This is a genomic window from Ectopseudomonas oleovorans, from assembly GCF_003052605.1.
GTDB lineage: Bacteria > Pseudomonadota > Gammaproteobacteria > Pseudomonadales > Pseudomonadaceae > Aquipseudomonas > Aquipseudomonas oleovorans_A.
The window spans coordinates 55,661-113,331 of record NZ_QASO01000037.1; the positions used below are offsets into that span (position 1 = coordinate 55,661).

The window sequence follows — 57,671 nt, forward strand, 5'->3', positions numbered from 1 at the left end:
GCTCCAGGACCACGCCATGTTGCAGCCGACAGCAGACGGCAAGGCGATCTGGCGTGCTACCGTGACCAGTTCCACCGGCTGGAGCCACTCGTTTACGTTGCTACGGCTGGCACCCGCGCTGATCTGGGAATCTGGTGAGCGGCCGGCGTCGTTCGCTGGGTCGGTGGCGATCGACACGACACCGGTCGACAAAGATGCAGATGCCTCGGGGCAAACGCCGGCAATCGCGGCAATGCCTCCTGCCGAAGATCGGCAGTCCGCTCCGTGGAAGGACGTCGGCGGCGGCACTGCCACGCTTCAACAGCCCTCTGCCCAAGCCGTCCCCGATGTCATGGAAGACATGCTCGCGATGGTGGGAATGGGGGATTTGCCTGCCCTACGGAAGGATGCAGAAGCCGCCTCGGTCGAAGCGCCTGCTGCAGGTCGTGCAACGCCTGCACAGCACCAGGCGGAGCCTTTGCTTCTGTCACCAGCGCCCGCGTACACGGCCGCGCAGCCATCCGGTGAGCACTTCATGGCATGGCTGAGACAGGGCGTCGCCTCGCGGCGGCTCATCATCAACGACGCCAAGGCGCTCGTCCATACTGTGGGCGACACCGCCTACCTGGTCAGCCCCGGCGTCTTCCAGCGTTACGCGCAGGAGCACCCGCAAGTGGGCAAGATGGCGAAACAAGAAAGCCAGCAGGATTGGCAGTGGGTACAAAAGCGCTTTGAGCGGCTGCAACTGCATCGCAAACAAGCTAGCGGACTGAATATTTGGACCTGCGAAGTCACCGGGCCGCGAAAATCTCGAAAGCTACACGGCTATCTGCTTCTTCAGCCTCAATCGGTATTCGGTGACGTGCCACCAAACAATCCCTACTTGGCCGTGCTTCCGACGTGAATGACCAGACTCATTCAGCATCAGAAGATCTACCATCCTTGAGTTCGGCGAACTTCGCAGCCATTGTTGGGTTACCCCGAGTCAACTTCTTGATCGTCACGTCCTGCGCCTTGTCGTTCGCAAGCCGAAGATTTCTGTCGGTGCCAAGCAGGGCCTCCTTCGTCTTCTGTAGGTGGTCGATCGACTTGTCAATTTCATCGATTGCTGTCTGAAATCGCCTGGAGGCGAGGTCGTAGTTTTTCGGGGTATCCGGATTAACTGGTTGAGGGGGCACCTACGCCCCGCCCAGACCTTAATCTCTCCAGAAGGTTGATAGATCGACGCCGAAGTTCTTCTCTTGCTCGGGCAGGCCCATGCTGTAGGCTATGGTTGCCCTGCCCAAGAATGGGGACTCCTTGGTCTGCGGCGACTTCTTCTTGTGCTTGGTGGTGTAGAGCATCCGGGCTCGCATCACCTCGAAAGAATAGCCTCGGCCATCGCGGTTCTTGTCCTTGGCCAGCCGGTTGATCGACTCGGTGAAGGCGTTGGTGATCGGGATGTCAGTCTCGAAGTAGGTCAGCATCTCCTCACGCCAGCCACTGACGGCGCTGACGAGATCCTTCCAGACCTCCTTCTGCCCCTGTGGGATGTCGTCAATCCATGCAGCCAGCGCCTTCTCAGCATCTCGCCGGGTGGCACAGTCCCAGATGTGGTAGAACCGCTCCTTGTGCTCGTAGGCTGCCAGGAGCTGAGGGAAGGCCCCCGTCCAGGTTTCCATGATGAGACGTTCGCGGTCGGAGACGTCGTGAGCCCGCTTCAGCAGGATCTTCCGGTCACCCTTGAGGGTTCGGCGTTGGTTGGCCGTCAGCTCCTTTCTGAGCCCCTTGCGGACCTTCTCCAGGGCTTCGTTGGCCATACGCACAACATGGAACTTATCGACCACGATGCGAGCCTGTGGCAGCACCGCCTGGACGGCACGGCGGTAGGGCTTCCACATGTCCATGCTGACGATCTCGACCTGATTGCGCTCGGCCATGCTCATGAGCCGCTTCGTCACCGCTTCCTGCTGACGACCGGGTAGCAGGTCCAACAGGGTGCGCTCCTCCAGGTTGGTCAGGATGCAGCGGTATCGACGGTTTAGGTACAGCTCGTCGATACCCAAACAGCGGGGCGTCTCGAAGCGATGCCTGCGGCCCAGAAACTCGGCCTTCTTCTTGAAGATCTCGCGAACGGTCTTCTCGTCAAGGCCCGTGCTATCTGCCACGTAGGCGTAAGGGTGGTTGAAAGCCTCTTTCTCGACATAGCTGTAAAGCCTCCGCGTCATGCGGTGGGTATCCTCCATCTCTGGAAGTGTCGGACGGAATGTCTTCCCGCAGGCACGGCAGGTATAACGCCGGCGAACCACCCACAAGGTGACCCGCTTGCCATGGATGGGAAGGTCTCGGTAAGCAACATCGCGCTTACCGAATCGGACAAACGTATGCGTCCGGGCATCACGCCTTGCGTGATTAAAGTGGCTTCCCAGCGTGCCGACCTGATGGTCGAGCGTCTCGACACGCTGCATCAACTGCGCCGCCAACGCGCGCAGTTGTTCAGGAGGCAGATGGTCGAGGGCGTGAAAAGAAATCATGCTGCCGATTTTGCCAGAGCAGGCAATTCGCGGCGATGGATCGATAGGCCAATGGCAGGAGTTAAAGCAGTGTGATTGCTGCGCCGCAACCCGCGCGCTGCCACGGCAGGCCCACTATCAGGGCCTGGAGTTGCTCGGTATCCAGCTGCATTTCAGAGCCCTGGCGAATCCCTGGCCAGTGGAACTTGCCTTGGTTCAACCGACGAGCAGCCAGCCAGACCCCGAAGCCGTCATGCACCAGCACTTTCATCCGAGTACCGCGCCGGTTGGCGAACAGATAGGCACAGTGCGGCTTCGCCGCACCGAACACCGCGATCACTCTGGCCAATGCCGTCTCGGTGCCGGCGCGCATGTCCATCGGCTCGGTGGCGAGCCAGATGGAGTCGATGCGAATCATCGCAGCAGGTCTCGCAGAAAAGTCGCGCAGGCAGCAGCACCTTCAGTAGGCCAGGTCACTTTGACGGTGCCGCGCGAGTGCTGGATTTCAACGCAGATATTCGATGATGCAGCAGGCGAATTTGCTCCGGCCAGCTGCATGGGCAATGGGATGAATGCAGGTTGCAGCGCCGTGGTTTTCTGCGCTTGTATCCGAATCCATTTGTGAACGAGGTTTGCATTGAGGCTATGGCTGCGCGCGATGCTGGCAATCGAAGCGCCGGGCTGGGTGCATTCTTGAATGACCTGAGCCTTGAAGGACTTGGAATAGGAACGGCGTGTTGGCTGCATGAAATACCCGCTTAAAAGGCTAGAACTGGTGTCCACTTAAATTTAAGTGCACACCATGTCCTGGTCTTGCGGGGCTGGGTAGACGGTTTGGCCGGACGGATACGGACAAACTCCCCCTCTACGCCACATTCCTCGCAGGCTACAGGGTGGGGGGCTTCCAACCGGAAGTGGAGGTCGTGCTCTTTATCCTTAATATCCAGGATATGGTACTCAGGAAGATGAAGGATGTTATCGGGCAGGCTGGTCATGCAAACTTTCCTTGTCGACATTGACAATCGGTGATCGTGGTTCTCTAACTGAGACACACTGCACCGCTTGGAGTAGGCGTTCCCTCAAGGCGGTGCTGGACAGTGTCGAGTGCTGCCCCACTATGCGGTGGGGCTGATCGGAAGCCGCACCCAGGGAAATGCCCGGGTGCGGTTGCTTTCAACTGCCATCCTGCGCCAGTTCTTGGCGTTCACCTTGGTGGAGCAGGCGATAGACCTGGTTGCGGATAAGGTTGGCATCCTCGTCGGTCAGAGTCCGCTCCAAGTGTCGAAGGGTCAGTTGCAGCAGGATATTCTTCTGCCCTGGCTTCATTCCCATGCGTTGATGGGCCGACGCCGGTAGATCCTCGAAAGCCGTTTCCGCCTTGATCAGCAGAGCTTCAATGCTCTCCGCTTCGGGCAACCGTTCGCGGACCATGTCGCCGATAAGTTCTTCGTTAATCCAAGTATCGACGCAGAGAGATAGGTCCCGACGAATGGCAGGCATCGCAGATACCGGCCTGTAGGTATCCAGGTCATTCATCTGCGTGCGCACGCGCGGGTCTTCACTTCGCAGGAGCCGAATATCGGGGATCCGCTTGCGCAGCATCAGCAACCGATCGAGCCCCAGGCCCATGGCCAAACCAGTATGGCCAGTAAGGCCCGCTTGGTTCAGTATCCCGCGTGCCGCTAGGCCGCACTCACCAACCTCAATCCATTCATCCCGCCAGCGAACGTCGATTTGTATCCCTTGCTCGGTGTAAGGGTGAGGCGACGCTAGGGTGCGCCACTCCAGGCCGGGCACGGCGGCGGCCATGACCACCGAAACCATTTGCTGTAACTCGGATACCGACATCTCCGATCCTTGGGCAGCGTCCACTAGGCGCCAGAGGTCCAACTGGTGCGGTTCGCCACAGTGCAAGCGGTCGATGCTGTCGCGCCGATAGACTAGTCCCGGTAAGAGCAGCAACAAGTCATCGGGTGGGTCCAAGCTCAGTCCGTCCAGCAGATCGGGAATGGCCGCCGACGTCTGGGTGCGCAGGATATAACCATCGGCGACGTAGCGTGTGTAGCGAGCGTCCCGCGCTGCACCTTCCGGTGGATAGCCCAAACGGTCGTAGTTGTTAGTAATTGGCACAACAGAGCCGCTGCGAATCATGAGCTGCCTGCAGCGCCATTGCTTGGTGAGTGCTTGTCTGATTTCCTGCAGCAGCAACTGCATGGCATGCGTACCCTGGCGCGGATTGGTCAGGTCCGCAAGGTTGAGGGCGGAGCATAGTGCTTCGGAGGATAACAACGTAGACATTTTCTGATTTCTCCAGGATGTAGGTACCGGCGGAAAAATCAGGCGTTACTCATCAAACTCTCGATGAATGGGAGGCCGCCTGAAAGCAAAAACCCCCGGGATCTGGCCCGGGGGTTCCGCTTTCAGAGGTGTACAATTCACCGCCCGCCGATGCCGTAAGGATCCCGGGGGTGCATAAATCGCGGAGTGAGGCGAACTGCCAAATATGAAATCATGGTCGCGAGCCTAGCATGGGCGTTTCTGCCTTGTCAAAGCCTGCCCCAGGCAGAAGGGCACGTGCCACAGTGCTCACCAGCGGGTCTCCAGCAAGGCGAGCGGCATAGCCAAGCTGTCGCCCAGCGACGTGCGCTGCCACGGATCATCAGGACAGGCCACTGCCCCGCATCGCCCTCGAGCATGTGATTCTCCCAGAGATCCCTGTCTTACCGCGACTCTCAGATGATGCCGTCGAGAGGATGGCGGCTCGGCCCCTGCTCGTCGGATCGGATCCACCGCTTATTAACCCGGCAATTTAACAGGGCAAGTAGCGATCAATCTTTATATCCATAAGTCATTGAATTTAATGGTTTTTTGTGAGTGCTTGAGATGTGCTATTTGATTGCCGCGTTAATATCAGGATACCCTCAATTTCGATCAAGTGAACATACTGAGCAAGCTATCTACCAGTTAATCCGTTGTGAGTTTCACTTGTCGTTTATCTTCCAATCGCGCATAACAACCAGGAAATCCGGATACCCGTTTTTCGCAAAGGCGGTCTTGAACGTATCCAGCTGGGTCTCGAAGTTCGTGATATCGATGTTTTGCGCCTTCACGAGTGCTAGTTCCGATTTGTACTTGAGCGAATTCATCGCCGCATTTCGCAGTAGCGTGATGATGGGAATGAAAAATTGCGGCCGAACAATGTATTAACCCGGCAATTTAACAGGGCAAGTAGCGATCAATCTTTATATCCATAAGTCATTGAATTTAATGGTTTTTTGTGAGTGCTTGAGATGTGCTATTTGATTGCCGCGTTAATACATCTTCGGGTGGCGGTGGGACACATCAATGATCCCAGTGTTATATAACTCACTGTCCGGTTCGAGTAGAGAAACTAGCACCGCATACTCACAGCCCTTCTCGATTCGATCCTTGTCGAGCTCCTTCAGGAAGTCTTCGTTCTTCTTCTTAGTGGCAGTTTCGTCATTCTCGTTCTTCATCTCGAACATGATCGAGACGATCTCGGTTCCACCTTCATCCGAATCGCGAAAAATATAATCTCCCTTGCTGCCGCTGCGCACATCATTGTCCTTCTCGAAATACGCCCTCGGAAATGCGGTGGCACGAATTCGATTGAACTCGGTCTCGCAATGTTGCTCAAGAGTTTCGCCCACCATCTTGGTCGACAGTCGCGCCTTCATGTCCCGTAGCCGCTCGATTGCGTCATCGCGATCCTTGATCTGCGTCTCGTACTTTTCTTTCAAAGATTTCTCGGCGAGATGCTTTTCAAGTTCTATTCGCTGCAAGCCGCTCTTCAATTCGTCACGTTCTTTCTCGACCGTGCCGACTGCTTCGGAAATCGCGAGCTTCTTTTCTATGACAAAGGCGTCAAGCTTCGCCTTGAGTTCCTGTATCTCCGACTCCTTCGCTGCAGCAGTTTTTTGCACCTCGCTCATGAGCGTGACCTCTGCCAGCTTGGATATGGCATGCTTATCACGCTTCGCTTGTTCCAATTCATTTGCAAGCGTGTCACGCTCCTTTTCCACCGCACTCAAAGCCTCAGCCACGGCAAGTTGCCGCGCAACCTCGCCAGCATCAAGCCTAACCTTCAGCTCCTGAATCTCAGCGTCCTTGGCAGACGAGGTCTTCTGCAATTCGTTGGCAATCTTGGCTTCAGCTAGTTCGATCGCATTGCGCTTTTCCTGCTCGGCCAACTCTAGGGAATTTCTGAAAAAACTCTTCAGCCTTAAAAAACAAAAATATGCGCAGATAAAAATATCACCCCTGCCTGACGACTTGCTGGATAAATTGATAAAGGCAGGCTGTACCATTCCAAAACAGTGCTACGGCAATTGCTTATCCGCAGTAACCAACCATCTCCTAGCTGAAAAATATGTACTTTGCTTTGCCGAGATAAAAAGCGGAGAAAAATTGGGCCACGCCGTAATCAAGCTGAAAGACAAATACTACGATCCAACTTTAGAAATTCAGAATCAAAAGCCGATAAGGTACTGGCTTCATACCGAGTTCTCCAAGAGTGAATTGCGCGATTTTGTGAAAGAACAACACAAACATACAGTTCCCAAAGATGGAAAAATCGAAGTATATCCGCCAGCCTTACGGGAAGATGGCACGATTGTGTGCGAAGAAATAAATTCGTAAATGCCTAACAAATGGTTCAAATCGTTCGCTTCGCTCACTGGGGGCGGCTAAAGCCGGCCCTTAACCAAAGGTTATGCATCAGGCGGAATACGAATAAGTGACCTCATACAAGGCTAAGTTCATTTCGGCCATAAAAAACACCCAGGAGCTTGGTTTAGACCCAGGGAAAACACCTATTCCTTGGAGAGAGCGAATTTCAGATAAAAAGGTTACACAAATACTGCATTTGGCACATGATCTCTTATACGCAAGAGGCATGCGGCAATCATCCGACCTGGCGGAAAATTGCGTCGCGGTACACCTTGATCTTCAGGGAGCACTGAATCACTACCTAAGGAAACTCTGAATTTAACTTCCCGTTTCTGGTGAAATACGTCGATTCCGTTGCCCGAGTATCCCGATGAAGCAGATGACCTTCGCTGACGCCGAGTACGCCGGCAAGCGCAAGCAGACCCGCAAGGAGTTGTTCCTGATCGAGATGGATCAGGTGGTGCCGTGGAAGGGATTGATCGCTCTGATCGAGCCGCACTATCCCAAGGGTGAAGGTGGCCGTCCGACCTATCCGCTGATGGCGATGTTGCGCGTACATCTGATGCAGAACTGGTTTGGCTACAGCGATCCGGCCATGGAGGAAGCGCTCTACGAGACGACCATTCTGCGCCAGTTTGCCGGGTTGAGCCTGGAGCGTATTCCTGACGAGACCACCATCCTCAACTTCCGCCGCTTACTCGAGAAGCACGAGCTGGCTGCTGGCATCCTTGGCGTTATCAACGGTTACCTGGGCGATCGAGGGCTGTCGCTGCGCCAGGGCACCATCGTCGATGCCACATTGATCCATGCGCCGAGCTCGACCAAGAACAAGGAAGGCAAGCGCGATCCTGAAATGCACCAGGCCAAGAAAGGCAACCAATATTACTTCGGCGCCAAGGCGCACATCGGCGTCGACGTTGAGTCAGGTCTGGTGCATCACGTTCACGTCACGGCCGCCAACGTCGCTGACGTGACCCAGGTCGACAAGTTGCTGCATGGCGAGGAAAACATGGTGGCTGCCGATGCGGGCTATACCGGTGTCGAGAAGCGTAGCGAGCATGAAGGTCGCCAGGTGATCTGGCAGGTTGCCGCTCGGCGCAGCACGTATGAGAAATATGGCAAGCGCAGCGTCTTGTACAAGGTGCATCGCCGTATCGAGCGGGCCAAGGCACAGACTCGATCCAAGGTTGAGCATCCGTTCAGGGTACTCAAGCGTCAGTTTGGCTACAGCAAGGTGCGCTTCCGTGGCTTGGTGAAGAATGCGGCTCAGATGGTGACGTTGTTTGCCCTGTCGAATCTGTGGATGGCTCGCCGACATTTGTTGACCAGCGCAGGAGAGGTGCGTCTGTAATGCGGAAAATGACCGCCGCGAGGTACCTACGGCGGCCAAAAGCGGAAAAGTGAGTGGGCTATCTGGTCGATTTTGATCGACTGCCCGTTTTCAAAATCGGCGAAGGCTGAAGTTGGCGGAAAATCTCGGAATACTTCAGACCATCCCTAGGGAAAACCTGCACTCAAGTTCACGGCTCCGCGGTCGATCTTCAAGAGACCACGATCGATGCAAGGAACCGCGCGATGCGCATCGACTCCAACACCCCGCTGAACAATCTGGCCAGAAGTGTCCAGCGTCAAGGCACAGCAGCCGAGCGAACCCCTGAGGAGCTTCGCCAGGGCTTGCGCGTCAGTCTTTCCGAACTGGGCAGGAGCCTGTCCGCCAAGAGCGGGGAAAAGAACCAGGACATCGACGAGAGCGGACTGCCCGACAGCATCAAGCAACTGCTGAAGATGATCCGTGAACTGAAAGCGCAGATCGCCGCGAAGGAAGCCGAGCTCAAGACCCTGATGGCGGATCAGAGCCTCGATCCGGAGGCCAGGCGGGTCAAGGTGGAGGCGCTGCAGTCGGAACTGGCGACGCTCAACGGCGCATGGGCTTCGGCCAATGCCAGCCTGGTCCAGCAGATGCGCGAACAGGGCCTCAGCGATGAGCAGATGCTCACCGCCACGACCTTGGCCATGGGCTGACACGTTGCTTGACCACGGATCGAACAATCGATCCAAGTTCATGCCCTCTCGCCTCGCGCTACACCCCACCATGCTGAATACGAAGCCAAGGGCTGGACGCCTGCCTCAGTGCCGCGACGCCATAGTCAGTGTCCACCCCGAGTGGCACTTGCTTCACCAGGCGAAGTTTCACCTGCCGTGCACACACCTTGCACGACACAAACCATGGGGTGCCAGGAGGAATTGCTATACCATGCCGACAATGGCAGTCGAACCAGAGATAATCCGTATGCCCGGTGACAGTCGAAATAGCCCGCACCTTATCAAGAAGTACTCCAATCGTCGCCTGTATGACACTCACACCAGCACTCACGTGACGCTGGTGGACATCCGGCAGATGGTGATCGACGAAATCCCCTTCCAGGTCGTCGACGCTAAAAGCGGCGAGGACCTGACCCGCAGCATCCTGATGCAGATCATTCAGGAGGCGGAAAGCGACGGCGAGCCGATCTTTTCCAGCGACATGCTCAAGAGCATCATCCGCTTCTATGGCCCGTTCCAGGGCATGCTGGGCAGCTACCTGGAAAAGAGTATCCAGACCATCATCGACATCCAGACGCAGACTGGAGTGCAGTCCTCGCAGGCCTGGAGCGAATTCATGCACAAGCAGGTTCCCGTGATGCAGAACCTGATGCAGCAGTACATCGACCAGTCGAAGAATCTCTATCTGAATACCCAGAATCTGTTCGGCCTGTTCGGCAACATGCCCTCGGGGGGCAAAGCCAATAGGGATGATACGGACAGAAAGAACGACGACGAGAAATGACCCACCTGGCCAGACGATGCCACGAGGTATACAAGCCCCTCAGTACCTAGAATGAGCGACGGTAGTGCAGCGAATAGCTTTCCACGCCGTCATTGGGCTGCTTGATCCCGGCGTTGGAATAGTGGATGGCGCGAATACCCAACTCATGCCCGCCGGTGAAACGCAGCCCTGCGCCGATGCGATCCTCGAACTGGAATGAGGACCCCAGTTGGTTGTCTTCCAGGCGAGTACGCTCGAACACGGCGATACCGATCCCGGCTTCGACATAAGGCTTGAACGAAAGACCGGAGAACTCGTAGGCGAATACCGGCGTCAGCGACAAGCTGTGATTGCCCGATGTCTCATCCCCTTCCCAGTAGGTATAGCCGGCGTCCCAATACCCGCTCAGCCTGCCGGTAGCGCTCTCGAACCAGTTATGCTGGAAATTCCACTGCGCGCCGACACGGTAGGTCGTGGTCGACTCCCCGGTACGCCCGACCGCCACGCTGAAATCGGCGGCCCGGGCCATGGGCCCCGCCCCCAGCGACAACATCGTGATCACGGCAATTGAAATGCCCTTCCTCATCAAGTACTCCTCGAAACCATCGTCCCATGCGCATGCACGAAAGCGGGGGCAGCACGAGGACGTCATGCTACCCCCGGCAATGCTCAGGACGGCTTACGCGTACCAGCCGAAGCCTTGCCCGCCTCTCTAGTCGCCTGACCAGCGGCGGAAGCCGCCGCAGCGATGCCGTTCTCGGCGATCTCGGCGGCCTGCTTGGCCGCTTTCTGGGCACTGTCATAAACGCTGCCAGCGGTTTCCAGAGCTGATTTGAATATCGCCACCACCGGCTCCGAACCCGCCGGTGCGTTCTTGGCAACCACTTCGACCAGTTCCTGTACCTGCTTGGTCGCCGCCTCGGCCTGGCGTTCGGCAAGTTTGGCGATTTCCGTTTGGGTGCCCGAAATCAGCTCATACACCTGGCGGTTGTACTCCAGCAGGCGCTCGGCCTGGGCGGTGGGTTGGGCGAAGGATGCCTGCCACTCGACAAAAGCTTGCGGATCGCGCGCCACCGCCAGTTCGCGCAGGCTGTCGAACTGCGCATCGGAGGTGGCGCGCAGCGTCTTGAGTTGCAGTTGACCGAGTTGCTCGGCACCCTCGAACAGCTTGCCGGCAACCTGTTGCAGCAGGTCGACATTGGCTTTCTGGGCACTGGTCAGTTTTTCCGTATCGAAAAGGGACATGATCGATTCTCCTGGGCAATGGCCCGCATTGCGAAAATGCCGGCTCGATCGCACCACGAGGCAAATACCTGGCGTACCGATCGAGTCTGCCGTAAGCCTCTTTCGAACCAGAGGCACGCTGCATTCTTGCACTGCACAAACATCACTATCAAGATTTTTTTGTGCAATGCACAAAAAAATCTTTGCAGCACTTTCTCCATTGGCTATAAGAAGAGGCCTGCACCCATCGCTTGAGTCGAGTCATGCGGTGCTCCGAGCCGAACAGCCAATAATGGGAGCGAAGTCATGGTTTCGAAGACTTATCTTGCAATGCACGAAGACCGCTTTTCATCTTTCCAGGGCCTGCTCGACCATCTTGGTCAGTTGCAGCGGCTGCAGCTGGATATCGTTCTCGAGGCATTGGGCCAGCGACAGAAGAAGGTACTCGCACCCATCCTCGCCGGTCGCCTGCAACAACCGAGCGCCGAGCAGTGCTGGGAGTACCTGGCGGACCTGAGTCAGCGCACCCTGCTGTACTGGGACACGCTACGCCAGCGCGGCGACAACACCCTGGCCCACGAGCGCGCCGGTTACCCGCTGGTCCTGAAGTTCGCCTACGAGGTACTGATCGACGGACGCGACCTGCCCCATCCGGTCAACTATTCCCTGCTGCGCATTCTCCCGCCGGAGGACCTGCCGGTAGACGAACAGCGCCGTCCGGTGATCGTCATCGACCCACGTGGTGGCCACGGCGCCGGCATCGGTGGGTTCAAGCAGGATTCGGAAATCGGCGAGAGCCTGCGCGCCGGCCACCCGACCTACTTCATCGCCTTCAGTCACTCGCCCGAAGCGGGACAGACCCTGCTCGACATCGCCGAGGCCGAGGCGCGCTTCATCGAACACGTCAGCGACCACCATCCCGATGCCGACAAGCCGGTGGTGATCGGCAACTGCCAGGCCGGCTGGGCGCTGATGGGGCTGGCGGCAGCACGGCCGGAACTGCCCGGACTGGTGATCATCAACGGGGCGCCGCTGTCCTACTGGGCCGGCGTCAACGGTCGCAACCCGATGCGCTACGCCGGCGGCCTGCTCGGTGGCGCCTGGATGACCCGGTTCGGAAGCGACCTCGGCAACGGCCGCTTCGACGGCACCTGGCTGGTGAGCAATTTCGAGAGCCTCAACCCGGCCAACGCACTCTGGACCAAGTACTACAACCTGTTCAGCAAGGTCGACAGCGAAGCCCCGCGCTTCCTCGAGTTCGAGCGCTGGTGGGGCAGCCCCACGCTGCTCAACAGCGAGGAGATCGAAACCATCGTCGACGACCTGTTCATCGGCAACCGGCTGGCCAGCGGTCTGTCGCGTCGCAGCACGGGCATCGACCTGCGCCGCATCGAGGCGCCAGTGGTGGTCTTCTGCTCCTACGGCGACAACATCACCCCGCCGCAGCAGGCACTCAACTGGATCGCCGACGTCTATCCCAGCGACCTCGCCCTGCGCAGTGCTGGCCGTACCATCGTCTACCTGCGCCATGCCAGCATCGGCCATCTCGGTATCTTCGTTTCCGGGCAGGTCGCGCGCCGCGAACACCGCCAGTTGCTGGGCGCGGTGGAAGCCATCGGCCTGCTGCCACCGGGCTTGTTCGAGTTGGTCATCGACGACCTTCCCGGCGCGTCACCGAACGCGCCGGCGGAGTACGCCGTGCACTTCGAGTCACGCAAGATCGCCGACATCCTCGCCGATGACCAGGATGGTCGCGACGATGAGCATGAATTCGCCCTGGTACAGCGTGCCTCGGAGCTCAACAGCACGCTCTACGACTGGCTGGTGCGGCCCTGGATGCGCCAGGTCGTCAACGAGCCCCTGGCCGATCTGTCGCGCCGCCTGCATCCATTCCACCAGCAGCAGATCGTTTGGAGCAGCCTGAATCCGGCACTCTGGTGGCTGCCGGGCACGGCCGAACGGGTTCGCGAGAACCGCCGCCCAGCGCCGTCGGACAATCCGCTGTTCACTTGGCAGGACTGGACCGCCAGTCTGGTCGAAGCGCAGTTGGATACCTACCGTGACATCCGCGACGCCATGCAGGAAATGGCCTTCCACGTCTTCTACGGTGGCCTCAGCACGCTGACCGGTGGAAAGCGGCCGGTGAACCTGGAGGATCGTGCGCCGTATTGGGACCAGGCGCTGGCCGCCCGCCTGGAGGACGCACTGCCGCGTGGCGGTAGCCTGGAAGGTCTGGCACGCATTCTGTCCCTGCTTGGCCAGGGTGGCGGAAAGATCGGCAAGGAGCGTATCGAACAGCTCGCCCGGCAGGGTCGGGCGCTGATCGAGCCGCACGACATCGACCCGCTGGCGCTGCGCGATACCGTCCGGCTTCAGGGCCTGCTGGTCTTCGCCCATCCGGAGGAAAGCCTGAAGACGCTGCCGCTGCTGATTCCCGTCGAAGAGCGCCAGCAGGTACTCGACGCCGTCGTCCAGCTGGTGCCGGAACTGAAAAGTGCCGACAATCCGGCCGCCGAGCTATGGCGGGAACTGCATCGCGTGCTGGAACACCCGCTCTCCGACTTCGCCCCGTTAACAGGCGCGCGGCAGACTCAGGAAGTCATTGCAGCTCCACAGGCCAATCCCGAACCGGAAGTCAACGCCGGTCAACCAGCCGCCAGCGACCAGCAAACCAACGCCGACCAGCAAACCGGTGTCGCCCAGGTCGCCACGATCGAGCCACCAGAGCTGGCCGCTGCGCAAAGCACGGCGCAGCAGGTCGCCCCGACGCCCCGCAGAACGCCGACCAAGCGCAAGGCCGCCACGCCCAGAACATCGTCGCCTTCCCAACCCATGCCAGCGGGCGACGCGGAAAAACCGAATACCGATACCGCAGCCGGTGCCTCCACTGAGAAGCCAAAGCGCAGCCAGCCAACGCGCAAAACGAAAAAAGGTGACGACATCCCATGAGCCAGGATCATTTTGCAGGATTGCTGCAGCATTGCGCTGGACTGCCCCCACAGCCCACCGCCGTGGTCCACCCTTGCGAGGCAGGCGCTCTGCAGGGCGCCCTGGAATCCGCCCGGTTGGGGCTTATAGCGCCGATCCTGGTCGGCCCGCGGGAGAAGATCGAAGCCGTCGCCACGGCCGCCGGCCTGGAACTCGGCGACCTGCCGCTGGAGGACGTGCCGCATAGCCACGCCGCAGCTGCACGGGGTGTCGCGCTGGTGCGCGAAGGTCGCGCCACGCTGCTGATGAAGGGCAGCCTGCACAGCGACGAACTGCTCCATGAGGTGCTTGCCAGGGAGGGCGGCCTGCGTACCGAGCGGCGCCTGAGCCACGTGTTCGCCATGAGTGTGCCCAGCTACCACAAGCCATTGTTCGTCACCGATGCTGCGGTGAACATCTTTCCCGGCCTGGACGACAAGGCCGATATCTGCCGCAACGCCATCGACCTGCTGCATGTCCTCGGCATCGCACGGCCCAAGGTCGCCCTGCTATCGGCCGTGGAGACCATCAACGCCAGGCTGCCCTCGACCCTGGAAGCCGCGGCGCTGGTGGTGATGTCGCTGCGCGGGCAGATCGAGGGCGCACTGCTCGACGGACCGCTGGCCTTCGACAATGCCATCAGCGCGGAGGCCGCGCGGATCAAGGGCATCGCCTCGGATGTCTCGGGCGATCCGGACATCCTCCTGGTTCCCGACCTGGAAGCAGGCAACATCCTGGCCAAGCAACTGATTTATCTGGCTGGAGCGGAGTCCGCCGGGCTGGTACTCGGAGCCCGGGTGCCCATCATCTTCACCAGCCGTTCCGACAGCATGCGCGCACGAGTCGCCAGTTGCGCCCTTGGCGCATTACTGGCCGAGGCCCGGCACTCCACTTGGGAAACACAGGTATGAATGCAACCGCAGGCGAACGCATCCTCACCGTCAACGCGGGCTCCTCGAGCGTACGCATCGGCCTGTTCTACGGTCAGCCGGGGCAGGCGGCACCGACACTGCTGGCGCGCGGCAAGCTGGACGGCATCGGCGTCCGTCCTCGGCTCACTGCGACGCTGGCCGATGGTACATGCCTGCTCGATCAGGATTTCCCGGTCGAACAGGTCGCCGACATGCCGGCTGCCTTCCACCTGGTGGAGCTGGCATTGAGCTTTGGTCTGCGCGGCGAGCGCCCGGCAGTGATCGGGCATCGGGTGGTACATGGTGGTGCGCGCTTCAGCGATCCGATACGAGTCGATCGCGAAGTGCTGGAACAGTTGCGCGGCTTCGAATCCCTGGCTCCACTGCACCAGCCCTACAACCTGGCGCCGATCCAGGCGCTTCTCGACGACAGCCCCGAACTGGTTCAGGTCGCCTGCTTCGACACAGCCTTCCATGCCGGACGCAGCGAAATCAGCCAGATGTTCGCCCTACCCTACCCACTGTACGAGCAGGGCATACGCCGCTATGGCTTCCACGGTCTGTCCTTCGAATACGTCAGCCTGCATCTTGCCGGGGTGGCGCCGGAGATCGCCGCTGGCAAAGTGGTGATAGCCCACCTGGGCAACGGCTCCAGCCTATGCGCCATGGAGGCAGGGCATAGCGTTGAGGTGACCACCAGTTTCAGCGCCCTGGACGGCCTGCCGATGGGGAGCCGCTGCGGCGCCCTGGACCCCGGTGTACTGCTTCACCTGCTGGCCCAGGGCGATGACGAGGACAGCCTGCAGGAGCTGCTGTATCACCGCTCGGGGCTGCTCGGCATCTCGGACGTCAGCAGCGACATGCTTATCCTGCGCGCCAGCCGGGAACCGCGGGCACGGCTGGCCATCGACCACTATGCCTACCGCATTGCTCAGGAAGTGGGTCGCATGGCCGCCAGCATCGGCGGGCTGGATGCCCTTGTGTTCACCGCCGGCATCGGCGAGAAGGATGCGGAACTGCGCGCCCAGATAGTGAAGCGTCTGGCTCCTCTGCTCGACCTCCGGCTGGACGACGAGGCCAACCGGCGTCATGCCGAGCGCATCTCCACCACCGACAGCGCCCGCCAGTTGCTGGTCATCCCCACCGACGAAGAAAGCATGCTGGCCCGGCATGCCTGGCGGCTGTATCAGGAGGGTTCGGCATGAGCCTTCTGCAAAATCTGTCCCTGCAAGGCAAGCGCGGCCTGGTGGTCGGCATCGCCAACCAGCACTCGATCGCCTGGGGCTGCGCCAAGGCGCTGCACGAACTGGGCGCGGAGCTGGCCATCACCTGGTTGAACGACAAGGCCAGGGTACATGTCGAGCCCCTGGCCAGTCAGGTCCAGGCCTCGCTGACCCAGGCCCTCGACGTGACCCGCCCCGGTGAGCTGGAGAGTATTTTCGAGAAGATCGCCCTGCGCTGGGGTCACTTGGATTTCGTCGTCCACTCCCTGGCAAGCGCCCCCAAGGAAGAAATCCGCGGGCGCCTGCTGGACAGCTCCAGCGACGGTTTCCTGCAGGCGATGGACATTTCCTGCCATTCCTTCATCCGCATGGCGCGCCTGGCCGAACCACTGATGGTCGACGGGGGCGCTCTGGTGACCATGAGCTACCTGGGCGCCCAGGAAGCCGTCGATGGCTATGCGCTGATGGGCCCGGTCAAAGCCGCGTTGGAATCCAGCGTGCGCTATCTCGCCAACGAACTGGGACCATGTGGCATTCGCGTTCACGCCATTTCCCCGGGGCCGATGCCGACCCGCGCCGCTTCCGGTCTGCGCGACTTCGACGATCTGCTGGAGGCATCCGTGCAGCGGGCACCGCTGCGCCGTCTGGTCACCCCGGAGGAGGTTGGCAGCCTGTGCGCCTGGCTCGTGTGCGACGCCAGCCGCGGGCAGACCGGCGGCGTCCATTTCGTCGATGGCGGCCTCAACATTCTCGGTTGATCACAAGGTTTTTACATGCAGGACAACAGTTTCCACATTCACGGACTGGTCAGTTTCACCCTGGCGATCATGCTGTTGTTCGTCGGCAAGAACCTGGTACAGCGCTACGAGCCGCTGCGCCGCTACAGCATTCCGGAGCCGGTACTCGGCGGCTTCCTCTGCGCAGCCGTCACCGCCACGCTGTTCTTCGCGCTGGACATCGAAGTGACCTTCGATCTGGAGGTGCGCGATATGCTGCTGCTCTATTTCTTCGCCGGCATCGGCCTGAAATCGGATATCCGCAACCTGGTCAAGGGCGGCCGTCCATTGCTCACCCTGTTGCTGCTAGCCAGCCTGTTCATCGTGCTGCAGAACCTGCTGGGCATGGGCGTAGCCAGCGGCTTCGGCCTGCCCGCGACGGCGGGTCTGATGCTGGGCTCGGTCTCGCTGACCGGCGGGGTCGGCACTACCCTGGCCTGGGCACCGCTATTCACCGAACGCCTGGGCATCGGCAATGCCATGGAGCTGGGTATCGCCAGTAACACCGTGGGCCTGATCGCCGCCTGCTGCATCGGCGGGCCGATCGCCAATTATCTGATACGCCGCCACGGCCTGACGCCTTCGCAGGACCCCGCGCTGGAAATCGGTGCTCCGACGAGTCCTGAGAGAGAACCGCCACTGCACTACTACGACGTCCTGTGGGCCTGGATGTGGCTGAACTTGACGCTGATGCTGGGCCATGGCCTCAATCTCCTGCTGCTCAACAGCGGCATCACCTTTCCCGCCTTCGTCAGCAGCCTGATGGCCGGGATCATCATCCGCAACCTGATGCTCGGCGCCATCGGCAACCAGCGGATCAAGCAGTGGAGCGGCGCCGGCCAGGGGCTGGCGCTGATCTCCGATATCTGCCTGGGGATGTTTCTGGTCATGGCGTTGATGGGGCTGCAGCTATGGCAACTGGGCGGTGTGCTGGTCTTCGTCCTCACCGTTCTGGCGCTGCAGGTACTGCTGACGATCCTCTATACCGCACTGCTGGTGTTCCGCTGCATGGGCCGCAACTACGAAGCCAGCGTGATCGCCTCCGGCTTCGGCGGAATCGCCCTGGGCTCCACCGCCACGGCCATCGTCAACATAACCGCGGTCACCCAGCGGTACGGCGCAGCGCACCAGGCGTTCATCATCGTCCCCCTGGTCTGCGGCTTCTTCATCGATATCGTCAACGCGCTGATCATTGGCTTCATGAGCGGAATCTGACCCCTGTATTCCTTCCCTGGGGAACGCTGCAGAGAGGTTCTCATCAACGGCCAGCTGCGTCCGGTAGCGACCAGGCGGCATGCCGAACCAGCGCAGGCTGGCCTTATGGAAGCTGCTGGGCTCCTTGAAGCCCAGCAACTCGGTGACCCTGGCCAGGCTGTAGGGACAGTTGCGCAGGTAATACTCGGCCAGTTGCCGGCGCACGTTGTCCAGTACCTCGGAGAACTGCACGCCCTCGCGCGCCAGGCCGCGCTGCAGGGTACGCTTGCCGATGCGCAAGCCCCTGGCCACGGATTCTATGTCGCAGACACCCACGCTCAGGCGCTCGATAAGCAGGCCATGCACACGGTCGCGGTAGGTGATACCGCGCAACTGGTCCAGCCGGTATTCGGCGAAACGACTGTGCAACAACGCCAGGGCTTCGTTGGCCGTGCTCAAGGGCATCAGCAGCGCCTGCTGGTCGAACAGAATGCTGGTGCGGCAGGAACCGAAACACAGGCGACAGTCGAACAGTCGCTGGTGCTCGGTGATGTCCGGGGGCCGCGGATAAGTGAACTCGATCTCTCTCAACCGCGGCAGGCTACCGCCGGTCAGCCAGCGGCAGAAACCCAGCATGCCGGCCATTGTCGCATCCTCGAACGCCCTTGGCCTGGCTCCCCCCACGTCGACATGCTCGACACCCCAGAAGCGCTGGCCACCCTCCTCCTGCAACAGCTCCACCGAGAAGCCGTCACCCAGCAGCGGAGCGAAGCGTACCAGGGACTCGAACGCCTGCTTCAGGTTGGGGCTGGACATCATCGTATAACCCACCAGTTGGAAAGCCCCTGGCAGAAAATACTGGTCGGCGCGCAGGCCTATGCCAGGATCGCCGGACACCTGCGTCGCCAGCTCCATCAACCGATAGACGTTCGCCCGGGGCACGAAGCCCTCCGGGTTTACCAGCTGTACCTCATCGAGCCCTACATCCCGGCACAAACGCTCGGCATCCAGTCCCACGCCCTTGAGCATGTTCATCATCTGACTGACGAAACCGACACTGATCCTGTACATCGTCCCTCCCCACAGCGAATTTGTGACAGAAGTCGAACGCTACACGCCCCGTCGCCCTTTGCCTATGAACATCCTGAAACCGTCTAAAAAAGGCACCCAGGGACAATTTGCAAGGTAATCCAGGACGTTTACCGGGGTGGGTGAGCAAATCAGAATCCTTCTCAGCGACTCAATCCATACTGTTTGTGAGGGAATTCCATGATCGGCTCACCCCGTATCGCACTGGTCACCGGAGGGATGGGTGGCATCGGCACTGCGATCAGTCAACGCCTGCACCGTGACGGCTTCACCGTGATAGTGGGCTGCAATCCAGCGTCCAGCCGCAAGAACGACTGGATCGGCAAGCAACTGGAGGCCGGCTACCACTTCCACTGCGTTGATTGCGACATCGGCGACTGGGACAGCACACACAAGAGTTTCGAGCTGGTACAGGAGAATGTCGGCCCGGTCGACGTGCTGGTGAACAACGCCGGCATCACCCGTGACGCCACCTTCCGCAAGCTGACCCTGGAAAGCTGGCGCGCGGTGATCGACACCAACCTCAATGGCCTGTTCAACACCACCAAGCAGGTCATCGAGGGCATGCTGGAGCGTCGCTGGGGACGGATCATCAACATCTCCTCGATCAACGGCCAGCGCGGCCAGTTCGGCCAGACCAACTATTCGGCGGCCAAGGCCGGCATCCACGGTTTCAGCATGGCCCTGGCCCGGGAGGTGAGCGGCAAGGGCGTGACCGTCAACACCGTCTCCCCCGGCTACATCGAGACCGACATGACCGCCGCCATCCGTCCCGACATCCTCGACGGCATGATCGCCGGCATCCCCGTCGGCCGCCTTGGCCATCCCGAGGAAATCGCCTCCATCGTGGCCTGGCTGGCCTCCGAGGAATCCGCCTACGCCACCGGTGCCGATTTCTCGGTGAACGGCGGCATGAACATGCAATGACAGGCAGGGAGCAAGGGATGGACGCGAACAAGGTCGTCATCGTCGCCGCTACACGCACTGCCATCGGTGGTTTCCAGGGGTCGCTGGCGAACATCCCCGCCCCACGGCTGGGCGCCGCCGTCATCGGAGGCCTGCTCGAACGGAGCGGCCTGGATGGCGCAGTCGTGGACGAGGTGATCCTCGGACAGGTGCTTGCCGCGGGCGTCGGGCAGAACCCGGCGCGCCAGGCCGCGATCGGCGCGGGCCTGCCGGTCACGGTACCGGCGCTGACCCTGGACAAGGTCTGCGGCTCCGGCCTCAAGGCCGTGCATCTGGCCAGCCAGGCGATCCGCTGCGGCGACGCAGAGGTGGTCATCGCCGGCGGCCAGGAAAACATGAGCCTCTCCCCCTACCTGCTGCCCGGCGCGCGCAGCGGCCTGCGCATGGGACATGCGCAGGTGCTCGACAGCATGATCCACGATGGCCTGTGGGACGCCTTCAACGACTGCCACATGGGCATCACCGCCGAGAACCTCGCGGAGAAGTACGGCCTGAGCCGCGAGGCGCAGGATGCCTATGCCGCTGAATCGCAACGCAAGGCGGTTGCCGCCGTGGAGGCTGGACGCTTCAAGGATGAGATAACCCCGGTCGCGATTCCCCAGCGCAAGGGTGAGGCGATCATCTTCGACAGCGACGAGCAACCACGCCCCGACACCACCAACGAGTCCCTGGCCAGGCTCCGGCCGGTATTCAAGAAGGACGGAACGGTGACCGCGGCCAACGCCGCCACGCTCAACGACGGCGCCGCCGCCGTGCTGCTGATGAGCGAGCGCAAGGCCCGGTCTCTCGGCCTGCCGGTACTGGCGCGCATCGCTGGCTACGCCAGCGCCGGGGTGGACCCGGCCATCATGGGTATCGGCCCGGTGCCCGCTACCCGGCGTTGCCTGGACAAGGCCGGCTGGACGCTGGCCGATCTCGACCTGATCGAAGCCAACGAGGCATTCGCCGTGCAGGCCTTGGCCGTCGCCACTGAACTGGGCTGGGACCTGACGAAAGTCAACGTCAACGGTGGCGCCATCGCCGTCGGTCATCCGATCGGCGCCTCCGGCTGCCGGGTACTGGTGACGCTGCTGCACGAAATGATCCGCCGCGACGCGAAGAAAGGGTTGGCCACCCTGTGCATTGGCGGAGGCCTGGGCGTGGCGCTGGCCATCGAGCGCTGAACCGGGAAACGGCACAACGCCCGCGAGCGCACTCCCCGGCCCGAACGCATGGCGCAAGGACAGGGCTTCATTCTTTTCACTCGATCACAGGACACCCGGCAGTCCATGGACAGCAATACGCATACCTTCAATAGCTACTGGTCGGGCCAGACGCCATTCGCCGCCAGCCTGGTCCTGCAGCAACTGCGCCTGTGGATGGCGCAGAGCCCCTGGTTCGCCGACTACGACCAGAGCAGCTGGTTCGAGGTGCCGCCCGAGCAGATCGAACGCCTTCAGCTCGACTATCAACAGGAATGGTTCGCTCTGGGCAAGCAACTACTGGCCCAGCAGCCGTTCGATTTCAGCGACCGGCGTTTCGCCAGCACCAACTGGCACGAACCGCTATTCGGCTCGATGGCCGCCTTCTACCTGCTCAACTCCAGCTATATGCTCAAGCTGGCGGCCCTGTTGCCCATCGACCTGGAAAAGCCACGCAAACGGCTGAACTACTTGGTCGAACAAGCCATCGCCGCCTGTGCGCCGAGTAACTTCCTGCCGAGCAACCCCGACGCCCTGCAGCAACTGGCGGAAACCGGCGGCGCCAGCCTGTTCACCGGCGCCCTCCATCTGCTCGACGATCTGCGGGAAGGCAAGTTGCGCCAGTGCGACGCCGGCGACTTCGAGGTGGGTGTCGATCTGGCCGTCACGCCTGGCGAGGTGGTATTCGAGAACGACATCTTCCAGTTGATCCAGTACCGCCCACTGAGCGAGACCCAGTTCCGGACGCCCCTTTTCATCGTCCCGCCGGCGATCAACAAGTACTACATCCTCGACCTGCGCCCAGAGAACTCCGTGGTGCGCCACCTGCTGGAAGCAGGCCACCCGGTGTTCCTGATGTCCTGGCGCAACTTCGGCCAGGAACAATCCAGCCTGAGAATGGACGACCTGATCCAGGATGGCGTTATCGCCGCGCTGCGGGTGGTCCGTGCGATCACCGGCGAACGACGGCTCAATTGCGTGGGCTTCTGCATCGGCGGGACCCTGCTGGTCAGCGCCCTGGCGGTACTCGCCGCCCGCGGCGACCGGGACGTCGCCAGCCTGAGCCTGCTGGCGACCTTTCTCGACTACCTGGATACCGGCCAGATCGACGTGTTCATCGACGAGCAGATGGTCGCCTACCGCGAGCGCACCATCGGCGGCCGGGGAGGCCCCACCGGGCTGTTTCGTGGCGAGGACATGGGCAACACCTTTTCCCTGCTGCGCCCCAACGAGCTGTGGTGGAACTACCACGTCGACAAGTACCTCAAGGGCCAGAAGCCGTCCGCGCTGGACCTGCTGTTCTGGAACAACGACAGCACCAACCTGCCCGGCCCCATGTACTGCTGGTACCTGCGCCACACCTACCTGCAGAACGACCTGAAATCCGGCGAGCTGGAGCTTTGCGGCGTCAAGCTGGATCTACGAAGCGTCGCGGCACCCGCCTACATCCTCGGCACCCAGGACGACCACATCGTGCCCTGGCGCAGCGCCTACGCCAGCGCCGCCCTGCTGAGCGGCCCCTGCCGCTTCGTCCTCGGCGCCTCCGGTCACATCGCCGGAGTGATCAACCCGCCGGCCAGGGGCAAACGCCATTACTGGAGCCACGAGCAGACACCCCAGGAGGCGGATCAGTGGTTCGCCCAGGCAGAACAACACGCCGGCAGTTGGTGGAACGATTGGTTCGCCTGGCTGGCGGCTCGTGCTGGAGAGCGCCAGCCAGCGCCGGCGGCACCCGGCAGTGCCGAATACCCCCCTCTGGAACCGGCGCCGGGACGTTACGTTCGCGGCCAAGGGTAGCGCCCTCGACACGCTTGTGACCCGGCGCCAGCCGCCTGTATGCACTCAGACCAACCGGTGGAAACACTCGCATGATCGGAATCAAAGGTATCGCCAGCTATATCCCCGCAGGGCGGATCGACAACCTCGTCCAGGCTGCTCTCTTCGAGCGGGACGAAGCCTTCGTCATGGCCAAGATCGGCACGGGCACGCTTGCCCTGAAGGACGCAGCCGAGGAGACATCGGACCTCTGCGTAGCCGCCGTGCGCAACCTGTTGGCGAAGAGTCCCGCCCTGCGGCTGGATGCCATCGAAGCGCTGGTGGTGGTCACGCAGAACGGGGACGCTGAAGGGTTGCCCCATACCTCGGCCATCGCCCAGCACAAGCTCGGTCTTCCCAGGCATACCGCCTGCCTCGATGTATCCCTGGGATGCTCGGGTTTCGTCTATGGCCTCTACGTGCTCAAGGGTCTCATGGAGGCGGCGAACCTGAAGAACGGTGTACTGGTCACCGCCGACCCCTACTCGAAAATCGTCGATCGCAGCGACCGTCCCACTGCCCTGCTGTTCGGCGATGCGGCCACGGCGACCTGGATCGGCGAGGACCCGATCTGGAAGCTGGGTCCGGTTCGGTTCGGCACCGATGGCGGCGGCGCCGAACACCTGGTGCGCAAGAAAGGCCTGTTTCGCATGAACGGCCGTGCGGTGCTCGATTTCGCCGGCACACGCGTCGTTCCGCAGATCGAAGAAGTGCTGCAACTGGCAGGCCTGACGCTGGATACGGTGGACGCCATTCTCCTGCACCAGGGCAGCGCAACCATTATCGACCTGCTCGTCCGCAACCTGGGCGAGAACGGCGGCAAGGCCATCAAGGATCTGTGCGGGGTGGGCAATACGGTTTCGTCCACCATCCCTCTTCTGCTGGAACGCTACGCCGACGCTCCGAACTGGAGAAACCTGGTCATCAGCGGCTTCGGCGTGGGCCTGTCCTGGGGATCCGCGGTGCTGGTGCGCAACACATGCCCTGCGGCATCGAATGAAGAGGGGAGAAAGTGACGAGCATGGACGTGAAAACGAAAAAGAAACTGGCCAGGATTTTCATCGCGGCCGTGATTCTGGCCGGCGCGGCCGTTGTGGCCTGGCTGGAGTTACGCCCGAACGGGCTGGGTGACGGTTTTGCCAGTGGCAATGGGCGCATCGAGGCGACCGAGGTGGACGTCGCCGCCAAGCTGGCCGGCCGTCTCGCCGAGGTGCTGGTGGACGAGGGAGACTTCGTCGAGGTCGGCCAGGTGCTGGCGCGCATGGACACTCAGGTGCTGGAAGCGCAAGTGAGCCAGGCCCGGGCACAGATGCGCCAGGCGGAAAACGCCATCCGCACCGCCAATGCCCAGGTCGCCCTGCGCATGAGCGAGAAAACCACCGCCGAGGCGGTGGTCAGCCAGCGCCAGGCCGAGCTGACCGCCGCGCGCAAGCGCCACGACCGCACGGCGGTACTGGTCAAGCGCAACGCCCTGCCGCAGCAACAGTTGGACGACGACCTCGCTGGCCTGCAGAGTGCCCAGGCCTCCCTGGCGGCCGCCCGCGCCCAGGTCCTCTCGGCCCAGGCCGGTATCGAGGCGGCCGAATCGCAGGTCATCGAGGCGCACTCGGCGCTGGAGGCGGCCCAGGCCAGCGTCGAGCGGCTGCAGGCGGACATCGACGACAGCCTGCTCAAGGCCCCGCGCACCGGCCGCGTGCAGTACCGCATCAGCCAGCCCGGCGAAGTGCTCGGCGCTGGCGGCAAGGTACTCAACCTGGTCGATCTGAACGACGTCTACATGACCCTGTTCCTGCCCACCGAACAGGCCGGCCGGGTGGCCCTGGGCACCGAGACGCGCCTGGTACTCGACGCCATCCCGGGCTACGTCATTCCCGCCCGGGTCTCCTACGTCGCCAGCGTCGCTCAATTCACGCCGAAGACCGTGGAAACCGCCAGCGAACGCGAGAAACTGATGTTCCGGATCAAGGCGCGCATCGATCCCGAGCTACTGCGTAGCCATCTGGAGCAGGTCAAGACCGGCGTGCCGGGCATGGCCTACCTGAAGCTGGATGCCACGGCCGAATGGCCTGAACACCTGCATAACCGGATTTCCCGATGACGCTCGTAGCCCGCCTCGCCGGCGTGAACCTGCGCTACAAGGAAACCCGGGCTCTGGAGGGTGTCGACCTGGAGATTCCCGCCGGGCGCATGATCGGCCTGATCGGCCCGGACGGTGTCGGCAAGTCGAGCCTGCTGGCGCTGGTGTCCGGCGCCCGGCGCATCCAGGAAGGCACGGTCGAGGCGCTCGGCGGCGACATGGCCTCGCGCCAGCACCGCCGCGCGGTCTGCCCGCGCATCGCCTACATGCCCCAGGGCCTGGGCAAGAACCTCTACCCGACGCTGACGGTGTTCGAAAACCTCGACTTCTTCGGCCGCCTGTTCGGCCAGGACGCCGAGGAGCGCAAGGCACGGATCGCCGAGCTGACCCACAGCACCGGCCTGGCGCCGTTCACCGAGCGTCCTGCGGGCAAGCTGTCCGGCGGCATGAAACAGAAGCTCGGGCTGTGCTGCGCGCTGATCCACGATCCCGACCTGCTGATCCTCGACGAGCCCACCACCGGGGTCGACCCGCTGGCGCGCAATCAGTTCTGGGACCTGATCGATCGCATTCGCCAGCGCCGCCCCGGCATGAGCGTGATCGTCGCCACCGCCTACATGGACGAAGCCCAGCGCTTCGACTGGCTGGTGGCCATGGACGACGGACAGGTGCTGGATACCGGCACACCGGCCGAACTGCTCGAACGCACCGCCAGCGACAACCTCGAAGCGGCCTTCATCGCCCTGCTCCCGGAGGAAAAGCGCCGCGGCCACCACGCCCTGGTGATTCCGCCGCGTCCGGCCAGCGAAGGCGAAGCGGCCATCGCCATCGAGGCCCACGGTCTGACCTGCCGCTTCGGCGACTTCGTCGCCGTCGACCACGTGGACTTCCGCATCGAGCGCGGGGAGATCTTCGGCTTCCTCGGCTCCAACGGCTGCGGCAAGTCCACCACCATGAAGATGCTCACCGGGCTGCTGCCGGCCACCGAGGGTACCTGTGCGCTATTCGGCCAGCCGGTCGACACCCGCGACATCGATACCCGCCGGCGGGTCGGCTACATGTCCCAGGCCTTCTCGCTGTACAGCGAACTGAGCGTGCGCCAGAACCTCGACCTGCATGCCCGGCTGTTTCACATCCCGCTCGAACGGCGCGACGCGCGAATCGAGGAAATGCTCGATGAGTTCGACCTGCACGGCGTCGCCGAACAGTTGCCCGGCGATCTGCCTCTGGGCGTACGCCAGCGCCTGTCGCTGGCGGTGGCGGTGATCCATTCCCCGGAGATCCTGATCCTCGACGAACCCACCTCGGGGGTCGACCCAATAGCCCGCGACGGCTTCTGGAAACTGCTGATCAAGTTGTCGCGCGAGGATGGCGTGACCATCTTCATTTCCACCCACTTCATGAACGAGGCGCTACGCTGCGACCGCATGTCGATGATGCACGCCGGCCGCGTGCTGGACAGCGACACGCCACGGGGGCTGATGGCCAAGCGCGGCCTGGACAGTCTGGAAGAAACCTTCATCGCCTACCTGAAGGACGTCGTGGAAGACGACGCCGGGACCGGGGAGGCGCCTGCCGTCAGCGAGTTCGGCCACGGCGCGGACCTGAAATCGCGCTTCAGCCTGCGCCGTCTGTACAGCTATGCCCAGCGCGAGTCGATGGAAATCCGTCGCGACCCGATCCGCGCCACCCTGGCCCTGCTCGGCACCGTGCTGCTGATGTTCATCATGGGGTACGGCATCAGCCTGGACGTCGAGGACCTGACCTATGCGGTGCTCGACCGCGACCAGACCACCACCAGCCAGGCCTACGCGCTGAATATCGCCGGCTCGCGCTATTTCGTCGAGAAGCCTCCGTTGCATAGCTACGAGGAGCTCGACCGACGTATGCGCAGTGGCGACATCAGCCTGGCGGTGGAAATCCCCCCGAACTTCGGCCGCGACCTCAAGCGCGGCGCCAGCCCGCAGGTCGGCTTCTGGATCGACGGTGCCATGCCGACTCGTTCCGACACCATCAACGGCTACGTCAAGGGCATCCACCAGGGCTACCTGGAAGACCTGCTGCGCCTTACCGGCCAGCAGGTCTCCGGCGAGCGGGCCGAGGTTGCCCTGCGCTACCGCTACAACCCCGACGTGCAGAGCCTGCCGGCCATGGCGCCGGCGATGATCCCGCTGCTGCTGATGATGATCCCGGCGATGCTCACCGCCCTCGGCGTGGTGCGCGAGAAGGAGCTGGGCTCGATCACCAACTTCTACGTCACTCCGGTCACCCGCCTGGAATTCCTGCTCGGCAAGCAGTTGCCCTACGTGGCCCTGGGCATGATCAACTTCTTCCTGCTGGTGGCGCTGGCGGTCTTCGTGTTCGATGTTCCGGTCAAGGGCAGCCTGCCGACCCTGACCCTCGGCGCCCTGCTCTACGTATTCTGCGCCACCGGCCTGGGCCTGCTGATGTCGTCGATACTCAACAGCCAGATCGCCGCGATCTTCGGCACAGCCATCGCCACGCTGCTGCCCGCCGCGCAGTTCTCCGGGCTGATCCACCCGGTCTCGGCCATGGAGGGCGCGGGCGCCTTCATTGGCCAGGTCTACCCGACCAGCCATTTCCTGATCATCAGCCGCGGCGTGTTCTCGAAAAACCTGGGGCTGGACGAGCTCTACCAATATTTCATCCCCCTGCTGCTGACCATCCCCGTGCTCCTGGCGCTCTGCGTCGCGGGCCTGAAGAAGCAGGAGAAATGACATGCGCGGCCTGAGCAACATTCTGCAACTGGGCATCAAGGAACTGCGCAGCCTGTACCGCGATCCGGCGCTGCTGCTGTTGATCGTCTACGCCTTCACCCTCGGCATCTACTCCAGCGCCACCGGCGTGCCGGAAGCGCCGTACCGTGCCACCATCGGCGTCATCGACGAAGACCGCTCGCAAGCCTCCAACCGCATCGTTTCGGCCTTCCAGATGCCCTACTTCCTGCCTCCCAGGCACATCGACCTGGACGAGATGGATCGGGGTATGGACGCCGGGCTCTACACCTTCACCCTGAACATCCCGCCGGACTTCCAGCAGGAACTGCTGGCCGGCCGCACGCCGGTGATCCAGCTCAACGTCGACGCCACTGCGATCACCCAGGCGTTCACCGGCGCCGGACACATCCAGCAGATCATCGCCGACGAAGTCAGCGAATTCGTCGCGCGCTACCGAGGCGGGCAGGCGCAACCGGTCGAGGCCGTGGTGCACATGAAATACAACCCCAACCTGGTGCGCTCCTGGTTCGGCGCGGTGAACGAGGTGATCAACCAGATCACCATGCTCTCGATCATCCTCACCGGTGCGGCGCTCATTCGCGAGCGCGAGCACGGCACCATCGAGCACCTGCTGGTGATGCCCATCACGCCGTTCGAGATCATGGCGGCCAAGGTCTGGTCGATGGGGCTGGTGGTTCTCGCCGCCTCGGCCATCGCCCTGCGCTTCGTCGTCGAAGGCTGGCTGGAGGTCCCCATCCACGGCTCCATCGGCCTGTTCCTGCTGGGCGCGGCGCTGCACCTGTTCGCCACCACCTCGATGGGCATCTTCTTCGGCACCGTGGCCCGTTCGATGCCGCAACTGGGCCTGCTGAGCATCCTGGTGCTGATGCCGCTGCAGATTCTCTCCGGCGGCATGACGCCTCGCGAGAGCATGCCCGAGGCGGTGCAGCACATCATGCTGGTCGCCCCCACCACGCATTTCGTCGAGCTGGCCCAGGCCATCCTGTTCCGCAGTGCCGGCATCACGGTGGTCTGGCCGCAGTTACTGGCGCTGGCGGCAATCGGTACGGCTTTCTTCCTTGGCGCGTTGTCCCGGCTGCGCAAGTCGCTTCGCTAGTGCAGAAACAACGGAGTGATCATCTTCAACCCTTGAAAGGACTTGACGTGCAATCGCAAAACACCCGATCCCGATTTCTTTTACCGGGCCTGACCCTGGCCGCCATCTCCGCCGGAGCGGCCTGGGCGGACAGCCCCGCTCCGCTCGCCAGCAAGACCGACCTGGTCAGCGTCTATCAGCAAGCCGTCAACAACAACGCCGATCTGGCCGCGGCCCGCGCGCAGTTCCGTGCCCGCCAGGAAGTCGTGCCCCAGGCGCGGGCGGGACTATTGCCCAACCTCAGCGCCGGCGCCGAACTGAGCGATACCGAGACCGACGTGGACACCAGCATCGGCTCGACCTCGCTGTCGCGCAGCGGCACCGCCTACCAGGCCACCCTGAGCCAGCCGATCTTCCGCGCCGACCGCTGGTTCCAGCTCAAGGCCGCCGAAGCCGTCGGCGAGCAGGCGGCGCTGGAATATTCGATCGCCGAGCAGGACCTGATCCTGCAGAGCGCCCAGGCCTACTTCGCGGTGCTGCGCGCGCAGGACAACCTGGCCGCGGTGAAGGCCGAGGAGGCCGCGTTCAAGCGCCAGCTGGACCAGGCCAACGAGCGCTTCGAAGTCGGCCTGTCCGACCGTACCGACGTGCTCGAAGCCCAGGCCGGCTTCGATACCGCACGCGCCAACCGCTCCATCGCCCAACGCCAGGTGGATGACGCCTTCCAGGCGCTGTTCACCCTGACCAACCGTGAATACATCGCCCTGGAAGGCATCCGCCACACCCTGCCGGTACTGGCGCCGACGCCGAACGATGCCAAGGCCTGGGTCGATACCGCCACGCAGCAGAACCTCAACCTGCTGGCGGTGAATCATGCGGTGACCGCGGCCGAGCAGACCCTGCGCCAGCGCCGTGCCGGCCATGCGCCGACCCTCGATGCAGTGGCGTCCTACCGCAAGGGTGACAACGACGCGCTGGGCTTTACCAACACCGGCACGGATGAAGTCTTTACGGGTTACCCACGCTATACCGGCGACGTCGAGCAGCGCAGCATCGGCCTGCAGCTGAACATTCCGCTCTACAGCGGCGGCCTGACCAGCTCGCAGAGCCGCGAGGCCTATCACCAGCTCAGCCAGAGCGAACAGCAACGCGAAAGCCTGCGCCGGCAGGTGGTCGAGGCCACCCGCAATCTGCATCGGGCGGTGAATACCGATATCGAACAGGTACAGGCGCGCCGGCAGTCGATCATTTCCAACCAGAGCGCCCTGGAAGCCACGGAGATCGGCTACCAGGTCGGCACCCGCAACATCGTCGACGTGCTCGACACCCAGCGCCGCCTGTACGCGGCCGTACGCGACTACAACGACGCGCGCTACGACTACATCCTCGACAACCTGCGCCTGAAACAGGCCGCCGGCACGCTCAACCCGGGCGACTTGCAGGAGCTGGCCACCTACCTGAAGCCCGACTACGACCCGGATCGAGACTTCCTGCCTCCGGATATCCAGTTGCAGCGAAACGCTACCCCCTCCCTGTAAAGCCTGCACTCAATGGAGCACAGACATGAAAAAGCCTCTCCTCACCACCACATTCCTGGCTCTCGGCCTACTGGCCGGCTGCTCGACGCCATCGGTGATCGTGCTCAACGACGGCCGTGAAATCCAGACCCTGGATACTCCCGAATACGACGCCAAGAGCGGTTTCTACGAGTTCAAGCAACCGGACGGCAAGCTCCAGCGCCTCAACAAGGATCAGGTTCGGACCATCAAGGAGCTGTAACCTTGCCAGGTCTCGATGGCGGGACGGCAAGCACGCCTGACACCGCCATCGAGATGGCATGATCTTGGCCTTCGGCTGATCGATGCCCGCACTTCGGGACCCATCCATGCATTCAGATTGTCCCCCCAGCATTCCTAGAGAACCTTCGTGCCCCGCTCCTTTTTATCCGCATCACGCTTCTGGCTATTCATCTTCTCGGCGCTCTGCCTATCCGGCTGCGCCGGGGTCAAGGTCAACGCCATCAAGAATGACGACTACCTGGCGCTGCGCCGTGGCGACGTGCTCACTACCGGCAACCTCAGCGCATCCTGGGTAGGGCTGCTCCCGTAAGCTGCTCTCGCACGACTCTGGCAGCTTGTGCGCGGATAGCTGTTACCTCCATGAAGTCCATGCCCTCACTCTGCAGTTGAGTAAGCCAGTCATTTAGATAGGCAGAATGGTCCGGGACGGTCTCAAGCGCACCGAGCGCAGACATAAACTCCTGCCGCGAGAACCCACGCTGCCTCACAAGGTCATCGAAAGATGAGCACGTATCGGTGTGTCGGCCCAGAGGTGAAATCTTCATGACAAGAGACTCCACGAAGGATGCTGCCTGACCTGCATGAGGCGGGCTGCGCTCTGTTAAAAGCTCTAGAGCCGACTTGATGACATGGCTACTGGGTTCATCGGGGTGGATGGCGACCCTCTTAAGCTTGATCTTCGTTAGGTCGGGAGCAGGTGTACGCAGCTTGATCTTGTAGTGCCCAGGCATATCCCTCAGCGCATCAGCCTGGACTTTTGGCGCCTCAAGACGCTCACGGAGCTTTTTCTTGGCCTGTTCGCGCACCGTATGACCGAGCTTCTTCCATTCCTTGAGCGCGGAAGGCAGGAATTCAAGCTTATAAGTCATCCAGACCCACCGGGATGCCCTTCTCTCCAGAGCGGGCTTTAACCACCTCCATCAGCTCCAGATCATCCAGGCGCTCCATCATCTCCTCGTACAGCTCTGCAGGCACAATGTAGCCCATCACGCGATTGTGGTTGAGAACCGCGACCGGCATACCCCCAGCGCCGGCCAGAATCCCGGATGGGTTTTTCTTCAGTTCAGAAACGCTGACGGCGACATCGGCCAACACACTTTGCATACTATGACTCCATTTAAGGTCTTTATTTTGGTCTTATAGCACCGACATAGCAAGGCGCCAAGCATGAGTGCTTTATTTCGAATTCACCAATGAGCGCTCGAAACCATCCGCTTTTGGATGACTCAGCTACACGCTTACCCACTGCTGCTATCGAAGCTTCGCTGGCGGTCCCCGTAAGATTTCGTGGCAGTCTTGCAGAGATAGCTGGCCCGATAAAACAGCGCAGGCAGCTCATCGTTCCCATCTCGACGGACTTCACGATCGATTCGGTACTCAGCATCCTTCGGGATGTGCACCAACCCCCTCACCTGGTCGGCTGGCAGCCCCAGCGCACCTGCCCAAGACGTTTGTATACGGCTGATCATATTCACCCGCTCTGAACCCAAGCGCCCTAGCGTGTAGTAGGCATCGCGGTTCAACAGGATTAGCAGATGATAATGCTGCCGGCCCCCCTGACCGATTTCCCTCGACCAGACGTACCGTACTTTGCAGCCACGCGAGTAGCCATGCTCAGCTACCCTCTCCTGGTGGTACTTGATCTTCTTCGTGAACGATTCAAAGAACCGGCTGATGACCTGGTTCGTATAGGCGTAGTCGGGTAGCTCGACACCCTGAGGCAGACGGAGGTCCACTCTGAAGGCCAAGACCCTCGGATACTCAGCCAAAGTCAGCTCGATGGTGTGCTTGAGATCAGACAAATGCTCACGAATGAAAGGCCCCTTCTCACTCATCAAGTGAAAGCCTTCAAAGGTGTCGTCGTAGTGCAAATGGAGGTTGGGATTGGCAGGGTGACGGAGTGGGAAGCGTTGATTGGTATCGGTATTGTTAAGGACAGTCTGAAAAAGACTTTCTGATTTTGGCAAAATAGCCGAACGCCACCCACCGAGTTTTCTGATGAAGCAGATGACCTTCGCCGATGCCGAGTACGCCGGCAAGCGCAAGCAGACCCGCAAAGAGCTGTTCCTGATCGAGATGGATCGGGTGGTGCCGTGGAAGGGGTTGATTGCCCTGATCGAGCCGCATTACCCCAAGGGTGAAGGTGGCCGTCCGGCGTACCCGTTGATGGCAATGCTGCGGGTTCATCTAATGCAAAACTGGTTCGGTTATAGCGATCCAGCGATGGAGGAGGCACTGTACGAGACCACCATCCTGCGGCAGTTCGCGGGGCTGAGCCTGGAGCGTATCCCCGACGAAACCACCATCCTCAACTTCCGTCGCCTGCTGGAGAAACACGAACTGGCTGCTGGCATCCTGGCCGTGATCAATGGCTACCTGGGTGACCGTGGCCTGTCGCTGCGCCAAGGCACCATCGTCGATGCCACGCTGATCAATGCGCCGAGTTCGACCAAGAACAAAGACGGCAAGCGCGACCCAGAGATGCACCAGACCAAGAAGGGCAACCAGTATTACTTTGGCAGTGCGACCTGAAAGTCGCATGGGTTTCTGTTCCGCAGGTTAACGCCCGACGGAACCGACTGTTCCACCACTCGTTCCCTACCCAGACAGGCGTGGCCGGCAACAGCCGGGTCTGAAGCTCTGGGGACAATGTAACCGCCGATATTTCGGTAGGTCGAACCGCGAGGCCAGACTGAATCTGCCAGCATCAAGGCGGAGAGGTGCTAGGGATGAACGGGTACGGCTAACACAAGTGAATCTCATATAAACGTCGTCATAGTAGCCAAGCCAAAGATGCTGACAGGCTTGAACCAAAAGGTGCGCGGCCAGGCAGGGGCTCTTACCGATAGCCCCTCGTGGATGTGGTGCCGCCGGCGAAATCGAGGAGCCCGACCCGTTCGGAAATCCATGCGGAACAGGGTAAGCCCGTAGCGTTGCCGATTTCGGCAGGTGAGCTGTAAAGCAAGCTGTTGATGCTGCGGGTAAAGGAATGTGGAAAAAGCGAAGGTCACCCTGTAATGGGGTGAATACAGATTGAAACATCATCTGGCGCGAAAGCGAGCAGACTTCCACACGGTCTTCCATGGCGAGAAAACCTGATCAATCGTTGTACGGAGGAAAGCAGATGGCAGTGTTCGCACCCAATGCGCAAGCAACGGCGAGCATTGGTGCGCCTTCGAACTTCATATCGGCCTGGCCCCAACACTGGAACCAGATCGAGTCGCAAGTGAAACGACTCCAGGTACGTATCGCCAAGGCAACACGAGAAGGCAGGTGGGGCAAGGTGCAAGCCTTGCAACGACTGCTGACTCGCTCGTTTAGCGGCAAACTGTTGGCCGTGAAACGAGTGACGGAAAACAGAGGCAAGAGAACACCGGGCGTTGATGGCAAGATCTGGTCGACTCCGGTGGCTAAATCGACGGGAGCACAAGCGTTACAGCATCGGGGCTATCGGCCTCAACCGCTGAGACGCATCTACATACCCAAAAGCAATGGCAAGAAGCGTCCGCTGGGAATTCCAACGATGCGGGATCGTGCGATGCAGGCGCTGTGGAAACTGGCACTTGAGCCGGTTGCCGAAACGCGTGCAGACCCCAACTCCTATGGATTTCGGCCGCAGCGATCCACTGCCGATGCAATCGCACATTGCTTCAATGCACTGGCGAAACGTGGTTCGGCGCATTGGGTACTGGAAGCTGACATTCGAGGCTGTTTCGACAATATCAGTCACGATTGGCTGCTCACCAACGTGCCCATGGATAAGGTGGTTCTGCGCAAATGGCTTCGAGCGGGGTATGTCGATCAGGGAGCCTTGTTCGCAACGGAGGCAGGAACCCCGCAAGGGGGAATCATCTCTCCGGTACTTGCGAATTGGACGCTGGATGGCCTGGAAGATGTCGTCCATGCAAGCGTGGCTTCGACAGCGCGCAAGCGTAAGCCATTCAAGATACACGTCGTACGATATGCCGATGACTTCATCATCACAGGGGCCACGCAAGCTGTTCTGCAACATCAGGTTCGTCCTGCAATTGAGGCGTTCCTGAAACAGCGTGGACTGGAACTCTCTGATGAAAAGACTCAGATAACGCATATCTCACAAGGCTTCGATTTTCTCGGCCAAAACGTACGCAAGTACGCCGGCAAGCTGCTCATTACACCGGCTCGCAAGAGTGTGAAGGCATTGCTGGATAAGGTGAGGGAAATCGCAAACGCAAACAAGACGGCGACTCAAGCTAACTTGATCTTGACCCTGAATCCGGTGATCCGAGGATGGGCCATGTATCATCGCCATGTTGTCGCCGCCAAGCGTTTCGCTTGGATCGACCATCAGATTTGGCAAGTGTTATGGCGCTGGGCAGTTCGTCGGCACGCCATGAAAAATGCCCATTGGGTAAAACAACGCTACTTTCGTGTCGTAGGTCAACGGCACTGGGCTTTCGCCACCCAGGAGAAAGCGCGCGGCTTGAGTCAACCTGCTTGGCTGTATGCCGCCGCCAGTGTTTCGATTGTGCGGCATATCAAAATATGCAGTGCAGCGAACCCGTTCGATCCAGCATGGACGTTTTACCTTGAGCGCCGAAGAGCGCATCGTCAGGTTACCCAGTCTTACTCAGGCTGCTGGAAGGCTTGAGCCGTATGAGGGGTGACTCTCACGTACGGTTCTTAGGGGAGACAGGGGTGGTAACACCCCTGTTTTACCCGACTGAAGGCCCACATCGGCGTCGATGACGAATCGGGCCTGGTGCATAGCGTGGTAGGTACGGCGGCTAACGTGGCGGACGTCACCCAGGTCGACAAGTTGCTGCATGGCGAGGAAAACGTGGTCTGCGCCGATGCGGGTTATACCGGCGTCGAGAAGCGTGCCGAGCATGATGGCCGCGAAGTGATTTGGCAGGTGGCAGCACGGCGCAGCACTTACAAAAAGCTGGGCAAGAGCAGCGCGCTGTACAAAGCCAGACGCAAGATCGAGAAATCCAAGGCTCAGGTACGGGCCAAGGTTGAGCACCCGTTTCGGGTGATCAAGCGGCAGTTCGGTTATGTGAAGACGCGCTTCCGTGGCTTGGCCAAGAATACTGCGCAACTGGTGACGCTGTTCGCGCTGTCGAACCTGTGGATGGCACGCCGACATTTGCTGACCAATGCAGGAGAGGTGCGCCTGTAATGCAGGAAATGGCCGCCGCGAGGTGTTCTCGGCGGCTAGAAACACCGAAATAAGCGGGTTATCTGATCGTTTTTGATCGATTTGCCGCTTTCAAAATCGGCGGAGGCTGAAGTCAGCCAGAAATGCATGGCTACTTCAGACCATCCCTAGCCGTTCATGTAACTGCTTATCAAAGTCACTATCTCGAACCTGCTTCAGAATATCCGCGTACCCAGCTTCATCGATCTTGAATGCTTTCCTGCAGTGAGGGCAGATGATTTCATGCATTATTGCTTACCCTCCACCTTGACAAGAATCTGCGTAAGCATTTCCGGCACCACTCCTTCTGACCTAAGTGTTGCAGTCCGGTATGCAAGTTGGTTTTTCGATAGATTTATTCCTGTATCCACCTCAACACTATTGCAGGCAGTTATCCACTCGCCCCAGTTCGCAGAAAGAAACGCTTCAAGGTGATCGTCAAAAATGGCCGCGACATCGGAAATGGTGGCGGCTGGAAAATCTTCTTCAGGCAAGCCGAAGTATCGCATTAACCTGCGGTTCTCTACCGCATGATTGTTGCGCTCACGATCTATGTCATCTTGTTTTTTGTTTTTGGCTTTGGCCCGCGCTTCAAATCCACCGTCTGCATCAAACAGTGCGTAGACTGGCACACCAATAGATTTCAAAATCGCATGCGCGAGTGGTATCGATGTCTTGCTGCCCACAGAAACGATCGAAATTCCTGCTGCTTCAAGGGCGCCGGGGGAAGTTCTATCCCCAATGCCGTAGAACACAGCAGATTCGGTTGTCCCCTCCACAAGAAATGCGCGATTCGCGAAGAGTGCTATGGCAAGCTGGTCAGCCACGTTATGGTCGAGCCTGCGATCGACCACATCGCCATCCACTGTTCCATTCAGCCTGGTCTTCACATCCTCAACCGTGGCAAAGTGGACCGTCACCACCGGGACTGCATCAGCGGATCTCGTCAGCCGTCTGACTTGATGGAAATGTCGAGCCTCCAGGAAGTAGGGGCTATGCGTCGCATAGGTCACCTGGATGCGCTTGCCAGCATCTTCGGCGAGCGACCTGAGTACCTTCGCAAAGGTCTGCGCCTGGATCGGGTGCTGGAACAGTTCCGGCTCCTCGATCGCCAGGCAGATGACTCCCTCGGCCGAGGCAGCGCCCGACTGCGCCAAGAGTTGCAGAGCCGAAATCAGCAGCGTGCGCTGAAAGCCGTGTCCCTGTCGCTCCACCGCAGTCTCGGTGGTGCCATCGAGCACGGCCACATCGAACGTCGTGCGAGGTGCCTTGAGCTCCACTTCAGCCGGAGAAACCATGATTGCCCGGCCTGGCGCATAGGTTGTGACAACCTCGTTGAGCTGCGTCGTGATGGCTCCAAGCTGTTCCTTGAACTTCTCTTCATAGACCAGTTGCTGCTTTGCCCGTGACTCCGCAACGATTTCCGCGATCGCCTCATCAGCAGCAGTTCGGTCAATCGAGCGCTCCAGGATTCGACCGATGATACTTGCCTTGCCATCGATCGACTCCTCACTTGCCCGAAGGTCGGCCGTCACCAACACGAAGTCAAATAGCCCGCTCATCTTGCCGCCACTGTTGAAACCGAAGAAATTGGTTTGCAAAGCCTCGGGCGCATCGAGCAATTGATCAGTGTGAGCCGCCTCCCAAGTTGTCATTGCCTGCTCAACGGCTGGACCAGTATTCGCCGCAGGAAGATCAAGTTCCGGTCGCTCGCGCCGGAGAGTTGCGTACAGCTCTTTCTTCGCAGTCGCGCCACCTGCCGCCTTGATGGCATTGAAAGCCGGAAATCCCTTTGCATTGGCGGAGAGCACCTCGGTGCCATCGGAGGATCGACGCTTCCATGCAGTGAACGTGACCACCCCTTCCGGCGCGTACTTGCCAAGTGCCTCACGATCCTTTTCGGTGAGATCTGCGAAGGTGACCTGAACCTCGATATCCTCGTCCTTCGCCCCGAAAGAGCAATCCTTTTCCGTCAGCGACCCGGGTTTGCCGTTGAAGAACCAGTCGAGCGAACGGAGTACCGTTGACTTGCCAGCACCGTTCGGCCCGATAAAGGTCGTGACGGAATCAAACGGAATCGTCACGTCTTTTAACGTGCGAAAGTTTCGGATGCGAACGGATTGGATTTTCATTTTGGGCCTCTGCTCCTTGTGTTTTGTGTCGTCTCTCGCCGTGACAGCGACAGAACCTATCCTTTTGCCGCCTCGGTCAAAAGATCGTCAACCGAGCGCGCAACCACATACCGGGCGGGGTTCTCACCAACCCCCAGCGCCGTGAAATGCGCCTTGCCGCATTCGATCTTGGCGCTTTCCTTGTCGCGCAGGTCGTCGGTGAACAGGCTGCTTTTGGTTTCCACCACAAAGTACAGGTGCTGGGTGCCGTCTTCTTCCACCAACACGGCCCAGTCGGGGTTGTAGGTACCCAGCGGCGTGGGCACTTTGAACCAGCCTGGCAACTTGGCGTAGAGCTTGATGGCTTCGTTTTTCTCCAGCCCATCGGCGAAGTCCCGCTCAGTGGTCGAGTCGTACACCACGTGCTCGTAGATCGACTTGCGGGTATCTTGCAGCATGTTCTTGAGATAGCCGGTGAGTTCTTCCTTCTCGAACAGCTCTTGCGCATAGACATGCTGGTCGCCCAATTTCTGGTACTTGATGCCATCGACCAGAGCCAGGCGCTTGCAGCGGTTGATAGTTTCGGCGGTCAATTCGATGAACTGTTGCGGGTTGCGCTTGAAATCATGAAGGCGGCCGCTTCCCGTCAGGATGCTGACGATGGTGCGACGGGTGAGCTGGGTGCGGTCCTGCAGGTCGGTCAACAAGTCCGGCAGCTCGATGTCCGCCTCGTCTAGCACCACGGTCGCCGCGCCCGCTTTCTCTGTCGCGGCGACACCCGCCTTGCCGATAGAGATGTCGGCCTTGCGCCATTGCAGCCGTGCCTTGGCGATCACCGGGGCTTTCTGCAACGCTGCAATGCAATCCGTCACCAGCTTGGCGTTGTCGAACTGCACGCGGTAAGTGGTCTGGTGCTTGATGCGATCCCATAGCGCCTTGAACTGGTCGCTCAGGTAAATGGCCTTGCCATCTTTGCCCTTGCGCAGCGGCACTTGCCTGCGCTCATCGGCATTCTTGATGTCGAGTCGGCCCGATACCTTGCGCAGCACTTCGGCAATCTGGGCTTTCTGTGCATCAAACTCGGCTGGCAGCTCCAAGGTGCCGTTCTTCAGCGCCGTTTTCAGCGAATCCTGCACCTTGCCCTTGGCATCAATATGGCCGGCAGCTTTCAAGTGCTCCCACAGTGCCTTCGATTGCTCCATGCCCAGCGGTGCGGCATGCCCATCAGCGCCGGTCACGGCAATGGCGGCAAATTGGTGCTGCTCCACGATGCCGAAGCGTATGCCCGTGTCTTTCTCGATTTCCTTCTGCAGGTTCTCGGCAAACTGTTCGTAGTTTTCCGTGGCCACCACAGTCAGGGTGTTGACCTCGAAGCCGCGTACCCGCTCGCCATCCTGGTTGACGCACAGGCGCAGGCCGCGGCCAATGGTCTGGCGACGCTCGCGCTCGGTCTGAATGTCGCGCAAGGTGCAAATCTGGAACACGTTGGGGTTGTCCCAACCCTCCTTGAGCGCGGAGTGGGAGAAGATGAACTTCAGCGGCGTGCTGAAGGACAGCAGCTTCTCCTTCTCCTTCATGATCAGGTTGTAGGCCCGCTCGGCGTTCTCCCGGTTGCCCGCATTGTTCTCGGCGGTGTCGGTCCAACCGCCCTTCTTGTCGATGGAGAAATAGCCGTTGTGCACCTCTTCGGCGGCGGACGCTAGGTCGATCTCGGCAAACAAGCTCTGGTAGGCCGGCAACTTGGCGGCACGGCGATATTCCTCCTCGAATATCTGCGCATACACGCCCTTGACCGGCTGGCCGTCTGCGTCGTATTGGCGGTACTTATCCACCGCGTCGATGAAGAACAGGCTCAACACCTTGATCCCCAATGGGCGCAGGTGCTTTTCCTTGTCCAGGTGTTCCTTGATCGTGCGTCGGATCATCTCGCGTTGCACGGCCAGCGCATCCACATCACCGTGAGCTTGGCCAGGCTGCAAGAACACTTCGCCGCCGGGGTAGCGCAGCTCCATGAACTCTTCACCTTTGGCCGTGTTGATCTCGCCCACCCGAAAATCGGCGTAGATCGCGCGGCCATCGGCGCTCTGCTGGAGGTCGTCGCCATCGCTGACCGTCACCTCCACCCGCTGCACGCCGGTGCCGGTCTGTTTATCCAGCTCAACCTTGGCGCTGATGCGGCCGCGCTTGTTTTCCACCTTCACCAGGCGCACGAAAGGCTTGTTGTGCGCGTCCTCTACCGTGGCCGACGCCACTTCGATCTGCTTGACCAGCTTGCGCTCGTAGGCATCCACCGCATCCAGGCGGTACACCATGTGGTGCTTGTCCACGTGGGTGGCGGAATAGCGCAGTGTGCACAGCGGGTTCATCGCATCCAGCGCTTCCTTGCCACGGCCTTCCAGGCCGCCATCCACGCTCTGCGGCTCATCCACGATGATGATCGGCCGGGTCGCCTTGATCAGGTCAATGGGCTTCTCGCCACCGGTCTTCTCGCTCTCCTTGTAGAGGTTGTTCACATCCTTCTTGTTGATGGCGCCCACCGTCACCACCATGATCTGGATGTTGGAACTGGTGGCAAAGTTGCGCACCGGCCCCGGCTTGGCCGAGTCATACAGGAAGTAATCAAAGGGCACGCCGGCGTAGAGCCCCTTGAAGTGCTCCTCGGTGATCTGCAGGGTCTTGTAGACACCTTCCTTGATCGCCACCGACGGCACCACAATCACGAACTTGCTGAAGCCGTAGCGCTTGTTCAATTCGAAAATCGTGCGCAGGTACACATAGGTCTTGCCCGTGCCGGTTTCCATCTCCACGGTGAAGTCGCCGGAACTCAGCACGCCGGACGGCGCCAGACCGCCACGCAACTGCACCTCGCGCAGGTTGTGCAAGAGTTGATCGTCCAGCAGTGTCAAACGGTTGCCGACGCCGAGGTCGGTTTCGGCCATGCCCAGGGTCATTTGCTCGGGCTGGCTACCGTGCCCCTCTTGAGAAGAGAAGAGATCCGTTGCCGGCTGGGGCAGCTTCATGGTCACGGTAAATTCGGTGCGGCACTGTTCCTGGCCACGGAACAGGTCGCAGACCGCTTCGATAGCCTGGAGCTGGTAGTCGAGATCGGGTTCAAAGTGCAGTTTCATACGGCTGCATTTCCTGAAAAAGTAGTGGAGTCTGTGCGCTCCACAAAAGCCCTAGTGGAGTCTATTTCTGCGTTCAGGCTCCACAAAAACGGTTACTTAGCCTGTATCACTCTGTGGGCGACTCTGCCCATGGCGTTTCTGGCTCGTGAAAGGCTTGGCGAACGAGCGGCGGCTCTTTCCGGAGACCACTCGGCCTGTACCCAGTCCACCAAGCGGCGGTTATAGCCAATCCCCTGCCTGGCAACGGCTCCCTGTTGAGCGACCAGGTCCTCTCGCACTGCTCTGGGTGCTTTTTGAGCCAGCCCGAGTAGATGCTGTTTGGGGTCTGGCAACGTGTCCGGCTGCACCGGAAACCGGGCTTTACTGCCCAGCAGCTTTCCAAGTGCCTCGTGGTCAGCAAGCAGCCATGACTCAACCTCTCGTTCGGCAATACGCAACAGCAGGTTTTCAGGATGTTGCCGGTCAGCACCCAACCAATCTTCAAGCAGAAGCAGTGGGCAGGCCAGCCTGTCCAAATCGGTCAAAACAACCACAATCTGGCGATTGGCCATCTGTCGCCAGCTATCCATGCGTGAGCGCAAATATCCAAAACCATTTTTTCTCAGCAACATCGGCGAGGTTTCTGTCAAAACCGGATGCTCTGATAACAATTTCACGCCTACCGCTTCACTGAGTTCATCCTCGGTAGCCAAGGCAACCGGTGTCATTCCCACAACCCCAGCTGATTGACAGAACTGGGGCGTGTCTTTGGCAGTACCACCTCGGCCACCGAGAGCCCTGCTTCAAGTGCTGACGCTTCATCTTCTTGCAGCGTTCGTCCGATTGAACCATCTGCCGTGGCTTCCAGCAGCAGAACCCCCCGGCCATCGATCCCCGGGTTACTGAGCAGCGCCTCGCTATGGGTACTGATCAGCACTTGCCGCTTTGGCTTTCTGTTCTTTTGCAGGCGCTGAATGATGAGCGGTATTTCTTTCACTACCGCATCATTGAGTGAGATTTCCGGCTCCTCAAGCAGCAGCATGGAGCTACCATCGAGCAGGGCCCACAACAGCCCGAGCAGCCGCAAGGTTCCATCAGAAAAATGCTCTTCTGATTGCCACCCTGCGTTGGGCCTGTGATGCGAATACAAGGCTTCCAGATGAGGATGTCCTGAATCGTCCTTAATGAATCGTAACTCCTTGAATTGAGGCACAGCCAACGTCAAGGCCTCACTGATTTTCTTCAATCGGGTATTTCTGACACGTTCCGTTGTTTTGGCGATCCGCTCCAGAAAACTCTGACCAAAGGGGTCATTTTCCAAAGGCCGCCCACCAAGTCTATCTGCGAACTTCAGCAACTGGGGCACCAGATGCAAGTAGGTGATCGAACCGAAGAACTCCGCAAGCTCCCTAAATTCCGCATTGGCAGCAATTTGCTCAAGGCGCGTTTGGGTCAGCAGGACAGAATCCTTGTTGTCGTCCTTATCAGGTCTCGAAAATAACTGCTTGCCTTCGTGCCAGACTTCTTCCTTGGACACCAAAATACGCTGCGCACCCTTACCTTCTGATTTGAACCCCAGCACATAACGCCAGTTGGGAACTTCATCATCCGGAGAATCTGACAGTTCCACCTCAATGCATACCTCTGGGTCACGGCGTGCATGAAGACACCGCAGCTTGCTGATTCCGCCCCGGTCGAGCACCGCAGCCTGAAGCCCGCCACCTGCGGGTTTGCTGACATCACGCAAGAAACGGAACACATCCAGCAGGTTGGATTTACCGGAGGCGTTTGGTCCCAAAATATAGGTCACATCGCGCATTGGCACATCAAATGATCTGAAATTGCGCCAGTTCTTCAATTTGACTCTGGTGACTTGCATCGCTGATCTCCTTAAAGACTGCGCACGTTGGCGATGCCGTGCTGCTGCAGAATCGCCGCCATATTGGTCTTGGCCACATCGTCGGCAAAGGCGCTGTCGCGGAACACGCAGGTGGTATCGCCGGCAGGGGCCAGTTGCTTGTGCCAGGCGGCGATGCCATCGGCCAGGGCTTCGACCTCGGCAGCGTTGATGTTCTCCGCCAGGCAGGCCAGCAGCACGCCACCGCCCACGGCGTGCACCGCCTTGCCCGCGATGCTGCGCTGCTCTATGGGCACGCACAGGTCCAGGCCGAGCTTGAGCAGCAGCTCGTACAGCACATCGGCCTCGGAGCGGCCTTCGAGCAGGTGATCTTGATGGTCGAACAGCGAGGCTTCCAGATTATCCGGTTTTGGATTCCAGGCGCGGATGTTGGAGGTGTCGAGTTTGAAGACGCGGAAGCCGGTGTCGCCAACGAACAGTGGGTTGTCCGCTTTAACCTTGTCTCCAGCGCGACGTAGACGTTCTTTCGTCAACTCAGCGATGTTTCGCTTAAGTCCAAGCTTGTCGCATATCGTGGCGGCTGCCTTCTGGTTTTTTTCAGTTGGATTCAACGGCTCAGGAAGTTGAATTGTCAGGATGCGTCGCGCAGAACCGTCGATTGCGTTCTGCTGCATCACGGCTTGTCCTGCTGCTGCTGAACCCGCAAACAGGTCGGCAACAATGTCATTCCCACTCGAACCGAGCAGCACACACGTACGAAGAAAATCGATTGATTTCGGAAAGTCGAACGACTCGCCCGGAATCAACTCCTTCAATGCTCGCTTGGCGCTATCGGTCGAAAACTCGCCGCCAAACCACACCGACTTCGGCTTCGACGTGCGCTCGATGGCTTCATCTTCGTCATCATCAGCTTCATCATCGGCGTCATCCACCGCAATCGACGGATCAAGATACACTCGATGATCAACATCCAGCCTGCCACTACGCCCAGATCGCTTTGCGTGCATCCAATCCAGATGCTGTTCCACTTTTTCATATCCCCAGCGCCAGCACCCTTCAGAACCGTCTCCACGCAGAGGGAAAATCTCGACATCGGTGTTGCTTTTTCGACTCAGTGAACATACGCCAGTCGTCTCATCCCAATAAATAGGGAAATACATCTTGGGGCGATCCTCGCGACGATCCGGGCCTCCACGTTTTCTCAAGTCTCGAAGCGCATATTTTTGGCCATTTGTATCCTCGTGCTTGAATGCAGCGCGCTGCGCCTCAGTCAGCGGTAGGCCGTTAGAAACAAAGCCAGGATTTGCGTAGACAACAACGTATTCGTGACAAGCGGCGATGTGCTTTTTGTCGTTGCGCCCCTTCATATTGTTGACAACGGCAACGGTGGCAACGAAGTTTTCTTCGCCAAAAACTTCATCCGCGAGCATGCGGAAATTATGAAGCTCATTGTCGTCAATCGAGATAAAAACGACTCCATCCTTCTTGAGCAAACCCTTTGCCAGCTTCAACCGTGGATACATCATGTTCAGCCAGTCGGTATGAAACCGCCCACTGGCTTCGGTATTGCTGCTGATTTTCTGCCCACCTTCTACCTGTCCGGTCAGTTCCAGATAGTTCTTGATGTTGTCCTGAAAATTGTCCGGGTACACAAAATCCTTGCCGGTGTTGTACGGCGGGTCGATGTAGATCAGCTTGACCTTGCCGGCATAGCTTTTTTGCAGCAGCTTGAGCACTTCGAGGTTGTCGCCTTCGATCATCAGGTTCTGGGTAGTGTCCCAGTCCACGCTGTCTTCCGGGCAGGGGCGCAGGGTGCCAGTGCTGGGCGTGAGCGCCAGTTGGCGGGCGCGACGCTTGCCGTGCCAGTTGAGGCCGTACTTCTCATCGGCATCGGTCACGCTGGCATCACCCACCAGCGCCTTGAGCACGTCCACATTCACGGCCACGCCGTTCGCGCCCTCGGTGATCAGTTCCGGGAACAGCGCCTTGAGTTGTTCGATATTGCCCGCTACCAGGTCGGCGGATTGGGCTTCTGGGCTGGCTGCCGTGAGTTTTTCCATGGTCTTCCCCGTCATTCGTTTAATCTTCAAAGCTGTTGTTGTGCTGCGGCCAGTTCGGACTGGATGCGCTTGAGCGTCAGGTTCAGTTCCACCTGGCGCGCCAGTTGTTTTTCCTTGGCGGCTTGGGTGCGCAGGCGGCTTATTTCACCTTCCAGCCGCTGGCAATCGGCCAATGCCTGCCGGCGTGCCGCAGCCTGTTCCGGCGTTGCGGCGGCTTGATAGCTTCCTGTGCGTCGCGCTGCGTGCAGGGACTGCACGCATTCGATCCAGCCTTGATAAAGGGCATGAAGCGAGGCCTGGGGCTGACGCGCAATTGCGAGGGATTGCACGAAGGCATGTTCGGCTTCGGGACGTGCCTTCGTATCAGCCTCGGTTGTGCCACTGGCCGTGCGGGATAAAGAGGCCGACACCAGATCGCCGTCGAGCACGATTTTTTCTGCCTCGTTCTGCGCCCAGCGTTTATGCGCCAGCGAGAGGGTCAGCGTGGGCCCGTCAGCTCGTCTTTCATCCAGCAGTAACAGCACCGGGTAAGGCACGGCCCGATGCACCAATTCGACCAGGCGTGAAAGACTGGTGGGCTTGATGGCACCGCGCAAGGTGACCGCCAGCACCGCGATTTCCAGGTACTCGCGTTGCGTATCGCGGTACTCGGGCACGCCGATGGTGTTGGGCTTGAGGGCGGCCAGCCACTGAATGTCTTCAATGGCATCGGTGATCAAGCGCTTGTCAGACGCGGTGGGCGCACCGTTCTCCAGCAACAGCTTTTTGGGCACGCGCTGGTCCACCCGTGCGCTATCCGGGAGATTCAGGGCACTGACGACATCCGACCTGTTCATGACGAGAGTGCCGCCCCAAATGCCTTGACCGTTTCTTCGCTGTCGCGCCCGGCGATGGTTTTGCCCATGGCCTGCTCGATCAGCTTCAACAGTGCGGCGGCGCGTTGGCGGATAAACGCATCGAAGTCGTCAGAGCGCAGCGCGGTCACCGGGATCACGTGGGAGAGCAGAAACTCGTCCAGGCTATCGGGGGCCACCTGCTTGGCTTTCTGGATGCGGGCGAGGTACATGCTGGGCGCATCCCCGCTGATGAAACGGTTGGTGCCAGCGGCCAGAGGGGCCTTGTTGACCACGCTGTTCCATTTCTCCTTGGGCAATTTCTGCTTTTCGCACCAGGCACGGGGGAACACATGGTGGATGTCGATGGCGTTGTTGAAGTAGGTGTTGAGGTCAATCGGCGTGCCGCTGACGAAATCCCGACCACCGTGTTTCATGAGCAAGGCGGCCAGCCCCTTGTAGGCGGCTGCGAGGCGGCTTTGCAGAGACAGCAGGCGCGTCGGCGCGAAGTTGGCGTCGCGCACCGTGCGCGGTTCGCTGCCGCTTTCGACCCAGGCGACCACATCCTGGATGTCCATGCCAAAACGGGTTTCGTTGGCGCCACCGTACAGTTCACCCAGAACACCGCTCCAGTACCAGCGCAGCAGCTTTTGTTTGACGCCATGTTGCGTGGTGCGGTCTGCCAAATGAGCGCAGATGGCCGACAACGGAATGAGTTGCGTGGCATAAGGCAGGCTTCGGTCGTCGAAGATTTTTTCCTCCGCCAGCAACTCGGCTGCCCGCTTGAAGCCTTTCTCCAAATCAGATTCCAGCGCCTTGAAGTCCGCCAGCGGCAACTTCAGCACGTCGGCACGCTTGCAACTGACGGATGTGCCATGCGTTTTGTGTCGACGGTAGCTGGCCAACAGGGTCACTGCGGTGAGAAAGCTGGTGCCGTCCACCGCCGTGAGCACGTCGTGCTTGGCCGTCAGTCGCTCCTGCCGAGCTTCCCAGTCATCGCGCAGGTTGAATTCATCGGCCGCGAAGGTTGCCGTCATTAGCTCGAAGACGGTGAGCGTCACGCCACCGGTATTGACCTTCTCGAAGACTTGGCACACGGCTTCGCGCGGCGTGTCCTGGGTCAGTTCGATGGCGGGCACCTTGAACTGTTGGAAGCGCAGCCAGATTTCGTTGCGAAACCGCTGCATGAACTGCATGGCTTCCGCTGCGAACTGATGGTGTGCGCTGAAGCCGCTTTCCCAGGCCATGAACCCTTGGATGTCGAACAACAATGCCACGGGAAAGAGCCGCTGGCTGTACTGCTGGTCAGGCGTACTGACGTCCAAATCGACCTTTCGGCCGAAATCCGACGTGACTTGCAGCGTCTCTGGCACCGAGAGTACGGCATCTTCACGGTCCGCCGATTCATCCAGGCATTTGCTCATGTCGAGGAAATAAAGACGACGAATATCCGCGCCTTTCTCCGTGCGTGTCTGCACTGGCTGGCCGCTGCGCAGCGCCAGGTACATGGAGGTCAGGCGTTGCTGACCATCAAGCACGAGGGTCTTAGGAGCAGGCGCAGGCTGCAGGTTTACACCGGCAAACAAGCGGGGCTTGAATGGCACGCCGCCTGCTTCCAGAAACATGACTGCGCCAATCGGGTAGGAGAGCGAGAGGCTTGCGATCAATGACCGAATATGGTTGTCATCCCACACCCAACCGCGTTGGAAGTCAGGAAGCTGGATTTGTCCCGATGCAATTCCATCGAGGACATCTTTCAATGCGGGTTCGGCGGTGCGAAAGCTCATGCTGGTCCTTGTAATCAAATACTTGGCTGATCGGGCAACACAACGAGGAATGCCACCACCTCAAAGTCGCCGCTGCCGGCGAACTCGCCTTTCATGGCGTGCGTGCCACCGGGCGTGAAAAGGCTGGCCACGGCCCGTTCCTCTTGCTTCCCGGCGACGGAGGCCACCGCCGCAGCGAGCAGCTTCTGGGCGTGGCGCATGTCTTCGCCGCCTTTGGTTGCCTTGTCGAAACGTGCGCAGGCACTGTCATCTGGCCGTTCGCGCCCGAGCGCCAGGCGCTTGAGGCGATCCAGGATGCGCTTGGCCTGCGGGTACGGCAGCAACACGGTGCTGTCATCGCCGACATGCACCAGGTAGTGCGGCGCCAGCGGGTAGTCGGACGTTGTTGCGGACTTTGCTGCCGGGCCGCAGGCTTGCAGGCAGAAGATCACGCCGGGCGGAATGTCGGCATCCAGCGTGGTGGTGACTGCATAAGCGCCCAGCGGCTGGGCGTCCAGCTTGCCGGGGTGCGCTTTCAGGTACTGCGCGAGGTCGATGCGGAAGTCGGTCAGGGTGAGGTCGGTGATCGCCACGCCGGTAGACAGGTCTTCCATGTCGATCACCGTGTCCTGCAGCTTGAGCAGTTGCTTGCGCCGGTACTCCAGGTCGTTCATGGCGTTGCCGGACTGCTGCTCGATCAGGTTTTCTTCTCCAGTGGCCGAGACATCGAGCAGCACCATGCGGCCGCTGACGCGCTGCTCCAGGTTGATGTATTCCTCCAGCTCCATGTTGGGCCAGAAGTTCACGAGCTGGATGCGCTGGTTGGGCGAGCCGATGCGGTCGATACGCCCAAAGCGCTGGATGATGCGCACCGGGTTCCAGTGAATGTCGTAGTTGATCAGCCAGTCGCAGTCTTGCAGGTTCTGCCCTTCAGAGATGCAGTCGGTGGCGATCAGCAGGTCGATTTCGCCTTCATCCGCCAGGTCTTGCGGGCGCTCCTTGGCGCGCGGCGCGAAGGCCGAGAGCACATCGCCCATGCGCTTACTTAAACCCGGCATGGTGGTTTGAATGCCGGCACTGCCTGTGACGACCGCCGAATGCACACCCAGCGTATCCCTGGCCCAGGGGGCAAGTTGGGCGTAGAGATAGTGCGCAGTGTCGGAGAAGGCGGTGAACACGATGATCTTGCGGCTGGCTTTGCCATCGCGGGTGTTGATGGGCTGGGCGCATTTGCGGGCAATCATGTCGCGCAAGGCTGCCAGCTTGGCATCACGCGCGGCATCCACTTGGCGCGCTGCCGCCAGCAGGGTCGCCAGGCGGTTGCGGTCTTCCAGTAGGTCCTGCTTCCAGCGGATCAGATCCACATCGCCCAGCAGCACTTTGACTTTGCGGCCAACCAGCAAGGCCTCGAACGCCGGGTCGTCGATATCGACGTCGGCAATGTCGATTTCCTCCAGTGCTTCGGCATGGGATTCGATGCGTGCCAGCGTGTTCTCTACATCCTTGAGTTGGCGCTGTACGGTCAGAGTGAAGGCCGACACACAGCTTTCCATGCGTTTGAGCACGTTCACACGCAGCAGGTGGATCAGGCTTTCTTCACGATCCGCCTGGCGGAAGAAACCTTCGCCGCCACGCACCTGGGTGCTGTACTTGGCGTCGTAGGCCGCCTGCTTGTGGGGCAGCACATAGCGCAGCGGCGCGTAGCTGGCAAGGGTGAGCCGACGGATTTCCTGGTTGATGTCGCGGATGGCACGGAACTCGCCCGCAAGGTCCACATCGGCCTTGATGTTGATGGGCGGCAGTCGGTCGGGGAAGCGGCCGGTCTCGCTGGTGCCGTAGTACTTCTCCACATGCCGCCTGGAGCGGGCAATGGTGAGATGGTCCAACAGGGTGAAGTAGTCAAAACCCAGCATTTCTACCAACTGACTGGGGGTCTTTTCAGCTTCGTCCAGCGCCAGCCAGCGATTGAATTGCGCCTGCGCCTTGCGGGTCGTGGCCTCGATGCTGGCGATGCCGTGTTCCAACAGGGCGGTGTCGTCGCCTTCGGTGGCAAAGGCAATCTGGTTGCGCAGGTCGGCCAAGCGATTGTTCACCGGTGTGGCGGAGAGCATCAGCACGCGGGTCTTGACGCCCTCACGGATGATGCGTCGCATCAGGCGGTCGTAGCGCGATTCCTTGCCCTTGTGCGTGGCCTTGTTGCGGAAGTTGTGCGACTCGTCGATCACTACCAGGTCGTAGTTGCCCCAGTTCACATGAGACAGGTCGATGTCACCCGACAGGCCGCCATCACGCGACAGGTCGGTGTGGTTGAGCACGTCGTAGTTGAACCGATCAGCCGCAAGGATGTTGCGCTTGTCGTTGGCCTTGTAAAGCGCCCAGTTGTCGCGCAGGCGTTTGGGCGCCAGCACCAGCACTCGGTCGTTGCGCAGCTCGTGATACTTGATGATGGCCAGGGCTTCGAAGGTTTTGCCCAGCCCCACGCTGTCGGCGATGATGCAACCACCAAAGCGGCTCAGTTTGTCGATGGCGCCCACCACACCATCGCGCTGAAACTTGAAGAGCTTCTTCCACACCACGGTATTGCGAATGCCGGTGGCGGACTTGACGATGCGCTCCTCGTCCATCTCGTCGCCGCTGCCCTGAAACAGGCGATGCAGCATCAAGGTGTAGATGGTGAAGGGATCGCGGTGCTCACCCAGGGCCTGCAGTGCTTGAAGAACGGACGCGCTCTCGTTGCGCTGGCCTGTGGAGTCGGTGGCATCAGCACCATGCAAGCCTGACCATTGGTGATCAAACCATTGGGCTAGCTGCGCGGCTTCGTCGGCCGTTTCTGATGCCTGGATCAGGTTCAGCGGGTTGCCCGGCGTCAGGCCAAGGCCAGACGTGTTGAAGGCAAAAGAACCCAGAATCACTTGCGCAGGAACCCCGTCCGGCCCGCGCATGACGGCAGCCCCCTGCGGCACCCCTTTTGATGCCCGCCGAAGCTCCACTTTCTCAATGATCCATTTCGCGCATTGATTGGCCAACCAGCGTGCCTGCAGACGATTGCGTGCAGCGCGGTCGCTCTCCGTACCCAAGAGTTCAAGTGCCTCGTTATCAGGAGGCACGATCAATTGAACTCGATCCAGAGCGGACAACGCCTCCCGGATTTCTGCAAAGGCGTAGAGAGAGAACGAAGGCGTTACACAGTCGAGTCGGTTGCCGTGCTTGAGGTGGGGCTGCATCAAGTCGATGACGCGCTGTGTTCCGGTGTTTTGGATCAGCTTCATGGTCGTTTCCGTTCAGTCAGCAATCGACGTTTCTGCACTCGGCGATGCATACCCCGGCGCCAGCACTGCATTGCGCACGCCGTAGATGGCGAGGTGGTCCTTCAACCAAAGCCGGTACTCAGGGCCGCGCAGGCTATGGTCGGGGGAGCAGTCCACACTCCATTTGCGCAGGATGTAGCCAGCGGTGGCGGCGCGCAGCTTCATGTGCAGCACGCCGCCTCGCATGCCGTAGTCCATTTCAGTGATTTCTGGCCGGGGCTGATCCGGGTGAGGAACCAGCTCCAGCTCGACGATCCGTGTCCATTGAATGTCCTGATCGCTCATCTCGTGGGGCGCCACGGGCTGCCCCTTGCGCACCACAGGACGCTTGATCCGGGTGATGACGAAATCCCGGAATTCCTGCGATTTGCGGTCGAAGGCACGGACGTGCCAGCGCAGGCCGTTGTCAATCAACGCGAACGGGACGATCTCCCGCACGGTGCGGCCACTGGAGATGGAGTGGTACTCGATCCCCATCGGGCATTCGTAGTGGATGGCACGAGTCACGCTCGCCAGGATGTCCAGGTCAGGGTGGGTGAGCCGGGACGGGCTCTCGCTGGCCACCCAGGCTTTGATGCGCATCGGTTCACCGTCGCCAAAACCCTGCGTCAGCCACGACAACACCCGCTCGGGCGGGAAATCGAAGATCGGCTGGAAGCTCGGGCCGAGGACGTAGAACTTGCCTTTGCCGTCGTAGTCGATGTTGCCGGGGGCGATTTCCTTGTACAGCGCCAGGTCCCTGGACGCAGCAGCGGACTGGATACCAAACCGCGCGACCAAGTCCTGGCGGCGCATCTCCCCAATGAAGCGCACGCGCAACTCCACGAACGCGAGCCGGTCACGCTGTGGCTGGGTTAGATCGGCAAGCTGTTCGTGGGGCATCTTGGTTGGCTCGTTCGGGTTAGCGAATGCTTATGCAGATTTCTGCAGAAAGTATATGAGCTGCTTGAAAAGACGTCTATAAACCCAAGCTGGTTTGCTAGTGCGCTGCATTATGATAACCATTTTTTGAGGCGCAAATGAGTGATCTGACGTGGACGAGTAGGCAATCAGCCCAGCGGAGCGCACCAGGAACGGCGTGGAATGGGGTGCATCCAGCAGGCCATCGCGGACGAAAACTGGTGCGAATAGATCCTTGATATGGAACAGGAGCATGGCCCATGGAACTGCGACACCTTCGCTGCTTTGTGGCTCTCGCAGAGGAGCTGCACTTCACACGGGCCGCCGAGCGCCTTCATATCGAACAGCCACCCTTGTCCCGCGCCATCAAGGAGCTTGAGGGCGATCTGGGCGTGGTGCTCTTCGTGCGCAACCGCCGAGGTACGGTGCTTACCGAGGCGGGCGCAACTTTCCTGCAAGACGTGCGCAGGGTGTTCGCCGCGCTGAAGCAGGCTCAGGAGAACGCTCAGGCGGTCGCGGCGGGCCTGAGCGGAAGCCTTCGCATTGCAGTGTCCGACGGCGCAATCGATCCCCGGCTGTCGGCCCTCCTGGCCCGCTGCCGCGAGGAGGAGCCGGAGATCGAGATTCGCCTGTCCGAAGTGCCGCTGGCCGAGCAGTTGCGCGGGTTGCGCTCGGGCGACTTCTCGATCGGGTTTGCGCACACGGCGGAGGTCGGCGATGACATCCTGACCGAGCCACTCTGGCACGACTCGCTGGTGGTCGCGGTGCCCGCCCGGCACCCCTTGCTTTCACATAAGACTGTTCCGCTGCACAAGCTCGCGAGCTACCCACTGGTCTTATGCGATCCACAGGTATACGAAGGCTACTACCGTGAACTGGCGCGGCTCCTGCGGCCGCTGGAGCGTCAGCCTGACGTCGCCGAGCATGTGTCTTCGCTGGACATGATGCTCACCCTGGTCGGTGCGGGCTACGGAGTCGGCTTCATCAGGGCAACCAGGGTCGCGGCGAGCCAGCGCCCCGATGTGGTGATCCGCCCCCTGGCCATGGATTCCGCAGTCATCACGACCTACTTGCTTCGGCCCGTCAGCGTGGATATGCCGGTGTCGGCGGAGCGGTTCATTGCGCGCCTGCGCGCGCACTCGGGCGATTGATCGGGCGGCAAGGGCTGCTACTGAAGTTCGCGGCTGTTTATGGCGAGCCTTGCGGTTCACTGCCAGAGTTGAGGTTCTTTTCAGTCGCCGCCATCAACTCACTGGCGCTGATCCCGAGCGCGGCAGCAATTTTCAGTATCAGGGGAAGCGTCGGCACATGCTCCCCGCGCTCGATCTTGCCCATGTGTGAACGCGATATTCCAGCCTGAAATGCAAAGTCGTCTTGAGCGACGCTTTGCGCGACGCGAGCGGCACGCACGGCCCGCCCGAAAGCTAATGCTGGTTCGGATTCATAGGTGGGTGTGCCAGGTGGACGACCTGGCTGAATAGTAAGCTTCTGCATCGACAGAAGCGTCAAACAATCCTCTTAAATTAACCACGTTAAACATATCGACGTTAAAGTTCTCTCTTTACTATGATGCTGGTTTGCCCTTGACTTACTTCGTCGCTTCTGTGGGTTCTCCATGGACAACATCACCAGCCAACCAGCCCACCTCAGGCTTGCGATAGCCACCGGCGTATCGTCATCTCAGCTTTCGGCGCTGCTCGCGCTGCAACGTGCGCAAGAGCCAGAGGTCCGCATCGCGTTCTTCGAGGTTGCAGGTGACGAGTTGCTTGATGGACTCCGTGAAGGCCGCTACGACGTAGGGGTGTCGCTTCAAGGATCGAGCGATCCGGCCATCCAAACCCAACCCTTGTGGAATGAGCACATGGCCGTTGCGATGCCGCTGCGGTTTCCATTGCTGGATCAGGCATCGCTCACCATCGCCGATCTACAGGACTACCCGATTTTTCGCTGGAGGGCTGAGACGTGTTCTTCGCTGGATCATCGGCTGCTCTCGCGCCCGCCTGCCGACCCGCAAAAACCTCAGTACGTGACGTCGTTCGAGATGATGGCGCTATGGGTTTCTGCCGGCTACGGTGTCGGGCTATCCGCGCAATCGCGCATCAAGCACGCCCATGGATGGGGAGTTAGCATGCGTCCCCTGGACGACGGCCCCTACGAGATCGTGACGCACCTGCATAGGCCCCAGGGGCAAGCGAACTCGGTTTCCGAGCGACTCGAGCGAAGGGCGCTGCAGATCGCAAAATCGGTCGCTTCCTGATCGCCGTGGCTGTCGGTAGCCGCCAGCGGAAGGCGTTGGAAGCTCGCCTTTCGTCAAGAGGGTTGAGGTGGTATACTGAAAGGCAATTTCTGGTCTGGGTAACCAGAAAAATCCTTTATTAATCAAAGGGTTGGTTGTCATAAGTGATTCCCTACGCCCGCTCCACTGCATCATTCTGCGGACTTCCGCAGAAGTCCAAGAGAGTCTGCAAGTCGTTGCCACACAAAGACTTTTTCTCTCTTTGACGTTCTGCTGTGGTCCACTGCGATCCGCCTACAGCCGGGACTTTTAAGTCCACAAACAAGTCCATTTTTGCGGGCGCGGCTGATTCCGGATTGTTGATGGAGAGGCGAGGTCGACGTGACCAGCATCTGGTTCCTGACTCATGTTCGGAGCAAGAGCATGGCACTCTCAGACCTGGCCGTTCGACAGGCCAAGGCGACTGGCAAGGCATACACCCTCCCTGACCTGGATGGCCTCTCCCTGGCCGTCACCGCTGCCGGTGGCAGGACTTGGCACTTCCGCTACTACTGGGCGGGCAAGCAGAAGCGGATGTCGCTCGGCACCTACCCGGAGGTGACGCTTCGCGAGGCCCGCAGCCTGCGCGACGAAGCGCGCGCCCTGCTGGCCAAAGGCACCAATCCTCGCGTTCACCGCAAGCAGAAGCGCACCGCTGTCCGGCTCGCCGACGAAAACGCCTTCGATGCGGTGTATCGCAAGTGGCTCAAGCATCGCGGGCTCAGCCTCAAGGAAGGCCGGCAGACGACCCTCTCGATACTTCCGCGCATCTTCGACAAGGATGTGCTACCCGCCTTGGGCAAGCGGTCGATCTATGAGATCAAGCGTCCCGACCTCTTGGAGGTGATCGCCAAGATCGAGAAGCGCAGGGCGCTCTCCGTCGCCGAGAAAGTCAGGACGTGGTTCAACCAACTGTTCCGCTACGCGCTGGTGATCGTGCCGGGCCTGGAACAGAACCCCGCCTCCGATCTCGATGTGGTGGCGCTGCCGCTGCCCCCCGTCAACCACAACCCGTTCCTGCGCATGGCCGAACTGCCGAAGCTGTTGCAGCGGCTACGCAGCTATCGCGGCAGGCGGCAGACCCAGCTCGGGCTGCGGCTATTGCTGCTGACCGGCGTGCGAACCGGCGAGCTGCGACAGGCGATGCCGGATCAATTCGATCTGGACCGGGGGCTGTGGATCATTCCGCCCGACGTCGTGAAGCAACTCCAGGTGGATATGCGCAAGAAGCGGCAGCAGCCGAAGGACATCCCGCCCTACATCGTGCCGCTGTCGATTCAGGCCATGGAGATCGTCCGGCACCTGCTCGATGAGTTCAAGCCGGCCCAGCGCTACCTGTTCCGGCACGACAGCGACTTGAAGAAGCGTATCAGCGAGAACACGCTCAATGGTGCGCTCAAACGCATGGGCTATCAGGAACGCCTGACCGGACACGGTATCCGTGGCACGATGTCCACTGCGCTCAACGAGATCGGCTACCCGAAAGTCTGGGTGGATGCACAGCTTTCGCATGTCGATCCCAACAAGGTCAGCGCGACCTACAACCATGCCGCGTACGTGGAGCAGCGTCGACGCATGATGCAGGACTGGGCCGATCGCCTCGACCTCTTCGAGCAGAACCAGGTCGAGGCGGCCAGCATGCCGCTCACCGTGCATCTGGAAGGCGTGCCCGCATTCCCCAGTGAGCAAACCGCAAGCGCGCCCTCTACGCCGGTTGCCGCTTCGCCAAGCCTGCTCGTGACGAAGCCGGGTGACGCCATGCCGTTGGTTTCTGCCGCCGCACATCGGCTGCCGGCAGTGCCGCCCCAGCGATCGGCCGCGCCGCTGGTACCTTCGGACATTCAGCGCGAGAGAATGGATTTGTTCGATGTCTTCGAAGCGCCGCACAACCTTCCCGTCGCTGCGTTTGCCAAGATAGCGGGCAAATCCCGCAGGTGGATCAGCTATGAGATCCAGGCGGGCAACTTGCTGGCTTTGAACGTGGGCAACCGCGGCCAGCGCGTGCCGGACTGGCACCTCGACCCGCTCAAGCACGAGCTGATCCAGTCTGTCCTGAAGCTGACCAGGGGTGCGGACCCTTGGCAGATCTACCATGCACTGCTGCAGCCGCGCTCGATGCTGCGGGGGCGCTCGGCACTGGAGGGCGTGACTGCCAGCAATCTCGACAAGCTCGTCATGGCCGTGAGCACAGCGGTGAAGGAAAGCGAATGGACCCCGCTGCGGGTCGGGGTCGTGTAGTCAAACAACGGGCCGGTAAGGGATGGCCTGGACATTATTCATATTAGTGATACTAATATTCATTTATGGTTTATTGACTATTAGAATACAGTCAATGATCATGGAACCATAAAACATATAAATAAAGAAGCTAGATCTATGGAACTTCTCGTACTACCGAACAATCGCCGCTTGCCTTTTGATTCCGGTGCCAACCTTTTGGAAGTGCTCCGTGAGCACCGTGTGGGTATTTCCTACAGCTGTATGTCTGGACGATGCGGTACTTGCCGCTGCCGAGTTATAGATGGCAGCGTCATTAGTTCGGCGGCGAAAAGCGGTGACTCAAATCGCATCGAAGAGCATTATGTACTCGCCTGTCAGTCAGTGCTCACCAGCAATTGCGCAATTGAGATCATAGACTCAGACGACATAGTCACTCACCCGGCGCGAATCATCAAAGGCATGGTTGTCGCCGTCGAGTCGCCCACTCACGATATTCGCCGCATCCGCATTCGCCTCGCCAAGCCCTTCGAGTTCTCACCCGGACAGTACGCGATGCTACAGTTCAGTCCCGAACATGTGCGTCCATATTCAATGGCTGGTCTGCCAGATGACCAAGAAATGGAGTTCCATATCCGCAAAGTGCCGGGCGGGCGTGTCACGGAGTATATTTTCGAGCACGTCCGCGAAGGTACAAGCATTAAGTTGAGCGGGCCTCTTGGTACGGCCTATCTGCGTCAGGCTCACACCGGGCCGATGCTGTGTGTGGGCGGCGGGACCGGACTCGCACCGGTGCTGTCGATTGTTCGCGGCGCGCTGAAGTCGGGAATGACGAACCCCATCCACCTTTATTTCGGGGTGCGCAGTCAGCAAGACCTTTACGACGCAGACCGATTGAACCAACTCGCGGCTATCCACCCTCAACTGACTGTCCATACAGTGATTGCGAAGGGCCCGATTAATGAGGGCCAGCGAGCCGGCCTAATTACCGATTTGATTGAAAAAGACATTCCCTCGCTGGCTGGGTGGAGAGCC

The 57,671-nt window shown here is 60.2% G+C and carries 46 protein-coding genes and 5 pseudogenes (2 of these 51 running past the window's edge); 27 read left to right on the forward strand and 24 right to left on the reverse strand.

What is annotated here, in order from left to right; translation table 11 throughout:
• Window positions 1-883, forward strand: the end of a protein-coding gene (mobH, locus tag DBO86_RS06770) for a MobH family relaxase (RefSeq protein WP_108233300.1). 971 nt of this gene lie to the left of the window's left edge; only the last 883 of its 1,854 coding nucleotides appear in the window; the start codon falls outside the window, past its left edge; it ends in the stop codon at window positions 881-883.
• A 10-nt stretch (window positions 884-893) separates the two neighbouring features.
• Here the strand turns inward: mobH and DBO86_RS06775 are convergent, their stop codons facing one another.
• The 8 genes and pseudogenes from DBO86_RS06775 to DBO86_RS06815 all read right to left on the reverse strand — a co-directional run bounded on the left by DBO86_RS06775 (window position 894) and on the right by DBO86_RS06815 (window position 6,682).
• On the reverse strand, window positions 894-1,157 hold the full coding sequence (locus DBO86_RS06775) for a DUF2130 domain-containing protein (protein WP_208630382.1): 264 nt from the start codon (window positions 1,155-1,157) through the stop codon (window positions 894-896).
• 18 nt (window positions 1,158-1,175) lie between these two features.
• Window positions 1,176-2,492 (reverse strand): ISL3 family transposase, encoded by a 1,317-nt coding sequence (locus DBO86_RS06780; protein ID WP_244185517.1) that lies wholly within the window; start codon window positions 2,490-2,492, stop codon window positions 1,176-1,178.
• A 61-nt stretch (window positions 2,493-2,553) separates the two neighbouring features.
• Window positions 2,554-2,889 carry an IS66 family insertion sequence element accessory protein TnpB gene (tnpB, locus tag DBO86_RS26490; RefSeq protein ID WP_108233301.1) on the reverse strand — a complete coding sequence of 112 codons (336 nt, stop codon included), beginning with the start codon at window positions 2,887-2,889 and terminating at the stop codon, window positions 2,554-2,556.
• Entirely contained in the window at window positions 2,886-3,218 is a 333-nt protein-coding gene (tnpA, locus tag DBO86_RS06790; RefSeq protein ID WP_071537978.1) for an IS66-like element accessory protein TnpA, read from the reverse strand. The genes tnpB and tnpA overlap by 4 nt, the downstream gene beginning before the upstream one ends.
• 101 nt (window positions 3,219-3,319) lie before the next feature.
• A pseudogene (locus tag DBO86_RS26495) lies at window positions 3,320-3,466 on the reverse strand (ISL3 family transposase); the annotation flags it as partial.
• Window positions 3,467-3,644: 178 nt separating this feature from the next.
• Window positions 3,645-4,769: a PheS-related mystery ligase SrmL gene (gene srmL / locus DBO86_RS06805; RefSeq protein WP_054645043.1), complete on the reverse strand. Its 1,125-nt coding sequence runs from the start codon at window positions 4,767-4,769 to the stop codon at window positions 3,645-3,647.
• A 683-nt stretch (window positions 4,770-5,452) separates the two neighbouring features.
• Complete coding sequence (locus tag DBO86_RS06810; protein WP_279630253.1) at window positions 5,453-5,671, reverse strand: DUF2130 domain-containing protein; 219 nt, start codon at window positions 5,669-5,671, stop codon at window positions 5,453-5,455.
• Window positions 5,672-5,782: 111 nt separating this feature from the next.
• Window positions 5,783-6,682, reverse strand: a complete 900-nt coding sequence (locus DBO86_RS06815) for a DUF2130 domain-containing protein (protein ID WP_244185519.1) — start codon at window positions 6,680-6,682, stop codon at window positions 5,783-5,785.
• On the opposite strand from DBO86_RS06815, the gene DBO86_RS26500 reads away from it, so the two are divergent.
• The 4 genes from DBO86_RS26500 (at window position 6,660) to phaR (ending at window position 9,987) form a co-directional block, all read left to right on the forward strand.
• Window positions 6,660-7,130 carry a hypothetical protein gene (locus tag DBO86_RS26500; protein WP_244185520.1) on the forward strand — a complete coding sequence of 157 codons (471 nt, stop codon included), beginning with the start codon at window positions 6,660-6,662 and terminating at the stop codon, window positions 7,128-7,130. The two genes, DBO86_RS06815 and DBO86_RS26500, sit on opposite strands and share 23 nt — an antisense overlap.
• A 400-nt stretch (window positions 7,131-7,530) precedes the next feature.
• A complete protein-coding gene (locus tag DBO86_RS06820) occupies window positions 7,531-8,511 on the forward strand; it encodes an IS5 family transposase (protein WP_108233302.1) in 981 nt (326 codons plus the stop codon).
• A gap of 224 nt (window positions 8,512-8,735) precedes the next feature.
• On the forward strand, window positions 8,736-9,182 hold the full coding sequence (locus DBO86_RS06825; RefSeq protein ID WP_108233303.1) for a hypothetical protein: 447 nt from the start codon (window positions 8,736-8,738) through the stop codon (window positions 9,180-9,182).
• Window positions 9,183-9,450: 268 nt separating this feature from the next.
• Window positions 9,451-9,987 carry a polyhydroxyalkanoate synthesis repressor PhaR gene (gene phaR / locus DBO86_RS06830; RefSeq protein WP_108233304.1) on the forward strand — a complete coding sequence of 179 codons (537 nt, stop codon included), beginning with the start codon at window positions 9,451-9,453 and terminating at the stop codon, window positions 9,985-9,987.
• Between the two features lie 46 nt (window positions 9,988-10,033).
• Here phaR and DBO86_RS06835 read toward each other — a convergent pair whose 3' ends face one another.
• Window positions 10,034-10,519 carry an acyloxyacyl hydrolase gene (locus tag DBO86_RS06835; RefSeq protein ID WP_376779377.1) on the reverse strand — a complete coding sequence of 162 codons (486 nt, stop codon included), beginning with the start codon at window positions 10,517-10,519 and terminating at the stop codon, window positions 10,034-10,036.
• 116 nt (window positions 10,520-10,635) lie between these two features.
• Window positions 10,636-11,211 carry a phasin family protein gene (locus DBO86_RS06840; protein WP_108233306.1) on the reverse strand — a complete coding sequence of 192 codons (576 nt, stop codon included), beginning with the start codon at window positions 11,209-11,211 and terminating at the stop codon, window positions 10,636-10,638.
• Between the two features lie 285 nt (window positions 11,212-11,496).
• On the opposite strand from DBO86_RS06840, the gene DBO86_RS06845 reads away from it, so the two are divergent.
• Genes DBO86_RS06845 through gltS form a run of 5 tightly spaced genes read left to right on the forward strand, consistent with a single transcriptional unit; the run spans window position 11,497 to window position 18,282 of the window.
• Window positions 11,497-14,139, forward strand: coding sequence for a DUF3141 domain-containing protein (locus DBO86_RS06845; protein WP_108233307.1), 2,643 nt, complete (start codon window positions 11,497-11,499; stop codon window positions 14,137-14,139).
• Window positions 14,136-15,068: a phosphate acetyltransferase gene (locus DBO86_RS06850; protein ID WP_108233308.1), complete on the forward strand. Its 933-nt coding sequence runs from the start codon at window positions 14,136-14,138 to the stop codon at window positions 15,066-15,068. Before DBO86_RS06845 ends, DBO86_RS06850 begins: the two co-directional genes overlap by 4 nt.
• On the forward strand, window positions 15,065-16,273 hold the full coding sequence (locus tag DBO86_RS06855; protein WP_102895206.1) for an acetate/propionate family kinase: 1,209 nt from the start codon (window positions 15,065-15,067) through the stop codon (window positions 16,271-16,273). Before DBO86_RS06850 ends, DBO86_RS06855 begins: the two co-directional genes overlap by 4 nt.
• Window positions 16,270-17,049, forward strand: a complete 780-nt coding sequence (gene fabI / locus DBO86_RS06860) for an enoyl-ACP reductase FabI (RefSeq protein ID WP_108233309.1) — start codon at window positions 16,270-16,272, stop codon at window positions 17,047-17,049. The genes DBO86_RS06855 and fabI overlap by 4 nt, the downstream gene beginning before the upstream one ends.
• A gap of 15 nt (window positions 17,050-17,064) precedes the next feature.
• Window positions 17,065-18,282, forward strand: coding sequence for a sodium/glutamate symporter (gene gltS / locus DBO86_RS06865; RefSeq protein WP_108233310.1), 1,218 nt, complete (start codon window positions 17,065-17,067; stop codon window positions 18,280-18,282).
• A gap of 69 nt (window positions 18,283-18,351) precedes the next feature.
• On the opposite strand, the pseudogene DBO86_RS06870 reads toward gltS, so the two are convergent.
• Window positions 18,352-19,332: pseudogene (locus DBO86_RS06870) on the reverse strand (AraC family transcriptional regulator); the annotation flags it as partial.
• Window positions 19,333-19,530: 198 nt separating this feature from the next.
• On the opposite strand from DBO86_RS06870, the gene phbB reads away from it, so the two are divergent.
• The 10 genes from phbB to DBO86_RS06920 all read left to right on the forward strand — a co-directional run bounded on the left by phbB (window position 19,531) and on the right by DBO86_RS06920 (window position 31,332).
• Window positions 19,531-20,277: an acetoacetyl-CoA reductase gene (phbB, locus tag DBO86_RS06875; protein ID WP_108233311.1), complete on the forward strand. Its 747-nt coding sequence runs from the start codon at window positions 19,531-19,533 to the stop codon at window positions 20,275-20,277.
• A 17-nt stretch (window positions 20,278-20,294) separates the two neighbouring features.
• Window positions 20,295-21,479 (forward strand): acetyl-CoA C-acetyltransferase, encoded by a 1,185-nt coding sequence (locus DBO86_RS06880; protein WP_108233312.1) that lies wholly within the window; start codon window positions 20,295-20,297, stop codon window positions 21,477-21,479.
• Window positions 21,480-21,584: 105 nt separating this feature from the next.
• Window positions 21,585-23,294, forward strand: a complete 1,710-nt coding sequence (phaC, locus tag DBO86_RS06885; RefSeq protein ID WP_108233313.1) for a class I poly(R)-hydroxyalkanoic acid synthase — start codon at window positions 21,585-21,587, stop codon at window positions 23,292-23,294.
• Between the two features lie 71 nt (window positions 23,295-23,365).
• Window positions 23,366-24,328, forward strand: coding sequence for a ketoacyl-ACP synthase III (locus DBO86_RS06890; RefSeq protein WP_108233314.1), 963 nt, complete (start codon window positions 23,366-23,368; stop codon window positions 24,326-24,328).
• A 5-nt stretch (window positions 24,329-24,333) separates the two neighbouring features.
• Window positions 24,334-25,410: an HlyD family secretion protein gene (locus tag DBO86_RS06895; protein ID WP_180984458.1), complete on the forward strand. Its 1,077-nt coding sequence runs from the start codon at window positions 24,334-24,336 to the stop codon at window positions 25,408-25,410.
• On the forward strand, window positions 25,407-28,127 hold the full coding sequence (gene rbbA / locus DBO86_RS06900) for a ribosome-associated ATPase/putative transporter RbbA (protein ID WP_108233315.1): 2,721 nt from the start codon (window positions 25,407-25,409) through the stop codon (window positions 28,125-28,127). Before DBO86_RS06895 ends, rbbA begins: the two co-directional genes overlap by 4 nt.
• Window position 28,128: 1 nt before the next feature.
• Entirely contained in the window at window positions 28,129-29,244 is a 1,116-nt protein-coding gene (locus DBO86_RS06905; RefSeq protein ID WP_108233316.1) for an ABC transporter permease, read from the forward strand.
• A 47-nt stretch (window positions 29,245-29,291) separates the two neighbouring features.
• Window positions 29,292-30,761 carry a TolC family outer membrane protein gene (locus DBO86_RS06910; protein ID WP_167399106.1) on the forward strand — a complete coding sequence of 490 codons (1,470 nt, stop codon included), beginning with the start codon at window positions 29,292-29,294 and terminating at the stop codon, window positions 30,759-30,761.
• A gap of 25 nt (window positions 30,762-30,786) precedes the next feature.
• Window positions 30,787-31,002, forward strand: coding sequence for a YgdI/YgdR family lipoprotein (locus DBO86_RS06915; RefSeq protein ID WP_108233317.1), 216 nt, complete (start codon window positions 30,787-30,789; stop codon window positions 31,000-31,002).
• A gap of 147 nt (window positions 31,003-31,149) precedes the next feature.
• On the forward strand, window positions 31,150-31,332 hold the full coding sequence (locus DBO86_RS06920; protein ID WP_108233318.1) for a hypothetical protein: 183 nt from the start codon (window positions 31,150-31,152) through the stop codon (window positions 31,330-31,332).
• Window positions 31,333-31,720: 388 nt separating this feature from the next.
• Here the strand turns inward: DBO86_RS06920 and DBO86_RS06925 are convergent.
• The 3 genes and pseudogenes from DBO86_RS06925 to DBO86_RS06935 form a co-directional block, all read right to left on the reverse strand.
• Window positions 31,721-31,891: pseudogene (locus DBO86_RS06925) on the reverse strand (type II toxin-antitoxin system RelE family toxin); the annotation flags it as partial.
• Complete coding sequence (locus DBO86_RS06930) at window positions 31,881-32,126, reverse strand: type II toxin-antitoxin system prevent-host-death family antitoxin (protein ID WP_108233319.1); 246 nt, start codon at window positions 32,124-32,126, stop codon at window positions 31,881-31,883. The pseudogene DBO86_RS06925 and the gene DBO86_RS06930, both read right to left, overlap by 11 nt.
• A gap of 134 nt (window positions 32,127-32,260) precedes the next feature.
• Entirely contained in the window at window positions 32,261-32,893 is a 633-nt protein-coding gene (locus DBO86_RS06935; protein ID WP_244185521.1) for an inovirus Gp2 family protein, read from the reverse strand.
• A 127-nt stretch (window positions 32,894-33,020) separates the two neighbouring features.
• Between DBO86_RS06935 and DBO86_RS06940 the strand changes: the two are divergent.
• The 3 genes and pseudogenes from DBO86_RS06940 to DBO86_RS06950 all read left to right on the forward strand — a co-directional run.
• Window positions 33,021-33,542 (forward strand): annotated as a pseudogene (locus tag DBO86_RS06940) (IS5-like element ISPre1 family transposase); the annotation flags it as partial.
• A 604-nt stretch (window positions 33,543-34,146) separates the two neighbouring features.
• Complete coding sequence (gene ltrA, locus DBO86_RS06945) at window positions 34,147-35,652, forward strand: group II intron reverse transcriptase/maturase (RefSeq protein ID WP_046622612.1); 1,506 nt, start codon at window positions 34,147-34,149, stop codon at window positions 35,650-35,652.
• A gap of 72 nt (window positions 35,653-35,724) precedes the next feature.
• Window positions 35,725-36,183 (forward strand): annotated as a pseudogene (locus tag DBO86_RS06950) (IS5-like element ISPst7 family transposase); the annotation flags it as partial.
• A gap of 266 nt (window positions 36,184-36,449) precedes the next feature.
• Here DBO86_RS06950 and DBO86_RS06960 read toward each other — a convergent pair.
• From DBO86_RS06960 to DBO86_RS07000, 9 genes are all read right to left on the reverse strand, one after another.
• The gene (locus DBO86_RS06960) at window positions 36,450-38,333 is read right to left on the reverse strand and encodes an ATP-dependent nuclease (RefSeq protein WP_108233320.1); all 1,884 of its coding nucleotides are present in this window, start codon (window positions 38,331-38,333) and stop codon (window positions 36,450-36,452) included.
• 56 nt (window positions 38,334-38,389) lie between these two features.
• Window positions 38,390-41,440: a type III restriction-modification system endonuclease gene (locus DBO86_RS06965; protein ID WP_108233321.1), complete on the reverse strand. Its 3,051-nt coding sequence runs from the start codon at window positions 41,438-41,440 to the stop codon at window positions 38,390-38,392.
• Window positions 41,441-41,532: 92 nt separating this feature from the next.
• Window positions 41,533-42,147: a DUF4276 family protein gene (locus DBO86_RS06970; RefSeq protein ID WP_108233322.1), complete on the reverse strand. Its 615-nt coding sequence runs from the start codon at window positions 42,145-42,147 to the stop codon at window positions 41,533-41,535.
• Window positions 42,144-43,298, reverse strand: a complete 1,155-nt coding sequence (locus tag DBO86_RS06975) for an AAA family ATPase (RefSeq protein ID WP_108233323.1) — start codon at window positions 43,296-43,298, stop codon at window positions 42,144-42,146. Before DBO86_RS06975 ends, DBO86_RS06970 begins: the two co-directional genes overlap by 4 nt.
• Window positions 43,299-43,309: 11 nt before the next feature.
• Window positions 43,310-45,337: a site-specific DNA-methyltransferase gene (locus tag DBO86_RS06980; RefSeq protein WP_108233324.1), complete on the reverse strand. Its 2,028-nt coding sequence runs from the start codon at window positions 45,335-45,337 to the stop codon at window positions 43,310-43,312.
• A 26-nt stretch (window positions 45,338-45,363) separates the two neighbouring features.
• Window positions 45,364-46,173: a DUF4391 domain-containing protein gene (locus DBO86_RS06985; protein ID WP_034079883.1), complete on the reverse strand. Its 810-nt coding sequence runs from the start codon at window positions 46,171-46,173 to the stop codon at window positions 45,364-45,366.
• Entirely contained in the window at window positions 46,170-47,957 is a 1,788-nt protein-coding gene (locus DBO86_RS06990; protein ID WP_034079881.1) for a DUF262 domain-containing protein, read from the reverse strand. Before DBO86_RS06990 ends, DBO86_RS06985 begins: the two co-directional genes overlap by 4 nt.
• Before the next feature lie 14 nt (window positions 47,958-47,971).
• Window positions 47,972-51,205 (reverse strand): helicase-related protein, encoded by a 3,234-nt coding sequence (locus DBO86_RS06995; RefSeq protein ID WP_108233325.1) that lies wholly within the window; start codon window positions 51,203-51,205, stop codon window positions 47,972-47,974.
• 12 nt (window positions 51,206-51,217) lie between these two features.
• Entirely contained in the window at window positions 51,218-52,126 is a 909-nt protein-coding gene (locus DBO86_RS07000; RefSeq protein ID WP_034079877.1) for a BrxR family transcriptional regulator, read from the reverse strand.
• Between the two features lie 278 nt (window positions 52,127-52,404).
• Between DBO86_RS07000 and DBO86_RS07010 the strand changes: the two genes are divergently transcribed.
• Complete coding sequence (locus DBO86_RS07010; protein WP_108233327.1) at window positions 52,405-53,295, forward strand: LysR family transcriptional regulator; 891 nt, start codon at window positions 52,405-52,407, stop codon at window positions 53,293-53,295.
• 37 nt (window positions 53,296-53,332) lie between these two features.
• Here the strand turns inward: DBO86_RS07010 and DBO86_RS07015 are convergent, their stop codons facing one another.
• Window positions 53,333-53,653 (reverse strand): helix-turn-helix domain-containing protein, encoded by a 321-nt coding sequence (locus DBO86_RS07015; RefSeq protein ID WP_457926123.1) that lies wholly within the window; start codon window positions 53,651-53,653, stop codon window positions 53,333-53,335.
• 106 nt (window positions 53,654-53,759) lie between these two features.
• Here DBO86_RS07015 and DBO86_RS07020 point away from each other — a divergent pair, with 106 nt between their 5' ends.
• The 3 genes from DBO86_RS07020 to DBO86_RS07030 all read left to right on the forward strand — a co-directional run.
• Window positions 53,760-54,401 (forward strand): substrate-binding domain-containing protein, encoded by a 642-nt coding sequence (locus DBO86_RS07020; protein WP_034000024.1) that lies wholly within the window; start codon window positions 53,760-53,762, stop codon window positions 54,399-54,401.
• Window positions 54,402-54,803: 402 nt separating this feature from the next.
• Window positions 54,804-56,657 (forward strand): tyrosine-type recombinase/integrase, encoded by a 1,854-nt coding sequence (locus tag DBO86_RS07025; protein ID WP_108233332.1) that lies wholly within the window; start codon window positions 54,804-54,806, stop codon window positions 56,655-56,657.
• A 138-nt stretch (window positions 56,658-56,795) separates the two neighbouring features.
• On the forward strand, window positions 56,796-57,671 hold the 5' portion of the coding sequence (locus DBO86_RS07030; RefSeq protein WP_108233328.1) for a 2Fe-2S iron-sulfur cluster-binding protein. Its footprint extends 111 nt past the window's final position; the window shows 876 of its 987 coding nt (coding positions 1-876); its start codon is at window positions 56,796-56,798; its stop codon lies off the right edge, out of view.

Coding starts and splice junctions, on each gene's coding strand:
- DBO86_RS06780 (WP_244185517.1), bottom strand. CDS start 2,492: ATGATTTCTTTTCACGCCCTCGACCATCTGCCTCCTGAACAACTGCGC.
- tnpB (WP_108233301.1), bottom strand. CDS start 2,889: ATGATTCGCATCGACTCCATCTGGCTCGCCACCGAGCCGATGGACATG.
- tnpA (WP_071537978.1), bottom strand. CDS start 3,218: ATGCAGCCAACACGCCGTTCCTATTCCAAGTCCTTCAAGGCTCAGGTC.
- srmL (WP_054645043.1), bottom strand. CDS start 4,769: ATGTCTACGTTGTTATCCTCCGAAGCACTATGCTCCGCCCTCAACCTT.
- DBO86_RS06820 (WP_108233302.1), top strand. CDS start 7,531: ATGAAGCAGATGACCTTCGCTGACGCCGAGTACGCCGGCAAGCGCAAG.
- DBO86_RS06825 (WP_108233303.1), top strand. CDS start 8,736: ATGCGCATCGACTCCAACACCCCGCTGAACAATCTGGCCAGAAGTGTC.
- phaR (WP_108233304.1), top strand. CDS start 9,451: ATGCCCGGTGACAGTCGAAATAGCCCGCACCTTATCAAGAAGTACTCC.
- DBO86_RS06835 (WP_376779377.1), bottom strand. CDS start 10,519: ATGTTGTCGCTGGGGGCGGGGCCCATGGCCCGGGCCGCCGATTTCAGC.
- DBO86_RS06840 (WP_108233306.1), bottom strand. CDS start 11,211: ATGTCCCTTTTCGATACGGAAAAACTGACCAGTGCCCAGAAAGCCAAT.
- DBO86_RS06845 (WP_108233307.1), top strand. CDS start 11,497: ATGGTTTCGAAGACTTATCTTGCAATGCACGAAGACCGCTTTTCATCT.
- DBO86_RS06850 (WP_108233308.1), top strand. CDS start 14,136: ATGAGCCAGGATCATTTTGCAGGATTGCTGCAGCATTGCGCTGGACTG.
- DBO86_RS06855 (WP_102895206.1), top strand. CDS start 15,065: ATGAATGCAACCGCAGGCGAACGCATCCTCACCGTCAACGCGGGCTCC.
- fabI (WP_108233309.1), top strand. CDS start 16,270: ATGAGCCTTCTGCAAAATCTGTCCCTGCAAGGCAAGCGCGGCCTGGTG.
- gltS (WP_108233310.1), top strand. CDS start 17,065: ATGCAGGACAACAGTTTCCACATTCACGGACTGGTCAGTTTCACCCTG.
- phbB (WP_108233311.1), top strand. CDS start 19,531: ATGATCGGCTCACCCCGTATCGCACTGGTCACCGGAGGGATGGGTGGC.
- DBO86_RS06880 (WP_108233312.1), top strand. CDS start 20,295: ATGGACGCGAACAAGGTCGTCATCGTCGCCGCTACACGCACTGCCATC.
- phaC (WP_108233313.1), top strand. CDS start 21,585: ATGGACAGCAATACGCATACCTTCAATAGCTACTGGTCGGGCCAGACG.
- DBO86_RS06890 (WP_108233314.1), top strand. CDS start 23,366: ATGATCGGAATCAAAGGTATCGCCAGCTATATCCCCGCAGGGCGGATC.
- DBO86_RS06895 (WP_180984458.1), top strand. CDS start 24,334: ATGGACGTGAAAACGAAAAAGAAACTGGCCAGGATTTTCATCGCGGCC.
- rbbA (WP_108233315.1), top strand. CDS start 25,407: ATGACGCTCGTAGCCCGCCTCGCCGGCGTGAACCTGCGCTACAAGGAA.
- DBO86_RS06905 (WP_108233316.1), top strand. CDS start 28,129: ATGCGCGGCCTGAGCAACATTCTGCAACTGGGCATCAAGGAACTGCGC.
- DBO86_RS06915 (WP_108233317.1), top strand. CDS start 30,787: ATGAAAAAGCCTCTCCTCACCACCACATTCCTGGCTCTCGGCCTACTG.
- DBO86_RS06930 (WP_108233319.1), bottom strand. CDS start 32,126: ATGCAAAGTGTGTTGGCCGATGTCGCCGTCAGCGTTTCTGAACTGAAG.
- ltrA (WP_046622612.1), top strand. CDS start 34,147: ATGGCAGTGTTCGCACCCAATGCGCAAGCAACGGCGAGCATTGGTGCG.
- DBO86_RS06960 (WP_108233320.1), bottom strand. CDS start 38,333: ATGAAAATCCAATCCGTTCGCATCCGAAACTTTCGCACGTTAAAAGAC.
- DBO86_RS06965 (WP_108233321.1), bottom strand. CDS start 41,440: ATGAAACTGCACTTTGAACCCGATCTCGACTACCAGCTCCAGGCTATC.
- DBO86_RS06970 (WP_108233322.1), bottom strand. CDS start 42,147: ATGACACCGGTTGCCTTGGCTACCGAGGATGAACTCAGTGAAGCGGTA.
- DBO86_RS06975 (WP_108233323.1), bottom strand. CDS start 43,298: ATGCAAGTCACCAGAGTCAAATTGAAGAACTGGCGCAATTTCAGATCA.
- DBO86_RS06980 (WP_108233324.1), bottom strand. CDS start 45,337: ATGGAAAAACTCACGGCAGCCAGCCCAGAAGCCCAATCCGCCGACCTG.
- DBO86_RS06985 (WP_034079883.1), bottom strand. CDS start 46,173: ATGAACAGGTCGGATGTCGTCAGTGCCCTGAATCTCCCGGATAGCGCA.
- DBO86_RS06990 (WP_034079881.1), bottom strand. CDS start 47,957: ATGAGCTTTCGCACCGCCGAACCCGCATTGAAAGATGTCCTCGATGGA.
- DBO86_RS06995 (WP_108233325.1), bottom strand. CDS start 51,205: ATGAAGCTGATCCAAAACACCGGAACACAGCGCGTCATCGACTTGATG.
- DBO86_RS07000 (WP_034079877.1), bottom strand. CDS start 52,126: ATGCCCCACGAACAGCTTGCCGATCTAACCCAGCCACAGCGTGACCGG.
- DBO86_RS07010 (WP_108233327.1), top strand. CDS start 52,405: ATGGAACTGCGACACCTTCGCTGCTTTGTGGCTCTCGCAGAGGAGCTG.
- DBO86_RS07020 (WP_034000024.1), top strand. CDS start 53,760: ATGGACAACATCACCAGCCAACCAGCCCACCTCAGGCTTGCGATAGCC.
- DBO86_RS07025 (WP_108233332.1), top strand. CDS start 54,804: ATGGCACTCTCAGACCTGGCCGTTCGACAGGCCAAGGCGACTGGCAAG.